The sequence below is a fragment of the Myceligenerans indicum genome, from assembly GCF_016742955.1.
GTDB lineage: Bacteria > Actinomycetota > Actinomycetes > Actinomycetales > Cellulomonadaceae > Myceligenerans > Myceligenerans indicum.
Map to the genome: position 1 here is coordinate 112056 of NZ_JABBYC010000002.1, position 57671 is coordinate 169726.

Sequence of the window (57671 nt, forward strand, 5' to 3'; positions counted from 1 at the left end):
GCGCCACGACGCTCATCCCCGAGCTCGGCGAGCGCCTCGGCGCCGTGTACGCGGCCGACACGTTCGACCACCACCGCTCCCACGGGCTGCGCTACATCTCGAACCCGCCGGGCAACGCCGCGCGCGTGCACCAGCACCTGCGCATCGGCGACGGCGACGTCGACTGGACCGAGCTGTTCGGTGTGCTCGCGGGCACCGGGTACCTCGACCGCGAGGACGCCCTGATCGTGTCGAACGTGTTCGCCGAGGACGAGGACGCCGAGGCCGTCTCCCACTTCCAGCTCAGGCGGCTGCGGGAGCTGGTCGACGCCGCGCGGCGCTGAGCCGGCACCCCGGAGGTGCCAGGAGATCAAGGGGGAGGGACCAGGGCCGGTCCCTCCCCCTTGTGCCGAGCGCCGGCTCGCCACCAACGACACGCCCTGCCGGCCGGCGACAGTCGGGCGCGGATGAGCCCAGCGCGGGGCACCGCCTCTACCCGACCGGCTCGCCCCAGCAGGCGGGCTCGGGCAGGAGCGACGTGTGGACGCCCGGCCCCAGCTCACGGTCCGGCATCCCGGGGAACTCCCGGACGGCCGTGGTTCCCGTGGGGACCACGATCTCCACCTCCACGCCCTCGGTGCGACGCTCCCACCGGATCGAGGCGCGGCCGTAGGGGGTCTCGTGCGCGGCACGCGCCCAGTCGAGCCCGCTCTCCACACCCGGCCGGAACCGGATCCGCCGCCATCCGGGCTCCAGACAGGCGATACCGGCGACCTCGCGGTGCATCCAGTCCGCGACGGCGCCGAACGCGTAGTGGTTGAACGACGTCATGTCCCCCGGGTTGACCGACCCGTCGGGGAGCATGCTGTCCCAGCGTTCCCAGACGGTCGTGGCGCCCATGGTCACCGGGTACAGCCACGACGGCACGGTGCGCCGGCCCAGGAGCTGGTGGGCGACGTCTCGGTGACCGGTCCGGGTCAGGGCGTCGAGCAGCACCGGGGTTCCCAGGAAGCCCGTGGTGAGGTGGTGGTCCGCCGCACGGACGAGGTCCGCGAGACGCTTCCCTGCGGCGGGCAGCTCGTCCTCGTCGAAGAGGCCGAACGCGATCGCGAGGGCGTAGGCGGCCTGCGAGTCCGACGTCAGTCGTCCGCCACCGGTCCGGTACGCGTCCCGGAACCCCTGTCGCGCGGCGTACGCGCGGGAGTCGAGCTCGTCGGCGTCGTCGGACCCGATGCGGCGTGCCGTCCGGGCGAGCACGTCCGACGAGTGCGCGTAGTACGCGGTCGCCACCAGGTTCGGGTCCGTGAGCCCGCCTGCCGGGTCGTCCGGGGGCGCGGAGGGGTCGAGCCAGTCGCCGAGCTGGTAGCTGCGGTCCCAGACATGCCGCGGTCCGGCGAGCCGGTACTGGAGATCGGCCCAGGCGCGCGCGCTCGCGTACTGGCGGCGGAGCACCCCCGCGTCGCCGAGGCGCTCGCCGAGTGTCCACGGGATCAGGACCGCCGCGTCACCCCAGCCGGCGCCGGGTCGTGGCGGTGTCCACTGCTCCCCTCCGGGGATGACGGGCACGTACCAGGGCACGGTGCCGTCGGGCAGTTGTTCCGCGTCGACGTCTCGGAGCCAGGAGCTCAACAGGCCGCCGCACTGGTACAGGAACGTCGCGGTCGGGGCGAAGACCTGGATGTCGCCGGTCCAGCCGAGCCGCTCGTCGCGCTGCGGGCAGTCCGTGGGCAGGTCGACGAAGTTGCCTCGCATGCTCCACACGACGTTCTCGTGCAGGCGGTTGAGGTCGGGGTCCGATGCCTCGAACCATCCCGTCCGTCTCATGTCGGTGTGCAGCACTCTCGCGGTGATGCTGCCGTGGACGTCCTGGTCACCCCATCCGGAAATCTCGGCGAACCGGAACCCGTGGATGGTGAACCGCGGCTCCCACGTCTCGGTGTCGTCGCCGCGCAGCACGTAGGTGTCGGTCGAGTGCGCACCGCGAAGCGGCCGGGTGCACAGCTCCCCGGCTCCGTCGAGAACCTCGGCATGGCGCATCCGGATGACGTCCCCGCGCTTGCCCCGGAGCGAGATCCGGAGCCGGCCGACAAGGTTCTGGCCGAAGTCGAGGACGAGGCGCCCGTCGGCACGGCGGTCGACCGAGACGGGCGCGAGCTCCTGGGTGCACCGGACCGGCGGACCCGACGGGGCGACGAGGGTCGCGAGGTCGATACGGCGCGGCCCGGCCGGCACCCAGTCGGAGTCGTCGAAACCGCTGGTGGACCAGCCTGCCTGCTCCCTGCCGGCGTCGTAGTGCTCGCCTTCGAGCAGCCCGGCGGCCAGGATGGGGCTCGGGGCGCTGCGCCACGCGTCGCCGGTGGCGTGCACGATGCGCCGGCCGTCGGACAGCACGACCTCGAGCTGGGCGAGGTAGGCCGTCCGGTCACCGTAGAGGTCGACATGACCGCCGTCGAACCCGAGCCTGCCCCGGAACCAGCCGTCCGCGAGCCAGGCGCCGATCGCGTTGTGCCCCGTACGGACCAGGCCGGTCACATCGTAGGTGTAGTAGCGCAGCCGGTTGTGGTAGCTCGTCCAGCCCGGCGAGAGCTCGTCGCTCCCGACACGGATGCCGTTGATCTCGGTCTGGTGGAGGCCGTGCGCGGTCGCGTACAGGCGTGCGCGGACGACGGTTCCGGGGACCTCGACCTCCGACCTCAGGAGGACGGGGGGTCTGTCGCCCGCCGGCCCCTCGGTCCAGCCGGCGCCGATCGCACGCGCGACCCAGTCCCCGGGCCGGAGCAGGCCGGCCTCGATCGTGGTGGCGGGGCTCCAGCCGCTCCGGTCGCCGTCGGCTCCCCACACGCGCACCGAGAGCTGGCCCCTGTCCCGCGGGCGCAACGCCTCGAAGGGCCACGGCACCAGGACCGACTCCCCGGTCGGGATCTCGTGGGTACGGACCTGGCCGTCGAGCTCGAGCCGCAGTTCCACGCCCGTCTGGGCCCAGCTTGCCGGGGCCGTGGTGACCCAGCTGATGCGGGGCCGGGCCTCGCCGATCCCGAACGGGACCCGGTGGTGCTCGATGGTGGGGGTGTCGACTCGCACCGTGGTCGGGTGCGCCGCTCCTGCCCGGTTTCGGGCATGGAGGTACTCAGGCATCGGGTTCTCCAGGGAGTTCGGGGCGGTTCAGCCCTTGACGGAGCCGGCGGTCAGGCCCTTCATGACCTGCTGGTTGAGGAAGAGGTAGAGCAGCAGGGTGCCGAAGACGTTGATGCAGATGGCGGCGAAGAGGGGGCCGTAGGCGGTCTGGCCGAACTCGCCGGAGAACGTCAGGAGGCCCACCTGGATGGTGCGCAGGTCTCGTCCGGTGATGAAGGTCAGGGCGATGAGGAGGTCGTTCCAGATGAAGAAGAACTGCACCAGGGCGACGGTGAGGACCGCGTTGCGCACCATCGGGAAGCCGATCGTCCAGAAGGACCGCAGGACGGAGGCGCCGTCGAGCGCGGCGGCCTCGAAGACCTCGCGGGGCACGGCCCGGAAGTAGGTGGCCATCATGAAGACGGTCAGCGGCAGCCCGATCGCGGTGTAGGTGATGATCAGCGGCCACAGCGTGCCGGCGAGGCCCACCTTGAAGTAGGCCGTGAACAGCGGCAGCAGGATCATCTGACCCGGCACCATGATGCCGACGAGGAAGGCCAGGAGCACCTTGTTCCGCCCTCGCCACACCAGCACCTCGAGGGCGAACCCGGCGGCCACGCCGAAGACGATGATGAAGGCCAGCGCGGGCGCCGTGGCGAGGAGGCTGTTGCGGATGTAGGAGCTGACGTCGCCCTCGGTCCATGCCACGACGTAGTTGTCGAAGGTGATCCGGGACGGCAGCGCCCAGCTCGGTTCGGTGAGGAACTCGTTCTGCGTCTTGAAGGACCCGAGCACGAGCCAGACGAGCGGGTAGATCTCGATCACCAGCAGCACGGCGACCAGGACACGGACCGGAAGCCTGCGCAGGAACCGCGGGATCCGGGGTGGCGGGCCCGCAGGAGTGGGCGCAGGAGCGGTTGCGGTGGTGCGCACCAGGTCGACGCTGGTAGGGGCGGGGGCGCTCATCGCTCCACCTCCGTGATGTCGTTGCGGGAACTGCGGAAGACCAGGAGCGTCACGCCCAGGCTCAGCATGGTGAGCACGAGCGCGATCGTGCTTCCGTAGCCGTAGTCGCCGTAGGTGAAAGCGGTCTGGAACATGTACAGCGTCAGCGGCGTCGTCGACTCCCCCGGGCCGCCTCCGGTCAGGGCGAGGACGGAGTCGAAGACCTTGAGGGTGCCGTTGATGCTGAAGATCACCGCGGAGAGCAGCACCGGGAGCGACAGCGGCAGGACGATGTGCCGGACCAGGCGCCAGCCGTTCGCGCCGTCGAGCCGCGCGGACTCGAGGATGCCCTCGGGGATGTCCACCAGACCTGCGTACAGCAGCACGGCGTAGAAGCCCATCGAGCGCCAGACGTCCATGACGACGATCACCCAGAAGGCCGTGTCGGGGCTACCGAACCAGTCGACGCTCGCCACGCCGAACACGTGCAGCAGTTCGTTGACCAGGCCGTCCCGGGGGGCGATGGCAAACATCTGCTGGAACATCAGCGCGACGGCGACCGTGGGGAGCACCACGGGGAAGAACACGAGGGTGCGCACGATTCCCGACGCGCGACGCAGCGCGAAGACGTAGAGCAGTGAGAGCAGGTAGCCGAGGAGCACCTGTCCGACGGTGATGACGACCGCGTACTTGACCGTGAAACCGAGGGAGCTGAGGATCTGCGGGTCGTGGGCAAGAGTCGCGAGGTTGTGGAATCCGACGTAGTCGAACCCGAACAGGGCGTTGCCGTCGAAGAGCGTGAGCCCGAGCGACCACAGCACGGGCGCCAGCATGACGAGGGAGTAGACCAGCAGGGCCGGTCCGAGCAGGATGACGATCGCCTTCCGATCGCCGAGAACACTGTGCATGGGGTCTGTCCACCTAAGCCGCGGGTCGGGGCGGCGGCGCCTGGTGACGCCGCCGCCGGGGTCGCACTCCGGTCATGCCGACCGGCTACTGGGAGTCCAGGTCCGCCTGGACCTTGGCCATGAACTCCTCGGCGGAGATGGCGCCGGTGACCAGGGGTGCGGCGTTCTGCTGGCTCGTCGTCGTCGCCTTCGCGCCGAACAGCGCCTCGAACCACAAGGTGCTCTCGGTGGTCCCGGCGATCGTGTCCTGCACCAGCTCGGTGAGCGGCGGGACGTCGCTGACGTCGTCGTTCACGGTGAAGCCCGAGACCGTGCCCTGGTCACCGAGCGACGTCGCGCCGTAGTTCTCCGCGATGCAGGACAGCCACGCCCCGACCTTGTCGTCGTACGCGTTCGCGGACACGGCGATCGGCAGCCCGACGTTGGCGGGGATCTGGTCGGCGCTCCCGGCACCGCCCTCGACCTCGGGCAGCGGGAAGAAGCCGATGTCGTCCTCGCCGATCTGGTTCTGCTCCGGGTCGTTGAAGGCGCCGAGCGTCCAGCTGCCCATGTAGAACATGCCCGCCTTGCCGGTCAGGAACTGAGCCACCGCGGTGTCGTAGTCGATCGACCCGACGCCCTCGCCGAAGTAGCCGGCAGCCCCGAGGTCGGCGATCGCCTGGGCGGCGGCGACGTACTCCGGGTCGGTGAGCTTGGCCTCGCCGTCGGCCACCTTCTGCAGCGCGTCCGGGCCGAGCTCCCGGTAGAGGTACCCGCTGATGAGCCGGGTGATCGGCCACCCCTGCTCGCCGGACGCGGACAGCGGGGTCACGCCGGCGGCGTCGAGCGTCGCGGACGCGTCGACGAACTCGCTCCAGGTGGTGGGCACCTCGATGCCGTTGTCCGCGAAGAGCTGCTTGTTGTACCAGACGCCCTCGATGTTGAACTGGTAGGGCAGCACGATGAGCCCGCCGTACAGGTTCTTGATCGTCGAGATCGCCGCGGGCTGGAGGTTGTCCAGCTCGCCGAGGTCCGTGAGCGCCTGCTCCAGGTCCAGGGTCTGGCCCGCGTCGTCGAGTTCCTTGGTGACCACCGGGGAACCGCTCGCGGCGAACTGCGCCGGGAGCGCGTCCTGCCCGCCCAGCAGCTGGAGCTGCTGGTCGAGTCCGGACTGCGGGATGGTCTCGATCTCCAGTCCGAGCTCGCCGTTCTCGGCGGAGCAGTCGCCCTCGCTGAGCGTCGTGAGGGCGTCCTGCACGATCTGGTTGTCGTCGTTGATCAGCAGCCCGAAAGATTCAGCGCCCTCGTTGCCGCCGTTGCCGCCCGAACCTCCGCCGGCACAGCCGGTGAGAACCACGGCCGCGGTAGCCAGGGCCGCCGTGGCGGGCAGCAGCCGTCGTGAGCGACGCACGCGTCGGTTGTCCACAGTTCCTCCTTGAATTGCAGTCGCGCCACTGATTTAAGCGCTTAAATCCGGGACCATACAGAGGCCCTGATCATGGTGTCAACGAGAGCCCGTCAGGCCTGGGGCGCCGGGACCGCCGTGCTCGCCCGAACGACCAGGCCAGGGCGGATCATCACGGTTCGGTGACGATGCTCACCGGCGGGAGTCTTCATCTCCTCCAGCAGGAGCTCGGCTGCGGCCTGCCCCATCGCGGCGCCCTCGAGCTGGACCGCGGTCAGCGCCACCGGACCGCTGCGCGCCGAACGGTTGTCCTCGCACCCGACGACGGCGATGTCGCCGGGAACCTGGACGGCAGACGTCGCATGGAGCCCTTCGGCGATGCCGTTGGCGATCTCGTCGGTGACCGCGACGATCCCGTCCGGCCGACGGTCCGCCGCCCGTCCCGCGAGGTCGTGCGCCACCGCCAGCCCGTCCTCGAAGCCCAGGCCGTCGGTGCCGATCTCCTCGAGCTCCACTCCCCCGGTCTCGCGCACCGCACGCTGCACCCCGAGGCGACGGGCATGCACGGGCTGGTAGTAGTCACGCCCGGCCACGAAGCCGATCCTCGTTCGGCCGGTCTCGACGAGGTGGCGCGCGGCGACGTACCCGGCCTCCTCGTTGTCGACCAGGACGGTGCAGCAGTCCGCACCCGACTGCTCGAAGTTGAGCAGGACCATCGGCCGGCCGTGCGAACGCATCCGCTCGATCCCGGCCAGGGAGTCCTCCATCGGAGACAGCAGGACACCCCCGACCCTCGCCTCGTCGAACAAGCGCAGATAGTCGTCCTGCCTGGTCATGTCGCACGCGGCGTTGCCGATCAGGAGACGCAGGCCCACCGCGTCGGCACCCTGCTGAGCGCCGTGCGCCATGTCCACGAACAGCGAGTTGTCCAGATCGGCCAGGACCATGCCGATCGAGCTGGTGGTACCGGTGGCCAGCGACCGGGCCGCGTCGTTACGCACGAACCCGAGCTCGGCGATCGCCGCGCGGACCTGCTCTGTGGTCGCCGCGGAGACTTTCTCGGGGCGGTTGATGACGTTCGAGACCGTCGCGATGGACACGCCCGCGAAGCGCGCGACGTCCTGCATGCTCGGGTTGGTCTTCTTCACGTTCGCCGGCACCCGTACGCCCCCTCGGTCTCTGATGCACCCGAGGATAGCCGCACCCGCCGGGCCGGAGGCCGCCGGTAGGTCCGCGCATCCCCCGTGTCCGGCCAAGCCTTGTTTAAGCGCTTAAATCCCTGCTACGCTCCCGCCGCCGCACCGTCGACGGTGCGGACCGACCACGACAAGGGAGTCGACGTGAAACACCTCTGGAATGTCCGCCGCGGCCGGCTGGCCGCCCTGGGAGCCGCCCTCGCACTCGTCATCAGCTCACTCCTGGCGTCACCGGCCACCGCGCTCGACGGCGAGACCCGGCTGCACGACCCGAGCATCGTCAAGGCCGACGGCTGCTACTACGCCTACACCACGGGGTTCGAGAACGACCCAGCCAACCCCAGCGGATCGATCATGATCTACCGCACCTGCCAGGCCACGCCGGCGGGCGGCTGGCAGAAGATCGGCAACGTGTGGGAGTCCACTCCGCAGTGGATCACCGACGCCCACGGCGGGACGACCCCGCCGAACATCTGGGCACCCGACATCAACTACTTCGACGGTGAGTACCACCTCTACTACGGCACCGCGATCTGGGGCGTCAACTACGCGGCGATGGGTCTCCTGACCGCCCCGAGCCCGACCGGCCCCTGGACCGACCAAGGCATGGTCACCGACGTGAACTACCCGATCGACCCGGATGTCGTCCGGGGCGAGGACGGCCGCCTGTACCTGGCGTGGGGCTCGTTCGGCGGCATCTACCTGCACGTGCTCAACGAGTCGACCGGCAAGCTGTCGACCAGCGACAACAACCTGTGGCACCTGGCCACACACATGGAGGGCGCCTCGATCGTCCAGAACGGCGGGTACTTCTACCTGCTGGCCCCCACCAGCACCTGCTGCCTCGGCACGAACAGCAACTACAACACGGTCGTGGGCCGCGCCACCTCCGTGACCGGCCCCTACCTCGACAAGAGCGGTCAGGACCTGCGCAACGGAAGCAGCACCGTGATCCTGCGCGGCGCCTGGCCACGCGTGGCCGCCGGAGGCGGCGACGTGTACACCGACGGCACCGACCAGTACCTCGCCTACCACTACTACGACGCCGACAACAACGGCCGCGAGACCCTCGACATCCGGCAGCTCAGCTTCTCCGGCGGCTGGCCCATCCTCGACGCCCCCCTGGGCAAGACGGACACCGTCCTCCAGGTCAGACACTCCCAGCGGTGCGCCGACGTCTGGTTCGAGAGCACCACCCCGGGAGCCGAGGTCGACCAGGGCACCTGCAACGGCGGCGACAACCAGCTCTGGCAGACCACCCGCAACGGCAGCATCTACGAGTTCCGGGCGACGCACTCCGGGCAGTGCCTGGAGATCCCCGGCTACTCCACCACCCCCGGCACCACCGCCGGCCAGTGGACGTGCAACGGCGGCGACAACCAGAAGTGGGAGAGGATCCCGGCCATCGGCGGGTACTCCATGCTGCGCAACGTCGCCACCGGCCAGTGTCTCGAGGTCTACGGGTTCGACACGGGCAACGGTACGGCCCTGAACCAATGGACCTGCAACGGGGGCGACAACCAGCTCTGGCTCATGGACTGACCGCGACGAGGAACCCTTGCGGCGTGCCGCCGGCCCGATCGCCGGCGGCACGCCCGGCGCTCGTCACCACGTCCGGATGAGTCGTCAGCCGACGTGCGGCCGCCCCCTTCTTCGCGCGATCTCCTCCGCCTCACATCTCCCCCCTCGAAACGTTCAGCCCGGCTCCTTGGAGACGGTCAGCACCGCGGTACGACCCGCCCACTCGTCATACAGTCGCCGGGCCACGCCCATCAGCGCCAGGTCGCTGCGCCGCGGCAGGACCGCGTCAGCGCTGCCCCGGAGTAGCGGTCTTCACGGCATCGCCCGAGCCCGCCCCGACGACGTCGCCACGGGCGCCGGAGCCCGCGGGTCACGTCCCGGAACGCCGTTGGCCGGAACCCGTACGAGCCGGGCCGGAACTCGTGCGCACGACGAGCCGCGGCGGCGTGACGAACTGCCGCATCGTGGCCGCTTCCCCTTCGGCATGAGCGATGGCACGCCGGACTGCCGTGGCGGCGAGGGTGTCGGGGTCCTGGCTCACCGACGTCAGTTCGACGTTCCGCAGCGAGGCGATCCGGCTGTCGTCGTAGCCCACCACGGAGACGTCGTCCGGGACGCGCACACCCTGAGTGCGCAGGGTGACCAGCAGCCCGAACGCGGTCATGTCGTTGTGCGTCAGCACGGCCGTGGGCAGTGCGCCCTCGGCGAGCAGCTTCGCGGCCGCCGCGGATCCCGACTCCTCGTCCGCCTCACCGTCGAGGACCCGAGCACGGTCACTGAGACCGTGCGCGGCCATGGACTCGAGATACGCCACACGTCGCGTCTCTGCCGCGACGGCACGGCCGCCGGCGACGTACTGGATGTCGCGGTGCCCCGTCCGGACGAGGTGGTCCACCGCGAGCCGAATACCGTGGCGGTCGTCGGCGTGCACCGAGTCGACGACGCTGGCGTGGAGTTCGGACCCGATCGTCACAGTGTGCGCCCGGTGACCGAGGGCGGCGAGGTCGGCATCCCCGATCTCGGGGCTGATCAGTATCAGCGCGGCACAGCGGTCCTGGAGCAGGCTCTCCGCCGCCTCGAGTTCACGCCGCGTCCCGGTCACGGCGCTGAGCACGAGCCCGTAGCCGCTCCCGGCCACGGCGCGGTACAGGCGGTCGACGACGTCGGCGTGGAACGCCTGCGCGACCGTGAAGGTTACACCGAGCAGTCGCGGGTGCTGCTCACGCAGCTTCCGCGCACGCTCGTTGGGGCGATAGCCCAGGTCTTCGGCGATGCGCACGATCCGACGACGGGTCTCCTCCGACACACCGGACTCACCACGCAGGGCCACCGACGCCGACGAGACCGAGGTGCCCGCCGCACGAGCGACATCCACGATCGTTACCCGAGCTGACCTGGCCATCGCCACTCCCTCGCAAGCGTTCGAAGAGTTTGTCTTGACATTCGGTCCTGAGCGTCACTACGGTGTTGTTACCTCGCCGGAACGTTCCGGTAAAGCATATGCCTCGTGGGTGAGGCAGATGCTTGAACCTCTTCCGGAGTGGTACCGGCTCGTATCGAGCTGGTGAGACCGGCAAGCCCGCCCCGCGGGCGGAAGAAGGAAGACAGTGTCGACTTCCAGATGTGCGCGACCCGTCGCCGACGTCGGCGCGTCCTTCTTCCTGCTCCGTGTCGCGCCTCGGAACCCGGGGCCGTCGGGCAGGCGGCCAGGCCTCCCGTTCCCGACCACTCGCAGCCTGAACTTGATCCAATGAAGGGTATTTCTATGTCTGCACGACCTCAGCCCATCTCCGTCGCGGTGATCGGCGCAGGCATGGCCGGCCGGAGTCACGCCGCCGGCTACCGCAACGCCGGCACGGTGTTCGGCGCGGGACTGCCCCCGGTGCGGCTCGCCGCGATCGCCGACGCCAACGTCGAGCTCGGCGAGGACGCCGCCCGGCGCTACGGCTACGACAAGGCGCTGCCGAGCTGGGAGGCGGTCGCCGAGGATCCCACGATCGACGCCGTCAGCATCGTGGTCGGCAACGATCTGCACCGGCCGATCGCGGAAGCTCTCGTGGCTGCCGGGAAGCACGTGCTGTGCGAGAAGCCGCTGGCCGGATCCATCGAGGACGCCCGCGCGATGGTCGAGCTGGAGCGCTCGGCCGATGTCGTGACCGCCGTGGGCTACACGTTCCGCCGCTCGCCCGCGATCGCCGCGATCCGCGACCACGTACGGGCCGGTGAGCTGGGGAACCTCAGCCTGTTCGGCGGCCGCTACTGGGCGGACTACGCCACCGACCCGAACGGCCCGTTGACCTGGCGGTTCAAGGGCGGACCCGGATCCGGCGCGCTCGGCGACGTCGGCGCGCACGTCATCGACGCGGCCGAGTACGTCGCAGGGCCCATCGTCTCGGTCTCCGGTGCGTCGCTCTCGACGCAGATCGGCAAGCGGCCCCTGCCGCTGGGTGCCGTCGTCGGGCACAACGCCGCTCCCGTCTCCGACGAGTTCGGCGTCGTGGAGAACGAGGACACCGCCACGTTCACCGCCCGTTTCGAGTCCGGTCTCGTGGGCACGTTCTCCGTGTCCCGCACCGCATTCGGGATGCCCAACGGCCTCGCCTTCGACGTCGTCGGCCTCGGCGGCAGGGCCGCCTACGATCAGCACCGGCCCGCCGAGTACCTGTTCGACGACGCGCAGCCCGAGGCGCGCACCCGAGGCGCGCGCCAGATCATCGCGGGCCCGCAGCTGCCCTACTTCGCTGGCGGGTACCCGATGGAGGCACCGGGTGTCGGTGGCGGCAACGCCGAGATGTTCACCTATCAGGCTCGCGCCTTCCTCGACCAGGTCGCCGGGACCCGTGACCCTTTGCCCGCCTGCGCCACCTTCGCCGACGCCCTGCGAACCATGGAGACCATCCAGGCGGTCGTCCGGTCCTCCCAGCACGACGGCGCCGCCGTCGCCGTCCCCGCCGCCTGACCCAGCCGTCGTCCTGACCACAGACCAGATCAGAAAGAAGCGCGAACCATGGCACTGAAGCTCGGCGCGTACACCGCGTGTCTGCACGACCGGCCCCTCACCGAGGCCCTGGACATCCTGCAGGCCAACGGCCTGACCTCCGTCGAGGTGAACACCGGCGGGTTCATCCCGTCCCCGCACTGCCCGGTCGATCTCCTCCTGTCCTCGGCCACGGCTCGCGAGGAGTACCTCGCGACCTTCACCGACCGCGGCATGGAGCTGACCGGCCTCAACTGCAACGGCAACCCGCTGAACCCGCTGCCGGGCGTCGGTCCGAAGCACGCCGACGACCTGCGCCGCACCATCGTGCTCGCCGGGCTGCTCGGTGTGAAGAACGTCGTGACCATGTCCGGCACTCCTGGCTCCGACCCCGACGCGAAGTACCCGTCCTGGGTCGTCAATCCCTGGGACGGCGTGTACATGGACGTCCTGGACTACCAGTGGGGCGTAGCCGTCGAGTTCTGGAAGGAGATCGACGCCCTGGCCCGCGCCAACGACGTGCGGGTCGCCATCGAGATGCACCCCCACAACGTGGTCTTCTCCCCCGTCACCCTCAAGCGGCTGGTCGACGAGACCGGTGCCACCAACCTCGGCGCCGAGATGGACCCCTCCCATCTGATGTGGCAGGGCATGGACATCGTCGCCTCGATCAAGTGGCTGGGACCCCTCGTGTTCCACGCCGCCGCCAAGGACGCGACGCTGTGTCCCGGCGCCGACATCCGCGGCGTGCTGGACACGTCGTTCACCCGCGTGCCCGCCGACTCGCCCGGCAAGGTGCCCACCGGCTACGGCTTCTGGTGCAACTCCTGGCCGGAGAACCCGGCCTGGAAGTTCGTCGCCGTCGGCGTCGGGCACGACGTCGCCTACTGGAGCGAGTTCCTTCAGGCCCTGGCCGACGTCGACCCCGACATGGCCGTCAACATCGAGCACGAGGACGCCGCGTACTCCCAGACGGAAGGACTCGCCCTGGCAGCCAAGAACCTGCACAGCGCCGCCGAGAGGCTCTGACACCCGCTGTGGCCCTCCCTCACACGGGCACCGGGCCACAGTCACATCCGACGCATCCGGGGCATGAGTCCCGGACAGCAGGACATCAAGTACCGATCAATGACGATTCAGCTGCTGTAGCGGCTCAACCAATGGAGGTGGCTGCGTGATGAGGTCCACGCTGCTCAACGTTTCAACGACACGCCCCAGGGCCCGGCTCCTCGCCGGTGCCTCACTGCTGGCGGCCACGATCGCGCTCGCAGGGTGCTCCGGGGGCGGCAGCGGCGGCCCGCAGGACGCAGGAACCGACGGGGCCGCGACAGGCGGCGAGGGTGTCTCGATCGTGGTGATGGGCGGCGCCACGGACGACCCGTTCTGGTCCACCGTGAAGCGCGGTGGTGAAGCCGCGGCGAAGGCGGTGGAAGCCGCCGGCGGCACGGTCACCTTCGTGGCGATGCCCAACTACGACAACTTCAACCCCGACGCGGCGAAGCTCGTCGCCAACATCGACGCGATGAAGCCGAGCGCAGCGGTCATCCCCGACTGGGCACCCGAGGCGCAGAACGACAACATCAGCGCGATCACCAGCAAGGGCATCCCGGTGTTCCTCTACAACACCGGCATCGACCAGGTGGACGCCGTGGGCGCACAGGCCTACATCGGGTCGGACGACTACGAGTCCGGCAAGCTTGCCGGGGAGACGTTCGCCGCTCAGGGTGCGAAGCACGTCGCCTGCGTGAACACCCTGCCCGGTACCACCAATGCCGACGCCCGCTGCCGTGGCGTCAAGGAAGGGGCCGAGCCCGGCGGCGCCAAGTACACCGAGATGGCACTCCCGACCTCGCAGTTCGGCGACCCGAGCGCCGTCGCGCAGGCCATCAAGGGCGCCATCATCGAGGACCCGACGATCGACGGGATCTTCACGCCCGGACAGGCTGACACCAACGCTGCCGCCAGCGGGATCGACCAGGCCGGACGCACCGGCGAGGTGCGCCTGGGAGGGCAGAACTTCGACACGGAGTCGCTCAAGCGCATCCAGGACGGCTCTCAGCTGTTCGCCATCGACCAGCAAGGATTCGCCCAGGGGTACTACGGCGTGTCGGCGGCGTTCCAGTACGCGGCCTACGGCATCACCCTGCCGCAGGACCCGCTGCTGACCGGCCCCGCGCTCATCGACGCCGACAACGTCGAGGAGGCCATCAGCGGAACCGATCTCGGCGTCCGCTAGCCGCACACAGGGACGGCGCGCCCCACGGCGCGCCGTCCCGGACCCGCCCCGCCGACCATCAAGGAAACAACCATGACCGCTCACGCCCCGCACAGTGCCCGGCGAACTCCGTCGCGCTCCGCCGCCCAGCCGGCTGCCGCGCCCGCGCCCGAGGGCCCCGCGCCCCAGGCGTCGCGACGCTCCGCCAGCAGCTTCCTGCGACGTCCCGAGACCGGGGCGCTCATGGGAACCGTCACCGTCTTCATCTTCTTCGCCATCTTCGGCGGAGCACAGTTCCTCACCACCGGCGGTGTCGCGAGCTGGCTGAACATCGCCGCCGAGCTTGCCATCATCGCCCTGCCCGTGGCCCTGCTCATGGTCGCGGGTGCCTTCGACCTCTCCGTGGGGTCGGTCGTCGCCGGCAGCTCCGTCACCCTCGCCGTGGTCTCGGGCACCTACGGCATGCCCATCATCGTGGGGATTCTCGCCGCCCTCGCCGTGGGCGCCATCACCGGGTTCGTCAACGGATTCATCGTGGTGCGCACGAGCGTGCACTCGTTCATCGTCACCCTTGCCACGCAGTTCGCCCTCGCCGGTCTCACACTCGGCCTGGCACGCGTCCTGACCGGCAGCACAAGCGTCTCGCTCTCACCCGACCCCTTCTGGAAGTCGGCCTTCGGGACACTCATCAACGGCCAGTTCGAGGTCGCGATCTTCTGGGCGATCGGCATCGCGCTCGTCGTCGCCTGGGTCCTGCAGATGACGAAGTTCGGCAACTGGATCTTCGCCACCGGCGGTGACAACCTCAGCGCGCGAGCGGCGGGAATCCCTGTCGCCAAGGTGAAGATCAGTCTGTTCGTGGCCTCAGGCCTCGGTGCGGCGCTGGTCGGGATCATCCAGACCATGCTCTACAACGGCGCACAGACCGGAACCGGCCAGTCGTTCGTCTTCAACTCCATCGTCGCGGTGGTCGTCGGTGGTGTCCTGCTGACCGGCGGGTACGGGTCCGTCATCGGCGTCATGCTCGGCTGCCTGACGTTCGCCATCGTCAACCAGGGGATCTACTACACGGGCTGGAACTCCGACTGGGCCGCGCTGATCCTCGGCATCCTGCTTCTGGCGGCGGTGCTCATGAACAACACCTTCCGGAAGCTCGCGCTGAGTTCCGGTGCCCCCAAGACCACGACACGGAAGGGCCACTGAGATGTCCGTCCCGCTGCTCAAGCTCAACCACGTCTCCAAGTCCTTCGCGGGCGTCGACGCACTGTCGGACGTCTCGCTCGAGGTCAGCCCCGGCGAGGTGCTGTGCCTCCTCGGCGACAACGGCGCCGGGAAGTCGACGCTCATCAAGGTCCTCTCCGGCGTGCACAAGCCGACGAGGGGCTCCGTGGAGGTCGAGGGCAGGCCTGTCGTGTTCGACAGCCCGAAGGATGCCGGTGACCTCGGCATCGCCACCGTGCACCAGTACGGCGGCACCTTCCCCCTGATGTCCGTCGCGCGGTGCTTCTTCGTCGGGAAGGAACCCACGAGGGGCGTGTGGCCGTTCCAGTACTTCGACAAGAAGACCGCGGCCGAGATCACGGTGCGGGAGATGCAGAAGCTCGGCATCACCCGCGTGACCGACGGCGACCGGCTGGTGGGTAGCCTCTCGGGTGGCGAGCGTCAGTCGCTCGCCATCGCCCGAGCCGTCTACTTCGGCGCGAAGGTGCTCATCCTCGACGAGCCCACGTCCGCCCTCGGCGTCAAGCAGGCCACCCACGTGCTCAGGCTGATCATGCAGGCCCGAGCACACGGCCTCGCCGTCGTCTTCGTCACCCACAACGTCACGCACGCCATGGCGGTGGGCGACCAGTTCGCGGTGCTCATCCACGGCCGGATGGCGGACGACTTCCGCAAGGGAGAGCGCACTCGCGAACAGATCACCGACCTGATGGCGGGCGGCGAGGCGATGGCCGACCTCGAGGCCGAGCTGGCCGGACTCACCGGCTCGGGCAACTCCTGACATCGACTCACCCCTCCCGTCGCGACGACCGTGGCGACGTCGCCCTGCGGCCGCTTCTCACCTCGGTGGAAGCGGCCGCCGCGCCTTGCGTCCTACTCGTCGAACCGGGACTCGAACGCGTAGCACGTGGTCACGAGCGCGTCATGATCGCGAGTCGTGGGACAGTCGAGGGCGGCGTAGAACTTCTTCTGCTCGGTGAGGGGGAAGTGTGTCTCCTCGGCCTTCTCCGCGCCGAGGCAGGTGGGCTCGTCGTCGGTGAGCATCTCACTGGCGCACGCCGCCGTTCCCGGGGCCCAGTGCGTCTGGAGCGCCTCGCTGCGGATCACCTCGAACGGGGCGTAGACGTCGCCCTCCACGGATCCCGACACCCCGACCCGCAGGGCATCCATGCGGCTGTCGTGCACGGAGATCCTGGTCGCGGTGCCGCCTGGCTCGTCGTCGTACACGAACTGCGCGGCGCGTAGGTCGGCGTTGCCGAACTCGACGTCGAACCGCCCGCTCACCCACGCGCCCACCAGGCGCACCCCCGCGGCGCTGCTGGGCGCGAACCGGACGCCGTCGAGCCGGCTGCCGGTCAGGTCCGTCCCGTTCAGGACCGCGCCGGTCAGGTCGGCTCCGGACAGGTCGCTGCAGGTGGCCGCGTCAGCGACGACGAGACCGACCTGCGAGGCGTCGCCGCCGTCCGCCTCCTGCCCTGACCCGGACGGCGAGTTGTGCTCCACCTCCACGTCACAGCCGAGGTCGAAGCCGCTGAGGTTGGCGCCGCGCAGGTTCATGTGGCGGAAGTCCCGGGACCCGCCGTTCGCCAGCGCGTCGCGGATGTAGGCGACGTTCGCCAGGACCTCGGCCCGTTCCGCGGCGCGCTGGTCGGCCTCCAGAGCCGCCGCCTGGCGGTCGTCCTCCAGGCCGTTCTGCCAGGTCGCGAACGCGAACCCGACCCCGACGGTGAAGATCAGCCCCATGACGAACTCGATCGCCAGCGTGGTGCGGACCTCCTGGCGGCGCTCGCGCCTGAGCTGCCGGGCCTGCTCGGCGAGGAACTCCCCCGTGACCTCGTGACGAACCGGTCCGGCGGCCCCGCGTCCGGGTCGGCTCTGTGGTTCTGGGCTGCCGGACTCGACGGGCACTTTCGACATGCCCGGATGTTACCGATTCCAGACCCACTCGGAGGACGGGCGCCCAGACCTGACCCGCGACGCCCGGCACGGTCGCGACCACGGCGGTTGCACCGTGTACGCGGCGGCACGCTGACACGACAGGCCCCACCGTCGCCCGCTAGCCCCCGGACGCGCGGGGCGCGGAGCCGATGACCGCCTGGCAGCTGCGCAGGAACGACGCCCCGATCCTCGTCGGGTCCCCGAGATATCCGGCGACCATGACTCCGTCGCGCAGCAGCATCAGGTCGTCGGCCACCGCGGCGGGCTCCGCGAGCGCCAGCGGCGAGACGAGCCGTTCGAACGCGCTCGTCCACCAGGCGCGGTGGGTGTCGACGACCCGGCGGACCGGGCTGTCGTGGTCCGGGTACTCGGCGGCGGCGTTGATGAACGGGCATCCGCGGAAGCCCGGGGCGCACGCCATGGTTCCGGTGTGCTCGGCCATCAGTCGTAGTGCCGTGTCGACGTCGCCGCCTCCGTAGGTGATGGCCGCCTCGACCCCGTCGCGCTCTGCCTGGGCCCGGAACTCCAGGTAGGCGACGATCAGGTCGTCCTTGCCCTGGAAGTGGCGGTAGAACGTCACCTTCGTGGTGGCGGCGCGCTCCACGACCTTGTCCACGCTGACCGCGCGGAGCCCCTTGGCGTAGAACAGCTCGTTCGCCGCGTCGATCAGGCGTTCTCGTACGGACCCGTGCACGGTCGCGATCATACGTGGCCTCCCTTCGTCGCTTCTTGCACCCCACGGCCGTCGGTGTGTACTGTCACCTCACGTAGAGTTACTAGTTAGTCTACCTAGATGTCAGACGCCCGGCGCCGCATCGTGCCGCCGGGTTCATCGAAGGGAAGTTCCATGTCCATCACCGCGGAATCCTCCGCCGTCGAGACCACCACCTCGCTGCGGAACCTGTACATCGTCCGGTTCGGCTTCGCCATCGCCTGGGCCGCCGGGATGTTCGCCGTCGGCTCGAGCCTCGGCGCGGCCACCGTGACGCTGCTGGTGCTGTACCCGCTGTTCGACGTGGCCGCGGCCGTCGTCGACTTCCGGTCCTCGAAGAGCTCGCGGCCGACCGTCGGCCTGTACCTCAACATGGCGCTGAGTCTGCTTGCCGCCGTGGGGCTGGGCGTGGCCGTGACGTCGGGCATCCCCGCGGTGCTGCGCGTCTGGGGTGCCTGGGCGATCACGGCCGGCATCGTGCAGCTCGTCGTCGCCGTCAGGCGCTACCGGCTGGGCGGCCAGTGGGCGATGATCCTCAGCGGCGGAATCTCCGTGCTGGCCGGGGGAAGCTTCATCGCCATGGCCGGCGGGCCGAACGCCATGCTGACCTCGGTCGCCGGATACGCGACCCTGGGAGGCATCTTCTTCCTCGTCTCCGCCCTGCGCCTGCACGGCGCCGCGAAGAAGGGGCGCTGAGATGACCCGCAACACCTTCGACGTCGTCGTCATCGGCGCCGGCCCGGTCGGCGAGAACGTCGCCGACCGCGTCGCGCAGGGCGGCCTCACCGTGGCGATCGTGGAGCGTGAGCTCGTCGGCGGCGAGTGCTCCTACTGGGCCTGCATGCCCACCAAGGCGCTCCTGCGCGACACCGCCGCGCTGCGCGCGGTCCACAGCCTGCCCGGGGCGAGGGCCGCCGTGACCGGCGAGCCGGACGTCGCCGCCACGCTCGCCCGGCGCGACGCGTTCGCCTCGCACTGGCACGACGACGGTCAGGTGACCTGGCTGAACCAGGCCGGAATCTCCTTGTTCCGTGGCGTCGGCCGGCTCAGCGGCCCCCGTACCGTCGAGGTCACCGACACGGACGGCGACCGGATCACACTCGACGCACGACAGGCCGTCGTCGTGGCGACCGGCAGCGGCGCCCTCCTGCCGCAGATCCCCGGGCTCGCCGAGTCGGCGCCGTGGACCAGCCGGGACGCCGCGGCCGCCGCGTCGATCCCCGCACGGCTGGCGATCATCGGGGGCGGTGTGGTGGGAGCCGAGATGGCCACCGCGTTCGCCGCCCTCGGCTCCCAGGTGACGATGGTCGCCCGTGACGGCCTGCTGCCCGCGGTGGAGCCGTTCGCGAGCGACCTCGTGGCCGAGGCGCTGAAGGCACGGGGCGTGGCGCTGCACCTGCTTACCGAGCCCGAGAGCGTCCACCGCGACGAGAGCGGGACCGTGCGGCTCGCGCTCGCGGACGGCTCGACGGTCGAGGCCGACGACGTGCTGGTGGCGACGGGGCGCACGCCCGGCACCGGCGACCTCGGGCTGGAACACGTCGGCCTCACCCCCGGCGCCTGGCTGCACGTCGACGAGTCGCTGCGGGTCGTCGGACCGGACGGCACACCGGGCGACAACGCCTGGCTGTACGCCGCCGGCGACGTCAACCGCCGCGCCCTGCTGACGCACCAGGGCAAGTACCAGGCCCGCGCCCTGGGAGACGCCATCGCCGCCCGCGCGAACGGCACCCCCGTCGACACCACCCCCTGGGGCCGGCACGCCGCGACGGCCGACGAACGGGCGGTGCCGCAGGTGATCTTCACCGATCCGGAGATCGCGTCCGTCGGCCACACCGCCGCGTCCGCGGAAGCGGCGGGGCTGCGTATCCGCGCGGTCGAGTACGACCTCGGCGCGGTCGCCGGCGCGGCACTGCACGCGGACGGCTACACCGGCCGGGCCGGCATGGTCGTCGACGAGGACAGGAAGGTGCTCGTCGGCTTCACGATGGCCGGCCCCGACGTCGCCGAACTGCTCCACGCGGCAACGATCGCCATCACGGCAGAGGTGCCGGTCGACCGGCTGTGGCACGCCGTTCCCGCCTACCCGACCATCAGCGAGATCTGGCTACGGCTTCTGGAGGCCTACGGCCGGGAGGACTGAGACACCACGAGGGCCCGGGCCAGGGCGCCGCGCGGGCCGGTCGCCCCAGAGGTCGAGGGGTACGACGACCGGCCCGCGCACCGGCATGCCGGACAGCCTCATGAGGCATGGCTGAGGAGAGACCCGCGGAGATCGCCGGTTTCACCTCCCGGCTCGCCACCCGGCACAGCCGCTGACCGGATCCGGCGCATCCCGCCACTCCCACCTTGCGGCCACGACACGGCATGGGATTCTTGGTCCAGGGCCCGGATGAAGCAGAGTCCCCTCTTCCCCGTGGAGTCCCACCATGCCGTCCGTGAACACCGGTTCCCGTCGCGTCGTCCCGAGCGACCGGCAGGGCTTCGACCGGCGCTGGTACGCCTCGCAGCTCGAGGCGGTCTACGTCCCCCGGGACGACGCCGAGGCGGTCACGCAGCTCGACCAGGCCGTCTCGCGCTACGGGAGCGACGTCAAGATCGTGTCCGGGCGCCACTGCTACGAGAACTTCGTCTACAACGCCACCACCCGGGCCGTCCTCGACCTGTCGTCGATGAACCGGGCAGGCTGGGACGACCGGCGGAACGCCTTCTTCGTGGAGGCGGGCTGCGAGAACTGGTCGGCCTACCGAGCCCTGCTGAACGGGTTCGACCGGACGCTTCCCGCCGGCTCCTGCTACTCGGTCGGTGCAGGAGGCCACATCACCGGAGGCGGCTACGGGCTCCTGTCGCGGCTGCGGGGCCTGGTCGTCGACCACCTCAGCGCGGTCGACATCGTCACCTGGAACGCGTCGTCGAACGCCGCGGAGCTGCACCAGGTGTCGGCGACGAGTACCTCGGACGACGAGCGCGACCTCTTCTGGGCGCTGCGCGGAGCCGGCTGCGGCAACTTCGGTGTCATCCTGCGCTACTACTTCGACGACCTGCCGAAGGCTCCCGAGCACGCGTCGATCTACACCCTTTCCTGGGACTGGGCGTCGATCGACGCCCAGTCGTTCGCCGACCTGCTCGCCACGTACGCGGAGTTCGTGAGCGAGATGCCCGAGACCGACTTCAGCCTGCTGAAGCTCACCCACGAGTCGTCCGGGCAGCTCGGGATGGTCGTCCAGGCCGTGTCACCGGACGGGGCGACGTTCCTCGACCACCGGGCCGAGGTCGAACGCCGGTACGCGCAAGCACGGACCCGCTTCGGGGCGACCGTCGGGCACACGCCGTTGCGTCGACCACTCGGCGGCCATCCGGCCTGGACGACCGCCCCCGTCGGCAACGAGAGCGTGCAGCACGTCACCTATCTCGAAGCACTGCAGACGCTCAACGGTTCGGGGCCGAACCAGTTCGGCAAGTACAAGTCCGCATACATGAACAAAGGCTTCCCACCGGATCAGGTGGCCGCGATCCACCACTGGCTCAGGACGACGCCCCACGGGGTTCCGGAGTCGGACATGCGCCAGAGTCTCCTGCAGGTGGACAGCTACGGGGGCGCTGTCAACCGGGTCGGTCCCACGGCGACGGCGATTCCCCAACGTGACGCCGTCATGAAGCTGCAGTACCAGACCTACTGGCTCAACGCCTCGCGTCCCGGCGAGGGAGACCGGCCCCCCTACGATGTCCAGGCCGACGCCCACCTGCGCTGGATCAACGAGTTCTACCAGGACGTCTACGCGGAGTACGGCGGAACACCCGACCCGGCCAGGGATCCGAGCGGCACGGTCGCGGGCGCGTACTACAACTACCCGGACAGCGCCCTGGGCACCCACGCCGAGGGCACCGCGGACCAGGCGCTGTGGCTCTACTTCCTCGACAACTTCCGCAACAACCCGCGGAACCTGGTCGAGGTGAAACGCCGCTGGGACCCGGCGAACGTGTTCCGCCATGCGCAGTCGATCCCGGTGGAATGACGCCATCCGGCCCGGATCCGGGACGAAGGACGACGGGGACGGGGACAGCACGGGCCGCGCCGGTCAGACGGGCCGGTCAGACGCGGCGGGCGGAGGACGCGAGGCGATCGGCGAGCGCCGTCACGAGCCCGCGCAGCTCGTCCGGGCGCTCGACGACGAACGGCCGGTCGAGGGCGGCCAGGACCGCAGGAAGCCAGTCGAGCCGTTCCGCCCGCAGCGTCACGCGCAGCCAGCGTTCGCCGCTACCGTCCTCGCCTGTCCGCTCCTTGGCCGACGGGTCGCCGGCCACAACCTCGCCGGCTCCCTGTTCGCCGGCTCCCCGCCGGCCTGCCACCCGGTTGCCGGCCGGCACGGGACCGCACTCCTCCAGGTTCGCGATGCCGGCGGGCAGGTGCGCACGGATCTGTCCGACCGTCCCGTGGATCCGCAGGCTCACCTCGTGCCGGTACTCGGCCGCGGCGAAGCCCGACAGGACGCGCTCGGCAGGGTCGAGACCGACGGGTGCCTCGAACGAGCCGGGCAGGGCGCGCGCGTCCGCTATGCGGTCGAGCCGGAAGGTCCGGTCCTCGCCGATCCGGGCGTCCACGCCCGTCACGTACCAGTGACCCGCGTGGGCGACGATCCCGTACGGGTGCAGCCTGCGTTCGCTGAGTCGTCCGGCGCGGTCGGTGTAGCGGATCGCGACGGGCCGGTGGTGGTGCGCGGCATCGGCGAGGGTGAGCAGGATGTCCCCGTCCGGGGTGTCGGCGGTGCCGTCCGCCCGATGCGTGACGGCGAGCGTGTCCAGAAGGGCTTCGAGCCGACGGGCGATGTGTCCGGGCAGCACTCTGCGGAGCTTGGCCGATGCCGTTTCGCGCGCCGTCAGTGCCGTCGTCGTACCTGCTCGTGGGCCGGCGACCAGGCCGAGCAGCACCGCCAGTGCCTCGTCGTCGGTGAACATGAGCGGCGGCAGCCGGTACCCGGGGGCGAGCCGGTACCCGCCGTAACGGCCACGCACCGACTCCACGGGCACGTCCAGGTCGATCAGATGGTTCACATACCTCCGCACGGTGCGCCCGTCCACACCGAGCCGGTCGGCGAGTTCGGCCACCGTGCGGGTGCCACCCGACTGCAGAAGTTCCAGCAGGGTGAGCACGCGGCTGGTGGGTCGAGACACGTCTTCCAACCTAGCGGAGATACCGGACCGATTATGTCCTCTATTTCTCGTAGCCTGCTTCGTGTACACCACCGGCACGACCCAGGAGATTCCGTGAACTTCGTTTCTGTCCGCATCATCACCGGCGACGTGGCCCGCCTCGTCGGCTTCTACGAGCGAGCCACCGGGACACGGGCGGCCTGGTCCACCGAGGACTTCGCCGAGCTGCGGACCGCGAGCGCCACCCTCGCGATCGCCGGCACCCGCACCGTTCCCCTGTTCGCCCCGGGCTCCGCCCGCCCGGCGGACAACCACAGCGTGATCACCGAGTTCCTCGTCGACGACGTCGATCGCGTCCACCAGGACCTGACAGGCTTCGTCCCGGAGTTCGTCACCGAGCCCACCACGATGCCCTGGGGCAACCGGTCGCTCCTGCTGCGCGACCCCGACGGCAACCTGGTCAACTTCTTCACGCCCGTCACGCCGGAGGCCGTCGAGAAGTTCGCGCGCTGACGCCTGACTCTCCGGCGATCGGGATGGTCAGCCCTCGATTCGGGTCAACGACCAGTGGCGCATCTGCTTCGGCTGGACCGACGCAGGTCCCGCTCATGTCGAGATCGTCGACCATCACTGAGACAGTCGGCATGGCCGACTCCCGGTCGGCCTCCGGCAAGGTTCGGTCCAGCGCCGCGTGTGCGACCCTGATGGGGTCTCGCCGTGAGGGCTGCCGCCACCGCCCAACCCACGATCTGGAGCGCCGCCGTGTCCCTGCGCCACCGTCGCCGCACCATCTGGCTCGTGTGCGCCGCCGTCGTGTCGGTGCTCGCCGCCGGTTGCGGTTCGAACGGCTCCACGCCGTCGCCCTCCTCGGGCGAGGACACCCGGACGGGCCAGGCTGCTGTCCGGCCGCCCTTCGGCGGACAGGTTCGTACCATCGCGACCGGCCTGGAAGTTCCGTGGTCGGTGGTCTTCGTCGACGGCTCGGCCCTGGTCAGCGAGCGGGACTCGGGACGGATCCTGGAGGTGGGTGGCGACGGCACCCTGCACGACGCCGGCGTCGTGCCCGGCGTGGTCCCGGGCGGCGAGGGCGGCCTGCTGGGCCTGGCCGCCCGCGACCACGACCTGTACGTCTACTCCACGGGCACCGCGGGCAACCGGGTGGAGCGGTACCCGGTCGAGGGCTCCGCCGGGTCGCTCTCCCTCGGCTCGCCGACACCGGTGCTCGACGGTCTCCCCGCGGGGACCTATCACGACGGCGGGCGCATCGCGTTCGGGCCGGACGGCATGCTGTACGTCGCCGTCGGTGACACGCAGGATGCCGGCACGGCGCAGGAGCTGGACGCGCTCTCGGGCAAGATCCTGCGGGTGACGCCCGATGGCGGGATCCCGGCGGACAACCCCTTCCCCGGCTCGCCGGTGTACAGCTACGGGCACCGCAACGTCCAGGGCCTCGCCTGGACGGACGACGGGACGATGTTCGCCACCGAGTTCGGCGACCACACCTGGGACGAGCTGAACCTGATCGAGGCCGGGAACAACTACGGGTGGCCGCAGGTGGAGGGGGCCGGCGGCACCGGCGGGCTCGTCGACCCCGTGCAGCAGTGGTCCCCTGCCGAGGCCAGCCCGAGCGGCCTGGCCGCCGTCGGCGACACGCTGTTCGTGGCGAACCTGCGCGGCCAGGTGCTGCGAACCGTACCGGCTGCGGATCCGGCCACCTCGACCGAGCACTTCGCGGGGCGGTACGGGCGCCTGCGGGACGTGGCAGCGGCACCGGACGGCTCCCTCTGGTTCGTGACCAGCAACACGGACGGACGCGGAGTCCCCGACGCGGAGGACGACCGCATCCTCTCCGTCGACCTGGTGCCGTGAGACCGGGCGGTTCTGAGGTTGGGTGCCGGCCAGGCGACGAACTATCGCGCTCTTCGTCCTCTCCCACCTCTGCCTCTGTCCGGGTCGTCACCGTTACTGCCTCACGACGGAGACCAGCCCGTCCGCGAGTAGGCACCCAGGTCGGAGTCCAGCGACCAGATCGTCACCGAGCTGCCCTGGTTGAGCGCACAGGTGCGTTCCCACTCCTTGATGATCGACACGTCGGCGAGGCTGGGGCCTTCTCCGGTCTTCGTCGGGGACTTGTTGGCCTTGACATGGTCGGGAAACTCGACGAGCCAGCTCAGCAGCTCCTCCTTGTCAGGGAAGAAGGTCGGCCCGTAGGGCGCCTCGCCGTCGAACGCTTTCCGAACGTCGTCGCGCAGCGTGTGCGCGTACGTGTAGCGCTGACCACCAGTTGCCAGGCGGGAAACGTGGTTGCCCGTCTCCCAGATGGTGGCCATCGGCAGGATCATCCGCGCCTCGTCCGACATCGCCTCGAGGCGCACTCCCACGGACTCACGCCCGTCCTCGAATCCAGGGATGCCGAGGAGTACCAGGTAGACCGACGTGTCGATGAGGAGGACCTCTCTCATGAAGCAATCCCGAGGCGCGCACGAAGGAGGTCCCTCGGCGAACCAGGCCGAGTGCCGAGCCGCTTGGCCGCCCGATCGACGTCTCCTGCGCTGAGGAGGCGGCCCAATGGGCCTCTCGCAACCAACTCCGGATAGGAATCGAGCTCTTCCAGCGTGACAAGCCGACTGTCCCCATCCTCAGGGTCGCGATAGCAGAACACCACACGCGGGATCGCTTCGAGCGGCAGCGCATCAAGTAGTGCCGGGTTGTGAGTGGAGAGGAGCACTCGCAGCCCTCGCGCGGCGGCGATCCTCTGAATCCGTTCGAGCAGGTCCCGTGCGCGGCTGGGGTGCACTCCGTTGTCGATCTCCTCGATAACGACGAGGCTGCCGCGGTCGGCGGACAGCATCGCCGCCGCGATCGCGAGTACGCGCAGCGTGCCGTCGGAAAGCAACGAAGCGTCATATCGACGGTAGTCCCTGCCGAAGGTCTCCACGAGCTGGAGGAGACGCCCACCCCGGGGCTCTGCAAGAAACTCGATATCCGCGATCTCCTGCTCGGGCAACGAGCGGACGAAATCGAGGACCTGAGTCTTCGTCTCCGTCGACGCGGCGCTCGCCTCACAGAGGTTGTACAGAACCGCGGAGATGTTCGAGCCGTCACCGTTGAGCCGGGTCTCTGACGGAAAGGCATATTCGCGCATACGTGCCGGCACCGGGTCCAGGAACAGCACACGTGCGAGTGTCGCTTCGTATTCCTTCGCGACGCCCGGAATGGTCGCCCGCGAGACCTTGTGACCCGCCTCGATGACCGCCCCCGAAACGAGCTGAGTGAAGACGGCATGTTGGTCGCTGGCCCGAATGTGCGGCTTCTTGCCGCCCCGCGCGAAATTGTTGTAGGCGACCGAAGCCTCCGTACCTCGATCCGTGGAGGGCTGATCCAGAGTATAGAGCGGAACTTTCTGGTTCTTGTCGGTGATGTGCTCACCGACAATGTGGAAGCCGTCCGACCGATACTCTAGTCGCACCTCCATCCGGTCCCACGAGTCCCGCTCAAGCCGACAACCCAGCGAGAACTCCTTGCCACCGAGGTGCGCCAACTTCGACGAGATACCTCGGACAACGCGATCAGCGCTGTTCACCTGGTACTGGATCGAACCGAGGCTCTGCCCCTGCGCCAGCCACGACAGAAAGCGAATCGCTTCGATCGCGTTGCTCTTGCCCGCCGCGTTCGCCCCGACGAGCACTGTCATGGACGAGAGCTCCAACGTCTGCGCGGCGCTGTAACTCTTGAAGTTCTCGAGGGTCACCTCGGTCAGCATGGCTTCGATCCGTCCACGAGGGGTTGGTCACCAGCAGCGTAGTCGGACCAGGTCGCGGAGGCACGCACCGCCGACCCGTCATTTCTGCGCATTCGGCCGAGCGAGCGATGCTACTCCCGCACTGTCAGTCATCCGCTGGTCAATCCGGCGGCGCCGCACCACTGAACGGCACCGTGCTCCACGTGCCCGTTGGCGGTGACCCCGCCATCACCCAGCACCACGACTCCGAGAACCCTCTGACAACCGCACTATGGGCACGGCTCAAGCGCCTGCCCAGGCAATAGATCCCGACTGCGTTCCTTCGGCACACCGGCACGGACCCATGAGGGACCATGGGCGCATGTCCTCACGCGCCCGCCCAGGTCTCACCGTCGGTCCGGCCCTGACGATCCCCCGGGCCGAGCTCACCGAGCGGTTCTCCCGCTCCTCCGGACCTGGCGGGCAGGGCGTCAACACGACCGACTCGCGTGTCGAGCTGTCCTGGGACGTCGGCAGGTCCGCGGTGCTGAGCGACGCGCAGCGCCGGCGCCTCCTGGAACGGCTCGCCGACCGCCTGGTCGGGGGCGTCCTCACCGTTGCCGCCTCGGAGCATCGGGAGCAGCTCCGCAACCGGGACGCCGCGGCTCAACGCCTGGCGGCCCTCGTCGGCGGCGCGCTGGCTCCCGACGGGCCGAGTCGCCGCGCGACCCGAGCCACCCGGGGTTCTCGCGAGCGCCGGCTGACCGCCAAGAAACAACGCTCCGCGATCAAGCGGCTGCGCTCGTCGAGGCCTCGGCGCGACGACTGACCGCGGTTCACGGTCAGGCCCGCAGCGGAGCTGCCTCGGCGAACGACCGTGAGGTGGCCGCGATGACCGAGGTCCAGGAAGACTCACGCCGACCGGGCCGGACGATCTCGATGTGCGGTCCGGCAGGCTCCGGCAGGCATCGCACGCGGGCCGCGGGCACTGTGAGCACGCTTACGGAAGGCCTGCGGACCGGCTCCTAGGTTCGAGGCACGCGACCACGTTGGGTCTCGCCTCGTCCTTGCCGGGCCGGGTTCGGGTGGGCAGGTTCGGGCGAAGCAACGTGGCCGGCCGAACGACAGCAATGAGGAGAACCGCCATGAGTACCACTCGCACCACTTCCGGCGTTGGCCGCGCAGCTGTGACCGGCGTCGTCGCCGGGGTCATCGCCTCCCTGGTCATGGCGATGTACGCCATGATCGCCGCCTGGATCCAGGACACCGGATTCTTCACGCCGCTGTACCACATCGCCTCCGTCGTGGTGGCGCCCGACACCATGACGGCGTCGATGGAGAGCGGGATGGCCGGCGACGCCTTCACCTTCTCCTTCGGCGTCGCCGTGCTGGGCGCCGTCGTGCACATGATGACCGGCGCGATGTACGGCGCGGTCTTCGGCCTGATCGTGGCGCGGCTCCGACTCGGCGCTGCGGCGCTGACGGTCACCGGTCTCGCCTGGGGTGCGGTCGTGCTGGTCATGAGCGCCTTCGTCCTGCTGCCGCTCACCGCCGCGGTGACCGGCGCCGGCGAACCCGTCGCGAACATGGCCTCGATGGCCGGCTGGGGCACGTTCACCGTGGAGCACCTGCTCTTCGGCATCACGCTCGGCGGGATCTTCGCGGCCCGGCTCCCGCACGCGGTGCAGCAGGGCTCTCCGGTGCCCGCGTAGGGGCCGGGTGCCCGCCACGATCCGCCGGTGGAGGACGACACGGAAGGACGATGGCTGGGAACATGAGAACCAAGACACCGCAATGCCTGGCCATCGTCGACCCCGAGCTCCTCGCCGGCGGTCTGCGCCCCTGGTCGCCGGGCCGGAGGGAGGAACACGTGGACCTCGACGGTGCCACCCACGGCCCCAGCTCCCCGGCCGCGCCCTGGTGCATGGCCGAGGTCGACATCTTCCGCGACCTCGACGCCGGTGAGATGGATGCGCTGAATGCCGCGGCGCCCCGGCGGACCTTTCCGCCGGGCGCCCTGGTCTACACCCCGCACCAGCCGGTGGAGACCCTGTTCATCCTCAAGCAGGGCCGCATCAGGATCTTCCGGACCTCGCCGGACGGACGAGCCCTGACCACCGCGATCATCGAGCCCGGCACGATCTTCGGCGAGATGGTCATCATCGGCCAGCAGATGCTCGACAACTACGCCGAAGCGCTGGACGACGTCGTGGTCTGCGTCATGAACAAGTCCGAGGTCAAGCGACTGCTGCTCGGCGACCCGCGGATCGCGATCCGGATCTCCGAGACCCTCGGGCGGCGTCTCGGCGTGATAGAACGGCGGCTGTCCGACACGGTGTTCAAGAGCGTCCCGCAGCGCATCGCGACCACACTGGTCACACTGGCAGCGGGCTCCACGGCCGGGCTGGGGCGTGGCCGGCAGGTGCGGCTCACGCACGAGCAGCTCGCCGCCCTCGCCGGCACCTCACGGGAGACCACCACCAAGATCCTCGGGGAGCTGAGCGAGCAAGGCATGGTCAGCCTGGGACGAGGGAGGATCAACGTCCTCGAGCTGGAGCTCCTGCGCCAGTACGGCGGCGACTGAGCCCGACGCCGTGCGACTGAGCCCCCGACGCCGTGCGACTGAGCCCGACGCCGTGCGACGTGGCGAGCGGTTCCGTCATGATCGCGGCTGGTCGGGTCGCCTGCCCAGTTCGGCCCGCACCTCCGACCAGAACGGCATCGAGGCCGAGGCTCCGTCGCGGCTGACGCAGAGAGATGCGGCGGTGGTCGCGCTGCGGATTGCCACCTCGAGGGGCTCCCCTGCCGCCAGCCTGGCCACCAAGGTTCCGGCGAAGCAGTCGCCCGCCCCGGTCGTGTCGACCACCCGGGTCGGCAGCGTCGGTTCCTCGTGCACGACGGCACCATCGTGTGCCACGAGCGTCGATCCGCGTCCACGGGTCATGACGACCAGGCGCGAGCCGCGGCTCAGCTCCCTGGCGGCCGCTGTCGCGTCCAGGTCTCCCGCGAGTTCCTTGGCCTCGTTCTCGTTGAGCAGGAGGACGTCGACGAGTGCGAGGAGCGTCCGCGCCTCCGGCGTCACGGGAGCGGGGGTGAGGACGGTGATGACACCACGTGTCCGTGCGACCCGGAACGCCCGCCGGACGAGCTCGGCGGGGCGCTCCAGCTGGGCGATCACCGCGGTCGCCGTGGCGAGGAGCCTCTCGTCGTGCATCGACCAGTCCGCGGAGTCGTTCGCTCCGGCCGCGACGACTATCGCATTCTCGCCGTCGTCCAGGACGGACACCTGTGCCACACCGGTGGGCAGGCCGGGCTCCGCGATCAGACGCGCGACATCCACCCCTTCGCCCGCGAGCAGTTCGACCAGTCGCGGGCCCACGTCGTCGTCGCCGACCCTGCCGAGGAACGCGACCTGGCCTCCGGCTCGCGCGGCCGCGATCGCCTGGTTGAGGCCCTTGCCGCCCGGGACACGATCGAGGCGGTGCCCGAAGATCGTCTCTCCCGGACGAGGGAGCCGCGGTTGCCGGATGACCATGTCGAGATTCACGCTGCCCAGCACGGCGAGCACACCGCCCTGTCTCTCGCTCCAGCGGTCGAGCGATGTCTTCGCGGTCATATCAGCCTTTCCTAGGGGGCGAGCACGGGGACGTCATCGGCGCGCGTAGGGCAGACCCGAGGCCGCGGGTTTGCGAACCTGGCCCGCGAGACCGGCGACGGCCACGATCGTGACGAGATACGGAAGCATGAGCATGAACTCGCTCGGCACCGGAGAGCCGATCGCGCCGAGCACGTACTGAAGGTTCGTCGCGAACCCGAACAACAGCGCCGCAAGCGTGGCACGGATGGGGTGCCACCTGCCGAAGATCACCGCCGCCAGAGCGATGTATCCCATGCCCGCCGTCATGTTCTGCTGGAACGACCCGACGGCACCGAGAGTGAAGTAGGCGCCCCCGATACCCACCACCGCACCTGCGATCGACACTGCCCAGAGGCGCATCGCGTTCACCTTGATGCCGACCGTGTCGGCAGCTTGCGGATGCTCGCCCGCGGCGCGCACGCGCAGGCCCCACTTCGTGTGGAACAGGCACATGTACACCACCACGACGGCGACGTAGGCGGCGTACACGATCACGGTCTGCCGGAAGAACGTCGGACCGATGATCGGGATCTGCGAGAGGACAGGGACGTCGATCGCCGGAAAGCGCGGCGGAGAGTTGAGTGCGGCGGCATCCTTGGTCAGCACCGTCGAGGAGAGAAAGGATGTGAGGCCGGTGACGAACACGATCAGCACGACGCCGACGATCACCTGGTCGACCCAGTACCTGATCGAGAAGACGGCGAGGACGAGCGAGACGAACACCCCGGCGACGACCGCTCCGAGCAGGCCGGCGTACAGGTTCCCGGTCAGCGACGCGACCACGGCCGACACGAAGGCGCCGCCGAGCAGCTGGCCCTCGATGGCGACGTTGATGACACCGACGCGTTCGGAGATCACTCCTCCCAGCGCGCCGAAGACCAGGGGGACCGAGATCCCGACCGTGCCGACGAGGAGTCCCAGAACAGGGAGTGTCTGGCCGGCGGCCGCCCAGGTGAGGAAGGCCACGAGGAATGCGACCGCGAAGGCGAGGCTCGACCAGATCTGCGGGCGTCGCCTCGTCACCGCGAGCCACACGGCGTGCGCCGTCAGCAGGAGGAGAACGACCGTCAGGCCGAGAGTCGTGGCACCCACCGGAGCCACCAGCGGCGGCAGCTGAACCAGGTCGGCGTCTCGGGAGAGCTGGAAGGTGGTCTCGCCCGGGCGGCCCTGCCCGATGAAGAGCACCGTCGCGAGGACGGTGAAGAGGCCGCAGGCGATCGGAGTCTTCCAGCTGCGCCCCACCAGACGTACGGGCTGGGACGTCACGGTGGTCATAGCGCACTCACCTTCTCGGGGACGGGGCTTGCGGGATCCTGCCGGGCAGTGCCCACCGACGGATCGGGAAGGCGGAAGACCCCGCGCACGAGCGGGGGTGCCGCGATGAACAGCACGATGAGCGACTGCACCACGAGCACGATGTCGATCGGTACGGCCTCGGCGGCCTGCATGAGGTACCCGCCCGCCTTGAACGCGCCGAACAGGGTGCCTGCGGCGAGGACGCCCCAGGGGCGGGAGCGACCCAGCAGCGCGACGGTGATCGCGTCGAACCCGATGCCGGCATCGATCCCGGACGTGAAGCCCGCCCGGGCGGGGCCGAGCACCTGCGTCACTCCCGCGAGACCGACGAGTGCGCCGGCGATGAGCATCGTGGCGACGTAGACCCGCTTGACGTCGATTCCGGCCACTCGTGCCGCGTCGGGGTTGATCCCCACGGCCTTGAAGCGGAATCCGAGTGCCGACCGGTCCAGCAACCACCACGTGAAGATCGTCGCGGCCACGACGAGGACCAGGCCCAGCGTGAGGTTGAACTGTGGCCCGAGCAGCGGCGGGAGGGCCGCGGTATCCGCGATCGGCGGGGACTTGGGGTTGCTCGAACCCGGAGCCTGCAGGAGCGGTGTGCGTAGAAGGTACGACAACAGGTAGAAGGCGACGTAGTTGAGCATGATCGTCACGATCACCTCGTGCGCACCGGTGCGGGCCTTGAGCAACCCGACCAGGCCACCCCACAGCGCCCCTCCGGCCAGTCCGGCGAGCAGGGCAAGAGCCAGGTGGACACCGAACGGCAGGTGGAGGGTGAATCCGACCCAGCCGGCGCAGGCGGCCGCGACGAGCATCTGTCCCTGGCCCCCGATGTTGAACAGGCCCACCCGGAAGGCGAGAGCAACACCCAGCCCTGCCGCGATCAGCGGCGTGGCGAAGGTGAGGGTCTCGGTGATCGGCTTGAGCTGCAGCACGAGCCCGTCTCGGTTCGGGTTGAACACGGCTCCCTGGAAGAGCGCTCCATAGGCGCCGGCCACGGCGTCCCATGCGGCGGCCAGCAAGCCACCCGGGTCCGTGAACAGGTGTGGCGCCGCCGCCCGCACGTGGTCGTCCGTCGCGGCGATGAGCACGCCGCCGATGGCCAGGGCGAGGACCACGGCGAGGACGGAGATCACCGCGGTGCCGCTCATGATCTCCCTGACGATCGCCCGGACGCGGTCGTCTCCCGTGCGCAGTGGCGCTTCGTTGCTCATGCGATCGCTCCTTCGGGGTCGGACGGCGACGACGCCGCGCGAAGGGCCGGGGGAACTTCGCCGGCCATCATGAGTCCGAGCACCTCACGCGGGGTGTCGGCTGGGACGATCCCGACGATTCGGCCTCGGTACATGACCGCGACGCGGTCCGCGAGGGCGGTCACCTCGTCGAGCTCCGTCGAGACGACGATCACGGGGATGCCCCCGTCACGCGTGGCGACGATGCGTTGGTGCACGAACTCGATGGATCCGACATCGATGCCTCGGGTGGGCTGCGCGGCCACGAAGAGACGCAGGTCGCGGCTCAGCTCCCGGGCGAGCACCACCTTCTGCTGGTTCCCGCCCGACAGCCGGCCGACCGGGGTGTCGATGCCCTGCGACCGCACATCGAACTCACGTGACTTCTCGACGGCGAAGGCGCGGAGGTGGTCTCGCCGCACCGTTCCGGCGCGGACGAACGGCGCGCCCACGGAACGGTCGAGCATCAGGTTCTCGGCGATGGAGAACTCGCCGACCAGCCCGTCCTGCGTGCGGTCCTCCGGCACGAAGCCGACGCCGGCGTCGAGGATCCGGCGCACGTCGAGTCCTCGGAGCGAGGAACCGTCGAGCACGACACGCCCGGTGACCCGGTGCTGCAGCCCCAGGAGTGCCTCGACGAGCTCGGTCTGACCGTTGCCCTGCACACCGGCGATCGCGAGCACCTCTCCCCCGCGCACGCGGAACGACACGTCGTCGACCGTGACCTGACCCCTCGGATCGAGGACGGTCAGGCCCTCGACGACGAGGGCGTCGTCGGTGAGCCGCGGTGCGGCCTTCCGCACGGTGAGCTCCACCGCGCGGCCCACCATGAGCGCCGCGAGCTCGGCGTTGGAGGCGGTGGGAGATGCTTCGCCGACGACCTTGCCGAGCCGGACCACCGTGATGCGGTCAGCGACCTCTCGCACCTCGCGAAGCTTGTGCGTGATGAAGACGATGGCGGTGCCGTTCGCCCTCAGGTCGCGCATGATGGCCATCAGCTCGTCCGTCTCCTGCGGGGTCAGCACCGCGGTCGGCTCGTCGAACACCAGCACGCGGGCGTCGCGCGCCAGCGCCTTGACGATCTCGACCCGCTGTTGCACGCCCACCGGCAGGTCCTCGACCAACGCATCGGGGTCGAGGTCGAACCCGAACCGGTCGCTGAGTTCACGGACTCGCCGGCGCGCGCTCGCGAGGTCCAGCCGGCCGCCGAAGCCGGTCTCCTCGTGGCCGAGCATCACGTTCTCGGCGACCGTGAAGACCGGGATCAGCATGAAGTGCTGATGCACCATCCCGATGCCGGCGTTCATCGCATCGCCAGGGCCCGCAAGGTGCTGCGGCACCCCGTCGAGGACGATCTCGCCCTCGTCCGCCTCGTAGAGTCCGTAGAGAACGTTCATCAGCGTCGACTTGCCGGCACCGTTCTCACCGAGGAGGCAGTGGATCTCCCCCGGTTCGACCGTGAGGTCGATGTGATCGTTCGCGACCAGAGCACCGAATCTCTTCGTGATGCCCCGCAGTTCGAGTTTCATGGACGACACCTCGTTCTGGTGCGGTGGATGAGTACCGAGAGGTGCCGGCCGGACGGAGCCCGGCCGGCGCCCTCGGGGATCAGCCCGGCGTGGACTGCGACGTGACCTCGATCTCGCCGGCGATGATCTGCGCCGCGAGGTCGTCCAGCTGCTGCTGCAGGTCGGCCGGCACCTTGCCGGCGAAGTCGTGGAACGGGGCGATCCCGACACCGTCGTTCTCGAGCGTGCCGACGTACGGCGCGTTTCTGAACTCCCCCGACGCCGCGCTGACGGTGACGTCCCGCACGGCCTCGTCGACGCCCTTCACGACGGACGTGAGCAGCAGGTCGGCGACCGACGGGTCGGTCTCGTACACGTCGGCATCCACGCCGATGAGAGCCGTGTCGCCACCCTTGTCCCGGATCGCCTCGGCAGCCGACTGATAGATCGGTCCTCCGACCGGGAGGAGCACGTCGGCGCCCTGGTCGAGAAGCGACTGCGCTGCGGTCTTCGCCTCGACACCGGCCTCGAACCCACCGGTGAAGACCCCGGTCTGCGACTCCTTGTCCCAGCCGACCGCCCTGACGTCGGCCCCGTTGACCTCGTCGTAGTGATCGACGCCGTCGACGAACCCGTCCATGAACAGCGTCACCGGCGGAATCTGCCCTCCGCCGAGCGTGCCCACGACGCCGGACTTCGAGTATGCGGCGGCCGTGTACCCGGCGAGGAAGGCCGCCTGTGCGGTGTCGAAGAGGATGGGCTTGCCGTTCTCGACGTCGGGCCGGCCGTCGCCGTCGGCGTCGAGCGCGTCGTCGACGATGGCGAACTGCACGTCGGGGTTGGCGACGGCGGCGGCGCCGGTCACGTCGGCGAAGAGGTAGCCGACGGTGACGACGAGGTCGCACCCCTCCGCCACCTGGGCGTCGACGTTCGGCTGGAAGTCGTTCTCGTTGCCGGACTCGACCTGGCTGGCCACGACCCCGAGTTCGTCGGCGGCCGCCGTGATCCCGCGCAGTGCGGACTCGTTGAAGGAGTGGTCGTCGAACCCTGCGGCGTCCGAGACGATGCAGGGAGAGAAGTCCTCTCCCTGCGATGCCGTGCCTGATGAGCATCCCGCGGCGAGCAGGATCGCGGCGGCGCTTGTCGCCGCTGTGACCCAGCGGCTCGTGTGCTTGGTGGCGTACACGTTGACTCCATTGTCGTGTGAGAGGTGGGCGGCGGACCGAGGAGGAAAGCACCGCCCGTGGTGGGGGTCAGTCGAGCTGTCGGACCGCGTCTTCGACGAGGCCCCAGAAGCGGTCGACGTCGAGGTCGATCGCGACATTGGCGTTGGCCGGCCGCTCGAGGAAGCCGAGCAGGTCGACGCAGGTGGCACCCCGTGTCTCCGCGCCCTGCACCTCCACGTCGATCCGGGTGCGGACGGTGGTCGCGGTGGCGGGGTCGGCGAGCATCGCCACGGTGATCGGGTCGTGCAGCGGCCCGTCGGGCATGTTCTCGAACGCGTCGTAGGTCGAGCAGAAGAACTCGAGCAACTCCGCGCCGAAGGCCGCCGTGCGGGTGTCGATGGCCGCGATCCGCGCGCGAACCTCTCGGGTGATGAGGGCCTGGTGCGAGATGTTGAGGCCGACCATCGTGAACTCGACGCCGGAGTCGAGTACGAGCGCAATCGACTCGGGGTCGGTCCATGCGTTGAACTCGGCGTAGGCCGAGACGTTGCCCCGCCCCGTGGATCCGCCCATCCAGACGACCTGTTCGATCGAGCCGACGAGCTCGGGGTACTTGCGCACGAACGACGCGACGTTGGTGAGCGGGCCGGTGGCAACGATCGTGACCGGCTCGTCGGACCCCTCGACGACGTCCCGCATGAGGGTCAGCGCGTCGCGCTCGTCCAGCGGCGTCGTCGGCGTGGGCAGTTCGGGACCGCCCAGCGCGTTGGCGCCATGGATCCATTCGGCGGGTTTGAGCTCGCCCGCGATGGGGCGCTCCGCGCCCTGGGCCACCGGGACGCCGTGGATGCCCGCGACCGTGCAGGCGACGAGCGCGTTGTGCGTCGTGTGCTCGATACGGCCGTTGCCTGCCACTGTCGTGATGCCACGGAGGTCGATCGCCGGATGTGCGGCGGCCAGCCAGATGGCGAAGACGTCGTCGTGACCGGGATCGCAGTCGATGAGGATCGGCTTGGACACGCTGTGCTCCTTCGCGTAAATTGTGCGTAATCGATTCCGCACGTTGGCCAACACCGTACATCACATCGCGCCGGCTGCACAGTAGAGTTTGATCCACCCCGCAGGATTGGAACCGTCATCGCTTCTTCAATCACCCTCGCCGACGTCGCCGCCCGCGCCGGTGTCTCCGTCGCCACCGCGTCCCGCGCACTCGGGGGCAAGCCACGGGTCTCCCAGGAGATGATCGTGCGGGTGCGGGCCATCGCCGCGGAGATGGGCTACCGGGTCGACCCGGTGGCCCGAGCCCTGCGAGAAGGCTCCAGCCGCTTGGTGGGGATGATCGTCCCGGTCATCGGCATCCCGTTCTTCGCCCGGCTCGTCGACGCGGTCGAGGAGGAGCTCAACCGCGCGGGATTCGAGCTCCTCCTTGCCGACTCCCACGGCTTCGTCGAGGAAGAGACCCGGCGCCTTCAGGTGTTCCGTGACCGCCGCGTCGACGGCGTCGTCCTGATCCCGTCCGATCGCCGCGGGTCCGCGACCGCGCTGCGGGTCCTCAACGACGAGATCGCCACCGTGCAGGTCGACCGGGCGACCAGCAAGACCCTCGCCGATTTCGTCGGCGTCGACAACGAGGTGGGGCTGCGCCTCGTCTTCGAGCACCTCCGGGAGCGGGGCGTCACCACGATCGGCTACGCGGGCACGGATGACGCGAGCTCGAACGGCGTCGAGCGGTGGCAGGCGGTACAGACCCTGACCGCCGAGCACGGGATGACCCTCGTGTCCGCGTTCCGCAGCGAGTTCAGCGTCGCATCGGGGGTCGCAGCGGCCGACACGATCCTCGGGACGGGTTCGCTGCCCGACGCCATCGTCGCAGGGTCCGACCAGATCGCGGTCGGCGTCATCTCCCGCTTGCGCGAGCACGGGTACGACGTGCCGCGCGACACCCTGGTCACCGGGTTCGACGGCGGTGAGCTCGCCGACATCTTCTGGCCGAGCCTGACGACCGTCGTTCAGCCGATCGCGACGATAGCCGCCGACGCCGTCGCCTTCCTGCGCGCCCGGATGGAGCACGAGAGCGGCGCATACCGGACGAACAAGCTGGCACCCGAGCTCCGGATCGGCCGCTCGACAGGCATGACGACGTAGACGCCCTGGATCGGCGGCACACGGCGCGCAGCCCCCGGCTCAGGGTGACTGCGGGGCGCCGTGGCGCAGGCCGTCGAAGAGGAGGGCGGTGATCTGCCGGGCCTCGACCAACCAGCCCTCCGTGGCGCGCATGCCGCAGACGCCGCCCAGAGCGCGCAACAGGGTGGAGCCCGTGACGTCGTCGCGGACGGTACCGGCCGCACTGCCGGCTTCGAGCAGCAGGGAGAGGGCCTCGGCCATACGCGTGCGCGCGTCGTCGAAGACCGGTGAGTCCGTCGCCATGATGCCCTCCAGAACACCGGACATCCCCTTGCCCACCGCCGCGTGGTCCACGAGCAGCAGCAGGAAGCGCCGCAGCGCCTCGTCCGGGGCGTGCTGGTCCAGCAGTGCGACGGGCGCGGCACACAGGACGTCCACCTCCTTGCGGTAGGCCTCCTCCATCAGCGCTTCGCGGGTCTCGAAGTGGCGGTAGAACGTTCCGACGGCGACGCCGGCGCTGCGAGCGATGTCCTCCACGTGCGCGTCGGTGTCACCGCTGAGGAACGCCTGGCGGGCAGCGGACAGCAGGGCCTCGCGGTTGCGTCGCGCGTCGGCGCGCAGCGGGCGTGATGCCGGCAAAGGAACCTCCATAAGGTGAGTCTGGTTCCGCTTACGTGTATCGTTTCCGGAGCCAGGTTCATCTTACGGAGGAGAGACACCCATGCCCATCACGGACAACAGCCTCGACGGCCTTCGGGTACTGGTCACCGGCGGCAGCCGCGGCCTGGGCGCGGCGACCGCGCGCCGCTTCGTCGCCGCGGGCGCGACCGTGCTGACGGCCTCCCGCAGCCGGCCCCAGGAGGACAGCGGTGCCACGTTCCTCGCGGCGGACCTCTCCACGCAGCAGGGTGTGGCCGAACTGGGCCACCGCGTCGTCGAGCAGGTGGGCGGCGTGGACGTGCTCGTGAACAACGCGGGCGCGGCGAGCGCCCCGGCGCCGACCCTGAGCCGGTCGGACGAGTCCTGGCAGGCGGACCTGGAGATGAACTTCCTCAGCGCCGTGCGGCTGGACCGGGCCCTGGTGCCGGGAATGGTCGAGCGGGGCTCCGGCGTCGTCGTGCACGTCTCCTCGATCGCCAGCCAACTGCCTCAGCGCACCGAGGCGTCCTACGCCGCAGCCAAGGCCGCGCTCAACACCTACAGCCGCGAGCTGGCCACCGAGGTCGGCGAGCACGGGGTACGCGTGGTCTGCGTCCTGCCTGGCTTCGTCGCCACCGACGGCGCCACCGCCCACCTGAGACTCATGGCCGAGACGCAGGGCATCACCACCGAAGAGGCCACGCAGCAGCTCGTGGACCATCTGAAGGTCCCCATGGGCCGCCCCGGGGATCCCGAGGATGTCGCCGAGATGATCGCCTTCCTCGCCTCCGGCCGCGCGAAGTGGCTCACCGGGGCGCAGTTCCGCATCGACGGGGGCATCATCCCGACCGTCTGAGCAGTCACCGAAAGCACGGGCCGGACACCCCCGTACCGGCGAGACCACCCCGGAGCCCCGCACCGGTATCCGCGTCGACGCCGACCCTGCCCGAGGCCCTTCTGCTTGCCCTCGACCGGAGCCGGTCGAGGGCAAGCACGATGTCGAGCGGCCGGGACTACTCGCGCGTGCTGTGGACCGGGTCCACGAGGGTGACCTCTTCGATCCGTTCGAACCTGCCGTCCTGCGCGAACGTGCCGAACACGTAGGACTCACGTGTCTGGCGTGTTCCGTCCTGCATCTCGACGGTCAGAAGGTGCCGATCAGCGTAGTCGTACCCGCCGACGAACTCGTTCAACAGGTCGACCCGCACCGAACGGATCATCGTCCTGATGCCGGCAAGGTTCCGTGCCACCTCGGACCATCCGGACCAGACCCCGTCGGTCCGTTGCCGGTAGTCGGGGGCGAAGTGCCGTGCCATCACCTCTTCGATCGGGGTCTCCCGCTCGTTCAGCAGCTCCTCGAGTACCGTCGCCAGGCTCCTCATCGACGTCCTCCGTCTTCTCGTGACCAGCAGATGCACCACCGACTGAACCAGCACCGAGGACGCGACACCATGCGCCGGCGAACCAGCCGCATGTCCATTCGTCCCAACCCGGCGAGGACGAACTACCCTGCGGGCGTGGACCTGATCAGTCGTGCCATCGAGAGCGTTCGGGCCGGACGCGCCAACGGTCGCCGGCTCACCGGGTTCGGCCCGTGGGGCATGCGGTTTCCCGCCTTCGTCGGGATCGGGTTCCACATCGTGCTGAGCGGTGAGGCGTGGCTGCTCGCGGAAGATGCCCGGCCGGTCCTCCTTCGTCCGGGCGACATCGCCGTCGCACCCAACGGCGCCGCTCACGGCCTCGCCCGCTCCCCCGCACGCCTCCACGACCTGCCGACATTCACACGCACCGACCCACCGGGGAACGGACAGCCGGAGGCCGAGTTGTTGTGCGGCGCCTACCGCCTGGAACACGGCACGCTCCACCCCTTCCTGCGCGACATGCCCGACCTGGTCGTGATCTCACCCGAACACGCCGACGACCCGGACCTGGCGTCGGTGACGAGACTGCTCGAGGACGACGTCGCGCACGCGCACGACGGCAACTGGGTGACGCGGTCCGCGCTGGTGGACCTCGTCCTGGTACGCGCCCTGCGGCAATGGCAGGAGGGACCCGACAGCAACGGCGCGGTGCGGGTGACCGACCCAGCCATCACGGCGGTCCTGGACGATATCCACGAGCGCCCGGAGCACCCGTGGACCGTCCAGGAACTCGCTCAGGCATCGGGCATGTCTCGCACGCAGTTCAACCGCCGCTTCGCCGCGGAGGTCGGCCGGCCGCCGATGTCGTACGTGACCCAGTGGCGGCTCGCCCACGGGGCTCGACTGCTACGTCAGACGAGCTGGCCGTTGTCAGCCATTGCCCGGCAGGCCGGCTACTCGAACGAGTTCGCCTTCGCCAGTGCCTTCCGACGCGAGTACGGCCTGGCCCCAGGGCGGTTCCGGGATCACCCCGACCCGCTCCCGAGGCAACCGCTCCGTCCCTGATCCGTGAGGAAACCCCTCAGCGAAGTCCTGTCGGCCCGAGAACCGCCGCACCGTCATGCTGCGCGCGAGATCGGCGTCACGGTGCCCCGGCCTCCCCGTCGTCGGGGTCCTGGGCGTCAAGGAGCTCGTTCCCGTGTTCGTCGCTCCAGGCGTAGACCGTGTCGAGCAGGTCGAGCAGGCTGCGTCCGAGGTCGGTGAGCCCGTAGGTCACGGTGCGGCCCGCCGACGTCCGGCAGACGAACCCGTCGTGCTGCAGGTTGCGCAGCGACCGGGTGAGCTCCTTGGCGCTGGTGCGGTACAGCGGGACACGTAGCTCCGAGAACCTGCGCGGCCCGTCCTCCAGGCAGCGCAGCACCATGGGCGCCCACTTGTCCTTCATCCTCAGAGGCTGCATCGGCGAGGGGCAGATCTCGTCGAACATGTCGACGGCGGGCTCGGACATAGCACAAGTCTAGGTTCCCGGTTGGTCACCTGGCTGCTTCCTAGGGTCAGGGCGCACGCCCAGAACAACCCAGGGAGTTCCCATGCACTACGACGATCTGACCGGCCTCCGGATCGCACTGTCGGACGGTGTCGCGACCGTGACGCTCGACCACCCGCCCCTCAACCTGATGGACGGCGTCCTGGTGCCCTCGCTGCGCGGGTTCGTCCACCGCGTCAGGAACGACACGAGCGTCCGCGTCATCGTGTTCGACAGCGCCGACCCGGAGTTCTTCAGCGCCCACGGCGACATGGGCTACCTCACCGAACCGGACGCCCTGTCGGCGGCGACCCGCGCCGCGATCGCCGCCGCCGAGGATGCGCCGGTCCCCGAGGGCATGAACATCCTGCAGGTCATGAGCGAGGAGGTACGCACCCTGCCCCAGGTCACGATCGGCAAGCTGGCCGGCTTCGCACGCGGCGCCGGGAACGAGTTCCTCATGTACCTGGACATGCGGTTCGCGGCGATCGGCCGGTCCGGCCAGTCACAGACCGAGGCCATGATGGGCATCCTCCCCGGCGGGGGCGGGACCGTGAACATGCCCCGCCTCGTCGGGCGGGCCCGGGCACTCGAGCTCGTGCTGGGAGGCGAGCTCGTGGACGCGGAGCTTGCCGAACGGTACGGCCTGGTCAACCGCGCGCTCCCGGCCGACGAGCTGGACGGCTTCGTCGGCGACCTCGCCGGACGGATCGCCCGCCTGAGGCCAGAGGTCGTCGCCGCGATCAAGGCCGCCGTGAACGCCGTGGCGTCCCCAGTTCCACGCGCCGCGTACGCGGTCGAGAACGACGGGCTGATGACGACGATGGGTCCCGAGGTCACACAGCGGGCGCACGACCTGCTGGCCGCGGGCATCCAGACCCGCGAAGGCGAGCTCGACCACGAACGGATCGTGGCCTCCGTCTGAGCGGGTGCGGGTCACGACCGTGGCGCCCTCGGGGCACCACGGTCGTGACCCACCGGGCGATCGCCCCTGTGCGCCGTCCGGCTGCATTCCCTGGGTCCCTGCGTTTCCGTGATGCACGCGTCGGCGCGGGCCACGGCGCCACAGTCAGCCATGGACGTACAGACCCCGCTCAGGGTCGCAGGCCTATCGCGCGTTCATCGGGGAGGGCGCCCCCGTTCTCGCCCATGCTTCCAGTGCACTCTCGGCCCGTTCGACTGCGAGGCGGAGTTCCGCGAACTCGTTCTCATCGAACTCCGAACCGCTCAGGTACGAGGACCGCGCTTGGTCCGCCACTGCGACCTGCTGCACACGTCCCGGTCGCCGTCGCCGGACTTGACCCTGTTCCAGGAACACGGCCCTCAATGGACGAGAGCGTCCAGCTCACACCGAGTTCGGCGTCACGAGGAAGGGATCGACATGTCCGTGCCGATGGTTGGCAAGACCTACGCGTTCGATTTGGGATTACTGAAAGTGCGGTTCACCTTCGAGTCGGAGTCGAAGGGCAGCTTCGTCGTGGAAGAGGGCGGAGGACTGACGCCGAACGGCCACACCGAGACGGTGGCGCTCAACCTGAAGAGGATCCGGGACGGCGTCTACCTGAACTCCTGGACCGAGGCCGCCGGCGCCACGGTCACTCATGTGGAGGACTTCGCCAACGGGACGCTCTACTCCAACGTCACCGTCGACGGCGCACTGTACAACTTCGTCGGAACCATCACGGAAGTGGCCAACCCCATGCCTGATACCACCATCGCCGATCACGACCTGGCCGAACGCAACACACGGATCGTGCTCACCGCGATGCGCGAACTCTTCGCCGAGAAGGATCTGACCGCGCTGGACCGCTACTGGGCCGAGCCGTACGTACAGCACAGCCCGCAGATGCCCGACGGCCTGGACACGCTGCGCTCCGCCGTGCCCGGCCTGCAGGGATTCTCCTGGCAGCCGCACCGTATCGCGGCCCAGGGCGACCTCGTGTTCACCCACAGCCTCGTCCACGGCTGGGCACCCGGTCCAGTGGTGATCGTCGACATCTACCGTCTCGAGAACGAGCGCATCGTCGAGCACTGGGACGTCGTGCAGGACCTGACCCCGGCTGAGTCAACGGCCAGCGGTCACCCCATGGTGTGAGCCCACGACCGGGACGACGCCGTCGTCCCATGGTCCGGAGCACCGAAGGCCTCCGGTTTGTGGAGTGGAGATGTCGAGTAACCACGTCACAACCCGGAGGCCTTCGCGGAGTTGGTCATCGGGTCAGCTGTCCCTCGGCGTCGCGGGGACGGACCGGATGACCGCTGAGGATCGATATCCGGTTGAACGTGTTGATCGTGACGGCCACCCACTCGGCGGCCACGAAGGTATCGTCCCCGAGGACTGCCCGCGAACCGGCGAGATCAGCACGGGACTCCTCGCCCAGGGGCAGGGCAGTCACCGCCTCCGCGACCGCGAGCACCGCCTTTTCACGGTCGTCGAAGGCCTCGGTGTCCCGCCATGCCGGCAGCAGGTCCAGCATCTGCTGCCGGATCCCCGACTGCCTCGCCTCTCGCGAATGCAGGTCCAGGCAGAACGCGCAGCCGTTGAGCTGCGATGCCCTGACCTTGATGAGCTCCGACTCCCGAACGGTGAGCCCTCGCTGGACGGCTGCCTCCCGTACCGCCGACGAGAACTTCAGCGCTGCGGACCACACCTCGGGAGCCGCCTTGTCCATGAACGGACGCATGTGTCCTCTTCTCCGACACTCGACAGGGTGTCCAACCCTACAGATTCCGCTCCTCCAGGTATCCGAGGATCAGCAGACTTCGTGTGGCCGCGACACGGTCAAGAGGTTCGTCGTCGATCATGCCTCCCGCCTCCTGGGCCATGGACACCTTCGATCACGGTGTCGATGTCGGCACCGGTCGCCCGCACCGGCGTCGTCGCACCCGCATGCCTGCTCCCCCTGCCACGTGAACTGCACGACATGGCCTGTCAGCTACGCACTCACTCAGCACACCACGATCATGGGGCGTGCGTCTCGTCGGCAGCGTTCATGCGACCGGGCCCTGATAGCTCATCCAGTAGTCGATCGCCTCGGGCCGTGGACGGGCCGTCATGCCGCTGGGGACGCCGATCCCCATCACCTGCTCCGGGGAGTCGGCGAACGTGGACCAGGGGGGCAGTCCGGCCCCGTTGGGGTCACCTGTCCGGACGAAGTTCAGCCAGTAACCGCTGAGCTGATCGCGCAGCAGGTAGTCGGCCGGGCCGTAGTCGGCGGCGCCGTCCGCGCCAAGGTTGTCGAAGGCGTACATGACCTCCGCGCCGTGGTACGCCCCGTACTCCTGCAGCCCCTCGTCCGGCGGGGTGTGCGTGAAGAAATACAGGTAGGCGGGCGCCTGGCCGCCGTCCGTCTGCAGCCGCGCCCAGCGGTACATCCCGCGGGTGAAGACGCGGTCGGTCTGGGCCTGCAGCATCGAGTCGAGCACCTGCTCCTCGGTCTCGCCCGGATACAGGTCGAGGAAGGTGTCCGCTTCCTCGCCGTGATCCTTCCGGGCCGTCGCTCGGTACTCCTCGGGGGTCATGGGCTCCGGAGGAAAGGCCCGGATCAGGGAGTCCTCGTCCGCGTTGCTGCCGACCATGGTAGGGACGTCGAGTCGGTCGCCCGCTGCGTAGATCTCCGCCGGGCTGCGGTCGAGCACGTAGCCGTCCACAGACGGTCGCCAGTGCGGGCCGACGGCTCCGGCGGCCTCGGTGATCCGGTCGACGGGCAGCTCGCGCAGTTGGGCCACCGTCTCCACGCCCAGCTCCTGGGCGAGGCGCTCACCGGCGTCCTCTGCGACGGCCCGTGAGTCGCTCTGGTCGCCGCCCTGGGTGTTCCCTTCGGTGCCCATGCAGGCACCGCTGCTGCCGATGATGCCGTCGAACAGCCCTTCGGCCAAGGGCGTAGCCCCCAGGATGCACACGCTCTCACCGCCCGCGGACTCGCCCGCGAGCGTCACGCGGTCCGGGTCGCCACCGAACGCCGCGATGTTCTGCCGCACCCACTCCAGCGCGGCGATCTGGTCCAGGATCCCGTAGTTGCCCGACGCCCCGTAGGACGATTCGGCGGCCAGCTCCGGGTGACAGAGGAACCCCATGACGCCCAGCCGGTAGTTGATCGTGATCACGATCGCCTCACCGGTGGAGGCCAGCGCCTCGCCGTCGTACAGGGGCAGGGCACCCGATCCGGTGGCGAAGCCACCACCCGGGACATAGACGAGCACAGGAAGCTCCGCGGAAGCGGGCTTCGTGGCGCGCCAGATGTTGAGGTAGAGGCTGTCCTCGCTGACGGGGTAGGGGTTGAGGAACGTGTCCTCCAGGGGGATGTCGAGAGTCTGGGACAGCGCCCTGGTGGCGAAGGTCGTGGTGGGCTGCACCGGCGCCGCCGAGAACCGGTCGGCGACGAGTACCTCGGATCGCGGCTCCGGGGGTCGCGGTGCCCGCCACCGCAGGTCGCCGACCGGAGGCTGGGCGTAGGGCACGCCCGCGAAGATCTCGACCGTGCCGGCGTCGTTGCGCACACCGGTCACCGGGCCTTCCCTCGTCTCCACCGGCTGCGTCGCTTCCCGCGCCGCGCCTCCGGCCATCCGGAACTGCGGTCCGGGATGGGCGAGCACGACCGTTCCGGCCGCTACGGCGGCCGCCACCAGCCACGCCCCCACTCTGAGCACGACGCCGCGCCGCAACCACCAGGACGCGGTCAGTACCAGGGCGAGCAGAAACCCCGCGACAAGGCCCCAACCCCACCACGGTGTCTTGTTCAGCCAGCCGAGCACCAGCACCAGCAGCGCCAGCAACGCCAGCGGCACCCAGAACCCGGCGGACCGGCGAGAGGCGCCAGACCTCGGCCCGCGAGCCGCCGCCTGCTCAGCTGTCTCCACGATGTCTGCCTTTCCTTCTTCTCCATCGCCCCCGCTCGCTGAGCGCGGGTCGGTCCCCCGTGACTCCCTGGTGCCATCCAAGAGCCCGTTGTCGGGACATGGTCAACCTCACTCGGGCGGATTCTCTGCCTGTGCGCCGGGCAGTTGTTCGTGCGCGAGCGCGCTGGCGCGGACGAGGACGTCCAACTGAGCTGGGTTGTACAGGTCCGCCATGGCCTGGGCGAACGTCTGCGCCGTGACGAGTCTGCTCTTGGAGAGGTGCGCGGCTGGGTCGGCCAACCACGGATAGTCGATGAGCTTCTGCCTCAGAGTGCTCACAAGCCTCTCGGCGAGGTCCCGCCGTGTCTGCTCGTCTGCATCGGCTGGAAGCTCGTCGATCTCCGCGCTGAGACCGCCGGAGTCGGCCTCAGCCATCTTCCGAACATCGGCAAGCGCTTCCTGGTCGTACAGCTGTGTGTAGATGTGGATCATCGAGCTATCCGCTCCGGAAAGCCGCGATGCCACGGAAGCGAACCCGGTAGGCGCATGCGCGGGGGACCGTTCGCGGAGGATTGCGGCAATCTCTTCCCGGGCCTTCGTCAGACGTTCGATGCTCACCTGGAGCTCGGCGTCGAGGTCACGGAGTGCGTCCGGTGTGTGATCGGATCCCGCGTTGACGTCACCGATCCCTGACAGCGGCACTCCCAGGTCGACGAGGCGTCGGATCCGAAGGAGGCTCACGAGGTGCCCGACCCCGTACTGTTTGTAGCCGTTGGAGCGGCGCTCAGGTTCGTCGAGCAACCCGACACGGTGATAGTGACGGACCGTGTTCACAGTCGTTCCCGCCAGTTCTGCCAGTTCACGCGTACTCCACGGCATATCTCGTCCTCTCGGCGCTCACGGAGCGCCTCGTTCGGATAGTCCGGATCATCGACTGCGCGCGTCCTCCTTGGGCGATCGGCTCCCGTCGTGAGGCTCGGCCTGACTACGCATCGCGCTCCCTGAGCAGCACCGCTGCTGCGGTGAACAGCACCGCCACCCAGGCGATGAGCGTGAGACCGCCCTGCCAGGGCTCGGTGATCCACGCGCTGCCGGCCGTCGGTGCGGCCAGATCCACCCAGCTCTGCTCGGTCGGGTAGCTCAGGAGCACGTCACCCGCGACCGAAGGCAACAGTATTGCGATGTTCTCCGCCCAGGCCGGCAGGAAGCTCGTTGCGACCGGTACCACGAGCAGGAGGCCGAACGTCGCCGCCGTTCCGCCGGCCGTGCTGCGCAGGAGCGCGCCGACCGAGAAGGCGATAAGACTGACCAGCACGAGGTATCCCACACTCCCCAGCAGCACGATCCAATACTGCGGATCATCGAGGCGGACGGCGACGCCGTTGCCCGCAAGCAGCGTGGCGGAGACCGGAACCGTCATGGCGAGCGCGACCGAACTCACGACGAAGGTGGCGACAGCGACGACGAGCGCTTTGGCCACAAGGATCGGCAGTCGCCTCGGCACGGCGGTGACAGTCGACTGGATCATGCCCGTCCCGTACTCCCCGGCGATGACGATCACGCCGAGCACGCCCACGACCAGCACGCCGAAATCGGTGCTGACCGTGACGGCATACACGGCCATGTCTTGGATCGCGTCCTGGGTGGGCACGCCCGGCATACCGTCGAAGCTGAGCGACGACGACACCTGCGCCCCGACCCCGACGGTGACCACCAGCAGGATTGCGTACGCCCACCAGGTAGAACGTACGCTGCGGAACTTGATCCACTCCGAGCGGACGACGCCGCCGAAGTCGAGAGCGCCGTCGGCGGGGATGAAGACGGGCGATTCTTCGGTGGTGCTCATCGGTTCACCTCAGGAGATGTCTGCGTGGTGCGATACTCGACTTCGTCTCGGGTCAATGCGATGTAAGCCTCTTCGAGTGACCGGGCTATCGGGGTGAGCTCGTAGACAACGACCCCTGCGGCAGCGGCGATCTCGGCGATACGCGACGTGCCGAGGTTCGTCACGGAGACCAGATCGGCCTCCACGCGCGATACGGTCGCGCCCTCTGCTTGAAGCAGGTGGGTGAGGTGGTCGACCTGCGGACTGCGCACCTGCACCGAGTCGCCGTCTGCCCTCGCGACGATCTCGCTCACGGGAGCGTCGGCGACGATCCGCCCTCGGCCGAGGATGATGACGTGGTCAGCCGTCTGCGCCATCTCACTCATCAAGTGGGACGAGAGGAAGACCGTGCGCCCCTCCAGGGCAAGGCGCCGCGCCAGCCCACGCAGCCACACCACGCCCTCCGGATCGAGCCCGTTGACCGGCTCGTCAAGGATCAGAGTGGCGGGATCGCCGAGCAGCGCCACCGCGAGACCGAGCCGCTGGCCCATCCCGAGTGAGAAGCCGCCCACGCGCTTGCGTGCCACCGGCTCGAGTCCTGTCAGCCCGATGACCTCGTCGACGCGCTTGGCGCCGATGTGATGTGTGGCAGCCACGGCGAGGAGATGGTTACGCGCGCTGCGCCCCGGATGGACAGCCTTGGCATCGAGCAGAGCGCCGACCTGCCGCAACGGGGCGTGGTGCCGGGCATAGGCCTTGCCGTTCACTCTGACCACGCCGCTCGACGGGCGGTCGAGGCCGAGGATCATCCGCATCGTGGTCGACTTGCCGGCGCCGTTCGGACCGAGAAATCCGGTCACCCGGCCAGGGCGAACGGTGAAGTTGATGCTGTCGACAGCGGTATTGGCGCCATAGCGCTTGGTCAGCGACTCCGCCTCAATCACGAATGAACTCCATCATTTCTCAACTTGATGCCTTCCTCTGTCATTCGGTGTCGGGAGAACAGGTCCGATGGACCGTCACGCCCGAGGTGTGTGCAGTCAGCCGACACCGTGTTGCCGGGACACGGTCAAGTTCTGCCCGCAGGGCGATGGCGAGGATGCCGCGGCCGATGCGTCGCTTCTCCCCCGCCAGCGCCCTGTGGTATTCCGCCCCCGGCGGGACGGGCCTTGGCACGCCTGACCCCGGCGCCGAGGTTCTCATCTCGTTCTGCTCCCCGTTTCTGAGCCATCGATCGACACGACCCGGTCCGGACCGTGAGCAGCGCCGTGATGTCGTGCTGCCGATCTACCGACTCACCGGGTGAACTGCACCATCGAGGAGCTCCGACCTGACCCCGTGCAGGCGGCAGCCGGGGTGTTCATCGGCCGAGGAAGTCCCTGAGCGCGCTGTTGACCTCGTCGCCGTGGGTCCAGAGCAGGCCGTGGGGGGCATCGTCGATCTCGACGTAGTCGGCCTCGGGTACAGCCGCGTGGAACCGGCGAGCCGTGGCGTCGATGGGAAGGATGTTGTCCTTCGTCCCGTGCAGGATCAGGGTCGGCTTGCCCGCGGCACGAACGGCCTCCACGTCACTCCGGAAGTCTTCGAGCCATGCCGGGACGACGGCGTACGCCGCAACCGGGGCGCTGTTGACCGCGACGTTCCAGCTGCCGGCCACGGCCTCCGCGCTGATCCGCGACCCGAGCGTCGCGTCCAGGTTGTAGAAGTTCTTGAAGAACTCCGTGTACCACGCGTACCGATCGCCCTTCGCTGCGGCGGCGATCTCGTCGAATGCCGCCTGCGGCAGTCCCTCCGGATTGTCGTCGCGCTGCACCAGGAACGGCTCGAGCGAGGCGAGGAACGCCAGCTTCGCGACTCGCTCGTGCCCGTAGCGCGAGACGTACCTGGCGAGTTCGCCGGTGCCCATCGAGAACCCGACCAGGACGACGTCCCGCAGGTCCAAGGTCTCGAGCAGCGTGTTCAGGTCGGCCGAGAACGTGTCGTAGTCGTACCCCGAGCCGACCTTCGAGGACTGCCCGAACCCTCGACGGTCGTACGTGATCACCCGATACCCGGCGGAGAGGAGTGCCTGCGTCTGCTTCTCCCAGCTGTGTCCGTTCAGCGGATATCCGTGGATCAGCACGACAGGCTGCCCAACCCCCTGGTCCTCGTAGTACAGCTCGATCGGCGTGCTGTTCTCGTCGCCGACGGTGATGTATCCCATGATCCTGACCTTTCAGCTCCGGCTGGCGGGGTGCCAACGGCTGAGCACCAGCAGACACCGTGTGGTCACAACACGGTCAAGGAATTCCCCGTCGATCACTTGTTTCGTCTCCTGACCTGCACCGTCGCGGTAGCGGGAGAGCACGAGGGTTCACACGACGAGGCCGAGACCGTCCCGCCGGGGCTCGGTGAGCCGGCCGGTTCCGCTCGTGAAGAGGGTCACCATGAGTTGTCGAAGAGGTGGCGGTGCGACGGCGTGAGGGCGCCGGTATCTCCTCGCAAGTAGACTCCCTGTCGTCAGAACACGGTCAAACCCGCCGGCCAGACACCGGCCGCGCCTGAGCCACCATGATGACCGTCGTAGGCACGTGGTTCGGTCCGGTGGGGCGACCCGGAGGAGAACGAAACTGTCGACACTTCTGGGCCGGGACGCGGAATGCCGCCAGGTCGAGCAACTGCTGGGCGAGGCGAAGGCCGGACACAGCGGCAGCCTCGTGGTGCGTGGGGAGGCCGGTATCGGCAAGACCGCGCTCCTGGAGCATGTGCGCACCAGCGCCGAGGCGCTCGGGTTCCGCATCGAGACGTCGACGGGCATCGAAGCGGAGACGCAGTTCGCCTACGCGGGTCTGCACCAGGTGTGCGCCCCGCTGCTCGACCGCATGTCAGCGCTGCCGCAGCCGCAGCAACAGGCCTTGGGAGTCGCGCTGGGCCGCGAGACCGGTCCCGCCCCGGACAAGTTCATCGTGGGTCTGGCAGCCCTCGGTCTCGTCTCCGACGCCGCGGAGCAAAGCGGCCTGCTGTGTCTCGTCGACGACGCCCAGTGGCTGGACCAGGCATCGGCCGAAGTGCTCACCTTCGTCGCGCGCCGCGTCGACGCGGAACGGGTGGCCATGGTCTTCGGCGTCCGCGACACCGGGGACGGCCACACCGTCTTCGCGGGCCTGCCGGAGCTTCGCCTGAGCGGACTGTGCGAGGCGGATGCCCGGGCACTGCTGGACTCGGCCGTCGCGGCTCCCCTGGACGGCGAGGTGCGGGATCGGATCATCGCCGAGGCCCGCGGCAATCCGCTCGCGCTGCTCGAACTTCCCTTGTACTCGCAGCCCGCGCAACTCGCCGGCGGCTTCCAGCTCCCCGACATCTCAGACATCCCCGGTCGCGTGGAGACGGAGTTCCAGAACCGTGCGGGCGGGCTACCTGCAGAGACCCGGATGCTGCTGCTGATCGCTGCCGCGGATCCGACGGGAGACCCGTCCCTGCTCGGCCGCGCGGCTGCCCGTGCGGGCGTCACACTGGAATCGGCGGCGCCCGCAGAAGCTGCCGGATTGATCGAGATCGGCACTCGGGTGCGCTTTCGGCACCCCCTGGTGCGCTCGGCCGTCTATCGCACCGCCGGGCATGCGGATCGCCACCGCGCGCACGCCGCCCTGGCAGCCGCCACCGAACCCACGCTCGACCCCGACCGCCGCGCGTGGCATGCCGCTCAGGCGACGTCCGGACTCGACGAGCAGATCGCAGCCGAGCTGGAGCGATCGGCGGCGCGGGCACGTGCGCGCGGCGGCTACGCGGCCGCGGGGGCGTTTCTTCAGCGGTCGACGGAACTGACACCAGATCCCGCCGAGCGCGCCCGTCGAGCGCTGGAAGCAGCACACGCGCTGCGTGAGGCCGGTGCGCCGGAGCAAGCGCTCGATCTCCTCGCGACGGCCGAGACCGGATCGCTCGACGCGCCCCAGCGCGCCCGGGTCGCACTGCTGCGCGCGCAGATCGTGTACCACCTGACCCGGCATCGAGGCGCGCCGGCGATGCTCGCGGAAGCCGCCGTACTGGTGGCGCGGAACGATCCGGAGCTGGCCCGCGAGATCCGCCTCGACGCGCTCGACCTGGCGATGATCTACGGCGATCCGGTCGGGCAGACCGTCGCCCGCGCGGCACTCGACGACCCCGCGATCGAGAGAGCTGCGCGGCCCGTGGACACGTTGCTCGCCGGACTCGCCACCACGATGGTGCGCGACTTCCCCGAGGGCGTCCCCGCCCTGCGGGACGCGCTGGAGTCGTTGCGCGATGCCACGCGAGATGACGGCCGTCAGGACGATCGGCCCCGCTCCGGTCTGGGGTTCACCGGCAAGAGCACCGTCGGGATCGTCCACGACTTGGCCGGCAGGATCGCCGTCGGGATTCTTGATGATGAGCTCGCTCACGACCTCACCGAGGCCTACGTCCGCTCCGCGCGTGCGGCCGGCGCACTCGCCGCGCTCCCCGCGGCACTGAGTCTGCATGCCAACGTGCTGATCATCAGTGGCGAGCTCGCTCGCGCGCGCGAACTCGTCGCCCAGTCGATCGCGATCTCGGAGGCAACGGGTGCCGTCCGCAGCCGTCATTCGGAGACCATACTCGCCGCGTGGAGCGGCGACCGGACGACCTCGATCAGGCTCCACGACATCACGCTGGAGGATCCCAGCCATCCCGCGAAGGGTGCGGAGGTCTGCCTCGCGAAGTACGCGATGGCCGTCCTCTACAACGCCCTCGGCGAGTACCAGAAGGCGCAGCGCGCGGCGGAGACGACATGCGCCTGCCTCGATCCGTCGTTGAGCACGGTCGGCCTGGCCGAACTGATCGAGGCGTCGGTGCGTGCGGGCGATCCGGATTACGCCGCGAGCGTGCTCGAGCGGCTGACCGCCCGGGCCGCAGCGTCTGGTACATCCTGGGCGCGTGGCCTGGAAGCTCGTTCGCGGGCGCTGACGATCGCTGACTCCTCGGCCGAGGCGCACTATCGTGAGGCGATCGCAGAACTGCACGCGTCCCGGATCGCCGGCGAGGCCGCGCGGGCGCATCTCGTCTACGGAGAGTGGCTGCGTCGCGAAGGACGGCGTCAGGATGCTCGGGACGAGCTCCGAACTGCACACGACCTGCTGTCGGGAATGGGCGCGAAAGCCTTCGCGGCCCGGGCAGCCAGTGAACTGCGCGCCACCGGCGAGCGCCCGCGAAAGCGCACCACTCAGCCGACCGATGCGCTGACAGCCCAGGAACTGCAGGTCGCAAGGCATGTGACCACTGGCGCTACCTCGCGGGAGGTCGGCGCACAGTTGTTCCTGAGCCCACGGACGATCGAATCACACCTCCGCAGCATCTACCGCAAGCTGGGGATCACGTCCCGTCGCGAGCTGAGACAGGTCCCGCTGCCGTGATCGCCATGGTCTGCCGCATGCCTGGCGGCTCACGCGGTCTCAACTCCTCGGCTCGCGCAGCTCCGTAGCTGAATCCGTAATTTCTACCGACGCGACGACCTCACCTCGACCGCGAGCATCGCCTTATGGCATGGAGCACACGCGAACTGGCCGATCTTGCGGGCACGACAGTGAACGCCATACGGCACTACCACGCGCTCGGGCTTCTGGATGAGCCTCCGCGCACGTACAACGGCTACAAACAGTATGGTGTCCGCGATCTGGTGAGCCTCCTGCGCCTGCGCAAACTCGCCGGACTGGGCCTCCCGCTCGCGCAGATCGACACAACGGATGAGGGGGACGCGACGGAGGCGCTGCGCAGGGCGGACACGGTGCTGCGGGAAGAGATCGAGCGCTTCCGCCGGTCACGGGCCGGAATCGCGGCGTTGCTCCACTCAGGCGCCCCGGCCGACACGCCATCGGGCTTCGAGGCGGTCGGCGCGCGCCTGGCGGAGTCCGACCGTGCTCTCATCCATGTCTGCACGCGGATCTACTCGCCCGCCGCTCTCGCGCGTCTTCGGCTGATGGTCTCCGCCGAGTCGGCCGAGGTACGAGGCCGGCTCCATGCCCTGATACCCGGTGCGAGCGAGTCGACCCGGGACCGCCTCGCGGAGGACCTTGCGCAGGACGGTGCACACTGGCGCTCGACCGTCTGGTTGGAGCAGACGGAGTGGGGCACGCACGAGCCGTACCCCACGCGCGTGACGGAGCATGCCTTCGTCGAAGCACTGACCACCCTCTACAACCGCGCTCAGCAAGACGTTCTCCGACGGGCCGACGTCGCGCTGGGGCGACGCGCCCACGTTGGTCAGCCGGACTCCGGATCGCTGTTGTGTCGCTCACCGGTGAGCACCCCTGCCACGAGGAGAGAGACCAGCCGAGCGGCGTCGTAACGGGAGTCGCTGTCACCGACGATGCAGAGGTTGCCGATGCCGCGCATGAGCATGTATCCGGATACCTGCCCGGAGGCGTGAGGTTCGAGCGCGGCATCGAGCAGGTCGTCACACACCGGCACGAGCCGGTCGACGAAGTACTGGTGCAAGGTGTTCACGCCCTGGGTGTCTGACCCGAGTGCCCCGGCGAGTCCGTGCTTGGTCACGAGGAACTCGACGAAGCCCGCAGCCCACCGCTGCAGGGCGGCTGCGGGGTCGCCGAGTTCGCGCAGGAGCGCAGGGCCGGCTTCGGCCAGTGCTTCCACCTGGTGCTGATAGACCGCCGCCACTAGCGCCGGGCGCGTCGGGAAGTGCCGGTAGATCGTCCCCATGCCCACTCCGGCACGCTCGGCGATCAGCCGGACCGGCGCGTCCACGCCCTCCGTCACGAAGACGGCGGCCGCGGCGTCCAGCAGGGCCTGCTCGTTGCGCTTGGCGTCGCTGCGTTTCGCGCGGGGAGTCGGGTCGGCGGAACGGTCGATGGGGCCAGGTGTCGTCATAGGAGCCTCCGTAGGTACTTGCCAAGCGGAGCAACGCTCCGTATTGTTGCGGAGCGGCGCTCCGCTTCCATTGTCATCGACGGAGGCCCCGAACACAAAGGACTGGTGATCTCCCATGAGTGGTACCCCCGCAACAACCGACACGCCGATCGTCAGGGCCCTGGACGACCTCGTGGGGGTCGGAGAGCGAGTGGTCTCGGTCGCCCCCGTGCGCCTGGACGCGCCAGGCCGGGCACGTCCGCTCGACGTGCGCGTCTCCGCCCCGGTGAACGGCTCCGCCCTGCCGGTCCTGCTGTTCTCGCACGGCAACGGATGGTCGCTCGACGGGTACGCACCCCTGACGGCCTTCTGGGCATCCCGTGGGTTCGTCGTCGTACAACCGACACACCTGGACTCACGCCGCGACGGCATCGGGTTCGACGACCCCCGCTTCGGCCAGGTCTGGACCGAGCGACACGCCGACCTGCGGCGGACCATGGACCAGCTCGAGACGATCGAACAGGCCGTGCCAGGTCTCGCCGGACGGGTCAACCACGAACAGGTCGTCGCGGCCGGACACTCCTGGGGCGCGCAGACCGTTCAGATGCTGCTCGGCGCTCGCATCCTCGACAGCACGGGGCAGGCCGGTCAGGACTACTCGGACCAACGCGTCATGGCAGGCGTGCTGCTGGCCGCCACCGGGACCGGCGGCCAGGAGCTGCACCCGTTCGCCCAGGAACACTTCCCCTTCATGAACCCCTCGTTCGCCGAGCTGACCACACCCACGCTCGTGGTGGCCGGCGACCACGACCAGTCGAAGATGTCCAGCCGCGGCCCGGACTGGTTCACCGACGCCTACGCCCACAGCCCGGGCGCCACCGACCTGCTGACCCTGTACGGCGCCGAGCACTCCCTGGGCGGCATCCCGAACTGGGAAGCCGCCGAGACCACCGACGAGAACCCCGAGCGGGTCGCCGTCCTGCAGCGGCTGACCACGGCCTACCTGCGCAGCGCGCTGGACTCGACCGACGCCGGGTGGGCCAAGGCCACGGCGGCGCTGGCCGGGACCGGTGCGGAACTCGGCCGCATCGACAGCAAGCTGCTCTGACTTCTCGTAGCTACCCGGACCCCCAGAACAAGGTGAGACAACCTCACCGAGCAGCAGCCCGGCACACGTTCAGCGAGTTGAGACCTTGACCGTGTGCTGAGAACACGGCTTTGACTGGAAGCACGCACACGCGCAGCCACGGACGCGCCACTCCCGCCCACGTGGTGACAGCGGTGACTCACAGCCATGGGGCATGCGGTACCCGAGAATCAACAGCTGCCGGTGGATGTTGGTTCTCGGGCCGCGTCCGTCCCGAACGATCTCCCAACTCTTCCGGAGGACTCATGAGATCCGTACACACGGTCCAGCGCATCGAGGCTGCGGCCATCGCACTCCTGTCCGTCGTCGCGGTCGTCGCCGTATACCCCCGGTGGTGGTGGGTGATCCTGGCCGCGTTCCTTCTCTTCGACCTGTCGATGCTGGGGTACGCCCGGTCCGCTGCCGCAGGCGCGCTCTCCTACAACGCGGTGCACAACTACGCGTGGCCCGCGGCCTCCGCGTCGGTCGCCCTCATGACCTCGTCGGCCTCGCCCACTCTGTCGACCTTTGCCGGCGCCCTCGCATGTGCCTGGGCGTTCCACGTCGGGGTCGACCGCGCGCTGGGATACGGCCTCAAGCTCCCGAGCGCATTCACCCACACCCATCTCGGGGGAATCGGCGGACATGACGAGTGATACCTCGGGTGCACGGCGAACGGCGCCGCCTCACGCCGTCGGCAGGTCCTCGCCGGCCGAGGCCCTGCCCCTGAGCGAGGACGCGTATCCCGCGCCCCCGTCGCGGAGTCCTCACGCCCCGCTGCCGCACCCGCCGCCTCGACGGCCCGCCTGACGAGATCCCGGTTCGCGTCGGCGTTGTTCTCGCACGTCGCGGTGAACTCCTTCAGCCCGGCATCCCGCTCCCGTCAGCCGATGGGACCGCGCAGCCAGTGGTGGCGTTCGGCACACCGTCGTGCGGTATCCAGGACGCCTGTGACAGCGGTCGAGGGATCGTTCGTCGACCACAGGATCGACAGCTCTGCCGGGATCTGCGGATCGATGACATCGCGAACGGTGAGAGCAGTACCGGCATTCGCGGCGTGCTCGGCGAACGACGCGGGGGCCAGTCCGACCTCGCGCCCGCCGGAGAGGCGGGCGAGCATCGCGTTCACGGGCGGGTCCTCGAACGCGCAGATCTCCGGCGTGAAGCCCGCCTCGTGGCACGCTGCGACGATGCGGTCGTAGTACGCAGGTGCGAGTGGGCGTGGGAACAGCAGCAGCGTCTCGTCGTGCAGGTCGGCCAGCGGAATCTTCGGCGCCGCGGCAAGGCGGTGCCGCGTGCTCAGGAGGGCGGAGACCGCCTCCCGGCGCAGGAGCTCACCGGCCACCCCGTCGAGGTGCTGCGGTGAGAGGGCGAGGCCGATGTCGAGGTCGCCGACGCGGAGTCGCTCGGGGATCTCGGCGCTGAAGATCTCTCGCGCGTCGATCGTGAAGTCGGGGTGCGCCTCCTGAAGTGCGTCCAGGAGCACGGTGATGGTGCCGAAGTTGGCGATCGGGGTGTAGCCCAATCGGATCGTCGTAGCGATCCCTGATCCGGACAGCCGGGTGAGCTGCACG

General features: G+C 69.4%; 51 protein-coding genes and 1 pseudogene (2 of these 52 cut by a window edge). 24 read left to right on the forward strand and 28 right to left on the reverse strand.

The window, feature by feature from the left end:
- On the forward strand, positions 1-323 hold the 3' end of the coding sequence (locus tag HGK34_RS02790; protein ID WP_201845055.1) for a sugar phosphate isomerase/epimerase family protein. It extends 556 nt beyond the left edge of the window; 323 of the gene's 879 nt are visible here — the last part of the coding sequence; the start codon falls outside the window, past its left edge; it ends in the stop codon at positions 321-323.
- Positions 324-471: 148 nt separating this feature from the next.
- Here the strand turns inward: HGK34_RS02790 and HGK34_RS02795 are convergent, their stop codons facing one another.
- The 5 genes from HGK34_RS02795 to HGK34_RS02815 form a co-directional block, all read right to left on the reverse strand.
- Complete coding sequence (locus tag HGK34_RS02795; protein ID WP_201845056.1) at positions 472-3114, reverse strand: alpha-L-rhamnosidase; 2643 nt, start codon at positions 3112-3114, stop codon at positions 472-474.
- Positions 3115-3141: 27 nt separating this feature from the next.
- Entirely contained in the window at positions 3142-4059 is a 918-nt protein-coding gene (locus HGK34_RS02800) for a carbohydrate ABC transporter permease (protein ID WP_201845057.1), read from the reverse strand.
- Positions 4056-4946, reverse strand: coding sequence for a carbohydrate ABC transporter permease (locus tag HGK34_RS02805; RefSeq protein WP_201845058.1), 891 nt, complete (start codon positions 4944-4946; stop codon positions 4056-4058). The genes HGK34_RS02800 and HGK34_RS02805 overlap by 4 nt, the downstream gene beginning before the upstream one ends.
- Before the next feature lie 85 nt (positions 4947-5031).
- A complete protein-coding gene (locus tag HGK34_RS02810; RefSeq protein ID WP_307815687.1) occupies positions 5032-6351 on the reverse strand; it encodes an ABC transporter substrate-binding protein in 1320 nt (439 codons plus the stop codon).
- Between the two features lie 92 nt (positions 6352-6443).
- Positions 6444-7478 (reverse strand): LacI family DNA-binding transcriptional regulator, encoded by a 1035-nt coding sequence (locus tag HGK34_RS02815; protein WP_201845059.1) that lies wholly within the window; start codon positions 7476-7478, stop codon positions 6444-6446.
- A gap of 192 nt (positions 7479-7670) precedes the next feature.
- Here HGK34_RS02815 and HGK34_RS02820 point away from each other — a divergent pair, with 192 nt between their 5' ends.
- Positions 7671-9068 carry an RICIN domain-containing protein gene (locus tag HGK34_RS02820; protein WP_201845060.1) on the forward strand — a complete coding sequence of 466 codons (1398 nt, stop codon included), beginning with the start codon at positions 7671-7673 and terminating at the stop codon, positions 9066-9068.
- Positions 9069-9417: 349 nt separating this feature from the next.
- On the opposite strand, the gene HGK34_RS02825 is transcribed toward HGK34_RS02820, so the two are convergent.
- On the reverse strand, positions 9418-10449 hold the full coding sequence (locus HGK34_RS02825) for a LacI family DNA-binding transcriptional regulator (RefSeq protein ID WP_201845061.1): 1032 nt from the start codon (positions 10447-10449) through the stop codon (positions 9418-9420).
- A gap of 363 nt (positions 10450-10812) precedes the next feature.
- Here HGK34_RS02825 and HGK34_RS02830 point away from each other — a divergent pair, with 363 nt between their 5' ends.
- The 5 genes and pseudogenes from HGK34_RS02830 to HGK34_RS02850 all read left to right on the forward strand — a co-directional run.
- A complete protein-coding gene (locus tag HGK34_RS02830; RefSeq protein WP_201845062.1) occupies positions 10813-12006 on the forward strand; it encodes a Gfo/Idh/MocA family protein in 1194 nt (397 codons plus the stop codon).
- A gap of 48 nt (positions 12007-12054) precedes the next feature.
- Positions 12055-13053, forward strand: a complete 999-nt coding sequence (locus HGK34_RS02835) for a sugar phosphate isomerase/epimerase family protein (RefSeq protein ID WP_307815689.1) — start codon at positions 12055-12057, stop codon at positions 13051-13053.
- Positions 13054-13201: 148 nt separating this feature from the next.
- Positions 13202-14260: a substrate-binding domain-containing protein gene (locus tag HGK34_RS02840; RefSeq protein WP_201845063.1), complete on the forward strand. Its 1059-nt coding sequence runs from the start codon at positions 13202-13204 to the stop codon at positions 14258-14260.
- 72 nt (positions 14261-14332) lie between these two features.
- Positions 14333-15442: an ABC transporter permease gene (locus tag HGK34_RS02845; RefSeq protein ID WP_201845064.1), complete on the forward strand. Its 1110-nt coding sequence runs from the start codon at positions 14333-14335 to the stop codon at positions 15440-15442.
- Between the two features lie 73 nt (positions 15443-15515).
- Positions 15516-16241 (forward strand): annotated as a pseudogene (locus HGK34_RS02850) (ATP-binding cassette domain-containing protein); the annotation flags it as partial.
- Positions 16242-16333: 92 nt separating this feature from the next.
- Here the strand turns inward: HGK34_RS02850 and HGK34_RS02855 are convergent.
- Complete coding sequence (locus tag HGK34_RS02855; RefSeq protein ID WP_201845066.1) at positions 16334-17377, reverse strand: pentapeptide repeat-containing protein; 1044 nt, start codon at positions 17375-17377, stop codon at positions 16334-16336.
- Positions 17378-17516: 139 nt separating this feature from the next.
- The gene (locus tag HGK34_RS02860; RefSeq protein ID WP_201845067.1) at positions 17517-18104 is read right to left on the reverse strand and encodes a TetR/AcrR family transcriptional regulator; all 588 of its coding nucleotides are present in this window, start codon (positions 18102-18104) and stop codon (positions 17517-17519) included.
- Positions 18105-18245: 141 nt separating this feature from the next.
- On the opposite strand from HGK34_RS02860, the gene HGK34_RS02865 reads away from it, so the two are divergent.
- The 3 genes from HGK34_RS02865 to HGK34_RS02875 all read left to right on the forward strand — a co-directional run bounded on the left by HGK34_RS02865 (position 18246) and on the right by HGK34_RS02875 (position 22126).
- Positions 18246-18806: a hypothetical protein gene (locus tag HGK34_RS02865; protein ID WP_201845068.1), complete on the forward strand. Its 561-nt coding sequence runs from the start codon at positions 18246-18248 to the stop codon at positions 18804-18806.
- 1 nt (position 18807) lies between these two features.
- Positions 18808-20253: a dihydrolipoyl dehydrogenase family protein gene (locus tag HGK34_RS02870; protein WP_201845069.1), complete on the forward strand. Its 1446-nt coding sequence runs from the start codon at positions 18808-18810 to the stop codon at positions 20251-20253.
- A 295-nt stretch (positions 20254-20548) separates the two neighbouring features.
- Entirely contained in the window at positions 20549-22126 is a 1578-nt protein-coding gene (locus HGK34_RS02875) for an FAD-binding oxidoreductase (RefSeq protein ID WP_201845070.1), read from the forward strand.
- 76 nt (positions 22127-22202) lie between these two features.
- On the opposite strand, the gene HGK34_RS02880 is transcribed toward HGK34_RS02875, so the two are convergent.
- Positions 22203-23282, reverse strand: coding sequence for a helix-turn-helix transcriptional regulator (locus HGK34_RS02880; protein ID WP_201845071.1), 1080 nt, complete (start codon positions 23280-23282; stop codon positions 22203-22205).
- A 93-nt stretch (positions 23283-23375) separates the two neighbouring features.
- Here HGK34_RS02880 and HGK34_RS02885 point away from each other — a divergent pair, with 93 nt between their 5' ends.
- Positions 23376-23774, forward strand: a complete 399-nt coding sequence (locus tag HGK34_RS02885; RefSeq protein ID WP_201845072.1) for a VOC family protein — start codon at positions 23376-23378, stop codon at positions 23772-23774.
- A gap of 204 nt (positions 23775-23978) precedes the next feature.
- Complete coding sequence (locus HGK34_RS02890; protein WP_307815691.1) at positions 23979-25130, forward strand: PQQ-dependent sugar dehydrogenase; 1152 nt, start codon at positions 23979-23981, stop codon at positions 25128-25130.
- A gap of 101 nt (positions 25131-25231) precedes the next feature.
- Here HGK34_RS02890 and HGK34_RS02895 read toward each other — a convergent pair whose 3' ends face one another.
- Together HGK34_RS02895 and HGK34_RS02900 are read right to left on the reverse strand one after the other, a co-directional pair.
- Entirely contained in the window at positions 25232-25723 is a 492-nt protein-coding gene (locus HGK34_RS02895) for a hypothetical protein (RefSeq protein WP_201845073.1), read from the reverse strand.
- Complete coding sequence (locus HGK34_RS02900) at positions 25720-27024, reverse strand: AAA family ATPase (RefSeq protein WP_201845074.1); 1305 nt, start codon at positions 27022-27024, stop codon at positions 25720-25722. The genes HGK34_RS02895 and HGK34_RS02900 overlap by 4 nt, the downstream gene beginning before the upstream one ends.
- Before the next feature lie 340 nt (positions 27025-27364).
- Between HGK34_RS02900 and arfB the strand changes: the two genes are divergently transcribed.
- The 3 genes from arfB (at position 27365) to HGK34_RS02915 (ending at position 29566) form a co-directional block, all read left to right on the forward strand.
- Positions 27365-27811 (forward strand): alternative ribosome rescue aminoacyl-tRNA hydrolase ArfB, encoded by a 447-nt coding sequence (gene arfB / locus HGK34_RS02905; RefSeq protein WP_201845075.1) that lies wholly within the window; start codon positions 27365-27367, stop codon positions 27809-27811.
- A 316-nt stretch (positions 27812-28127) separates the two neighbouring features.
- Positions 28128-28694, forward strand: coding sequence for a hypothetical protein (locus tag HGK34_RS02910; protein WP_201845076.1), 567 nt, complete (start codon positions 28128-28130; stop codon positions 28692-28694).
- A 62-nt stretch (positions 28695-28756) separates the two neighbouring features.
- A complete protein-coding gene (locus HGK34_RS02915) occupies positions 28757-29566 on the forward strand; it encodes a Crp/Fnr family transcriptional regulator (protein ID WP_201845077.1) in 810 nt (269 codons plus the stop codon).
- A 75-nt stretch (positions 29567-29641) separates the two neighbouring features.
- On the opposite strand, the gene HGK34_RS02920 is transcribed toward HGK34_RS02915, so the two are convergent.
- The 6 genes from HGK34_RS02920 to HGK34_RS02945 form a co-directional block, all read right to left on the reverse strand.
- Complete coding sequence (locus tag HGK34_RS02920; RefSeq protein ID WP_201845078.1) at positions 29642-30598, reverse strand: ribokinase; 957 nt, start codon at positions 30596-30598, stop codon at positions 29642-29644.
- Positions 30599-30631: 33 nt separating this feature from the next.
- The gene (locus HGK34_RS02925) at positions 30632-31894 is read right to left on the reverse strand and encodes an ABC transporter permease (RefSeq protein WP_201845079.1); all 1263 of its coding nucleotides are present in this window, start codon (positions 31892-31894) and stop codon (positions 30632-30634) included.
- Complete coding sequence (locus tag HGK34_RS02930; RefSeq protein WP_201845080.1) at positions 31891-33132, reverse strand: ABC transporter permease; 1242 nt, start codon at positions 33130-33132, stop codon at positions 31891-31893. The genes HGK34_RS02925 and HGK34_RS02930 overlap by 4 nt, the downstream gene beginning before the upstream one ends.
- Positions 33129-34679 (reverse strand): ABC transporter ATP-binding protein, encoded by a 1551-nt coding sequence (locus tag HGK34_RS02935; RefSeq protein WP_201845081.1) that lies wholly within the window; start codon positions 34677-34679, stop codon positions 33129-33131. Before HGK34_RS02935 ends, HGK34_RS02930 begins: the two co-directional genes overlap by 4 nt.
- Before the next feature lie 79 nt (positions 34680-34758).
- Positions 34759-35844, reverse strand: coding sequence for a BMP family lipoprotein (locus HGK34_RS02940; protein WP_307815692.1), 1086 nt, complete (start codon positions 35842-35844; stop codon positions 34759-34761).
- Between the two features lie 67 nt (positions 35845-35911).
- Positions 35912-36844, reverse strand: a complete 933-nt coding sequence (locus tag HGK34_RS02945) for a nucleoside hydrolase (RefSeq protein ID WP_201845083.1) — start codon at positions 36842-36844, stop codon at positions 35912-35914.
- A 129-nt stretch (positions 36845-36973) separates the two neighbouring features.
- Between HGK34_RS02945 and HGK34_RS02950 the strand changes: the two genes are divergently transcribed.
- Positions 36974-37969 (forward strand): LacI family DNA-binding transcriptional regulator, encoded by a 996-nt coding sequence (locus HGK34_RS02950; RefSeq protein ID WP_307815703.1) that lies wholly within the window; start codon positions 36974-36976, stop codon positions 37967-37969.
- A gap of 39 nt (positions 37970-38008) precedes the next feature.
- Here HGK34_RS02950 and HGK34_RS02955 read toward each other — a convergent pair whose 3' ends face one another.
- Positions 38009-38599 carry a TetR/AcrR family transcriptional regulator gene (locus tag HGK34_RS02955; protein WP_211200321.1) on the reverse strand — a complete coding sequence of 197 codons (591 nt, stop codon included), beginning with the start codon at positions 38597-38599 and terminating at the stop codon, positions 38009-38011.
- 70 nt (positions 38600-38669) lie between these two features.
- Between HGK34_RS02955 and HGK34_RS02960 the strand changes: the two genes are divergently transcribed.
- Positions 38670-39443, forward strand: a complete 774-nt coding sequence (locus tag HGK34_RS02960) for an oxidoreductase (protein WP_201845085.1) — start codon at positions 38670-38672, stop codon at positions 39441-39443.
- A gap of 157 nt (positions 39444-39600) precedes the next feature.
- Here HGK34_RS02960 and HGK34_RS02965 read toward each other — a convergent pair whose 3' ends face one another.
- Positions 39601-39969, reverse strand: a complete 369-nt coding sequence (locus tag HGK34_RS02965) for a hypothetical protein (protein ID WP_201845086.1) — start codon at positions 39967-39969, stop codon at positions 39601-39603.
- A gap of 135 nt (positions 39970-40104) precedes the next feature.
- On the opposite strand from HGK34_RS02965, the gene HGK34_RS02970 reads away from it, so the two are divergent.
- Complete coding sequence (locus HGK34_RS02970) at positions 40105-41013, forward strand: AraC family transcriptional regulator (protein WP_201845087.1); 909 nt, start codon at positions 40105-40107, stop codon at positions 41011-41013.
- A 76-nt stretch (positions 41014-41089) separates the two neighbouring features.
- Here HGK34_RS02970 and HGK34_RS02975 read toward each other — a convergent pair whose 3' ends face one another.
- Positions 41090-41455, reverse strand: coding sequence for a winged helix-turn-helix transcriptional regulator (locus tag HGK34_RS02975; RefSeq protein WP_201845088.1), 366 nt, complete (start codon positions 41453-41455; stop codon positions 41090-41092).
- An 82-nt stretch (positions 41456-41537) separates the two neighbouring features.
- Between HGK34_RS02975 and HGK34_RS02980 the strand changes: the two genes are divergently transcribed.
- Together HGK34_RS02980 and HGK34_RS23410 are read left to right on the forward strand one after the other, a co-directional pair.
- Positions 41538-42398: an enoyl-CoA hydratase/isomerase family protein gene (locus HGK34_RS02980; RefSeq protein WP_201845089.1), complete on the forward strand. Its 861-nt coding sequence runs from the start codon at positions 41538-41540 to the stop codon at positions 42396-42398.
- Between the two features lie 468 nt (positions 42399-42866).
- Positions 42867-43568 carry a nuclear transport factor 2 family protein gene (locus tag HGK34_RS23410; protein WP_372433062.1) on the forward strand — a complete coding sequence of 234 codons (702 nt, stop codon included), beginning with the start codon at positions 42867-42869 and terminating at the stop codon, positions 43566-43568.
- 115 nt (positions 43569-43683) lie between these two features.
- On the opposite strand, the gene HGK34_RS02990 is transcribed toward HGK34_RS23410, so the two are convergent.
- The 6 genes from HGK34_RS02990 to HGK34_RS03015 all read right to left on the reverse strand — a co-directional run bounded on the left by HGK34_RS02990 (position 43684) and on the right by HGK34_RS03015 (position 50340).
- A complete protein-coding gene (locus tag HGK34_RS02990; protein WP_201845091.1) occupies positions 43684-44157 on the reverse strand; it encodes a carboxymuconolactone decarboxylase family protein in 474 nt (157 codons plus the stop codon).
- 307 nt (positions 44158-44464) lie between these two features.
- The gene (locus HGK34_RS02995) at positions 44465-46333 is read right to left on the reverse strand and encodes a carboxylesterase/lipase family protein (RefSeq protein ID WP_201845092.1); all 1869 of its coding nucleotides are present in this window, start codon (positions 46331-46333) and stop codon (positions 44465-44467) included.
- 108 nt (positions 46334-46441) lie between these two features.
- On the reverse strand, positions 46442-47191 hold the full coding sequence (locus tag HGK34_RS03000) for a helix-turn-helix domain-containing protein (RefSeq protein ID WP_201845093.1): 750 nt from the start codon (positions 47189-47191) through the stop codon (positions 46442-46444).
- A 106-nt stretch (positions 47192-47297) separates the two neighbouring features.
- Entirely contained in the window at positions 47298-48158 is an 861-nt protein-coding gene (locus tag HGK34_RS03005; protein WP_201845094.1) for an ABC transporter permease subunit, read from the reverse strand.
- Positions 48155-49081, reverse strand: a complete 927-nt coding sequence (locus HGK34_RS03010) for an ATP-binding cassette domain-containing protein (protein ID WP_201845095.1) — start codon at positions 49079-49081, stop codon at positions 48155-48157. The genes HGK34_RS03005 and HGK34_RS03010 overlap by 4 nt, the downstream gene beginning before the upstream one ends.
- 416 nt (positions 49082-49497) lie before the next feature.
- A complete protein-coding gene (locus HGK34_RS03015) occupies positions 49498-50340 on the reverse strand; it encodes an alpha/beta fold hydrolase (protein WP_201845096.1) in 843 nt (280 codons plus the stop codon).
- A gap of 367 nt (positions 50341-50707) precedes the next feature.
- Between HGK34_RS03015 and HGK34_RS03020 the strand changes: the two genes are divergently transcribed.
- Both HGK34_RS03020 and HGK34_RS03025 read left to right on the forward strand, forming a co-directional pair.
- On the forward strand, positions 50708-53521 hold the full coding sequence (locus HGK34_RS03020) for an AAA family ATPase (RefSeq protein ID WP_201845097.1): 2814 nt from the start codon (positions 50708-50710) through the stop codon (positions 53519-53521).
- 125 nt (positions 53522-53646) lie between these two features.
- Positions 53647-54453 carry a MerR family transcriptional regulator gene (locus tag HGK34_RS03025; protein WP_201845098.1) on the forward strand — a complete coding sequence of 269 codons (807 nt, stop codon included), beginning with the start codon at positions 53647-53649 and terminating at the stop codon, positions 54451-54453.
- Here the strand turns inward: HGK34_RS03025 and HGK34_RS03030 are convergent.
- The gene (locus HGK34_RS03030; protein ID WP_201845099.1) at positions 54369-54992 is read right to left on the reverse strand and encodes a TetR/AcrR family transcriptional regulator; all 624 of its coding nucleotides are present in this window, start codon (positions 54990-54992) and stop codon (positions 54369-54371) included. The genes HGK34_RS03025 and HGK34_RS03030 overlap by 85 nt on opposite strands.
- 115 nt (positions 54993-55107) lie before the next feature.
- Here HGK34_RS03030 and HGK34_RS03035 point away from each other — a divergent pair, with 115 nt between their 5' ends.
- Both HGK34_RS03035 and HGK34_RS03040 read left to right on the forward strand, forming a co-directional pair.
- On the forward strand, positions 55108-56079 hold the full coding sequence (locus HGK34_RS03035; RefSeq protein ID WP_201845100.1) for an alpha/beta hydrolase family protein: 972 nt from the start codon (positions 55108-55110) through the stop codon (positions 56077-56079).
- Between the two features lie 284 nt (positions 56080-56363).
- Positions 56364-56753 carry a DUF4260 family protein gene (locus HGK34_RS03040; RefSeq protein ID WP_201845101.1) on the forward strand — a complete coding sequence of 130 codons (390 nt, stop codon included), beginning with the start codon at positions 56364-56366 and terminating at the stop codon, positions 56751-56753.
- A 227-nt stretch (positions 56754-56980) separates the two neighbouring features.
- Here HGK34_RS03040 and HGK34_RS03045 read toward each other — a convergent pair whose 3' ends face one another.
- Positions 56981-57671, reverse strand: the 3' portion of a protein-coding gene (locus HGK34_RS03045) for a LysR substrate-binding domain-containing protein (protein WP_307815704.1). Its footprint extends 245 nt past the window's final position; the window shows 691 of its 936 coding nt (coding positions 246-936); the start codon falls outside the window, past its right edge; it ends in the stop codon at positions 56981-56983.

Excerpts from the sequence above, each read along its gene's own strand:
- HGK34_RS02990 (WP_201845091.1), bottom strand. The coding sequence starts at position 44,157 with ATGCGTCCGTTCATGGACAAGGCGGCTCCCGAGGTGTGGTCCGCAGCG.
- HGK34_RS02955 (WP_211200321.1), bottom strand. The coding sequence starts at position 38,599 with ATGGAGGTTCCTTTGCCGGCATCACGCCCGCTGCGCGCCGACGCGCGA.
- HGK34_RS02835 (WP_307815689.1), top strand. The coding sequence starts at position 12,055 with ATGGCACTGAAGCTCGGCGCGTACACCGCGTGTCTGCACGACCGGCCC.
- HGK34_RS02920 (WP_201845078.1), bottom strand. The coding sequence starts at position 30,598 with ATGACCGCGAAGACATCGCTCGACCGCTGGAGCGAGAGACAGGGCGGT.
- HGK34_RS02915 (WP_201845077.1), top strand. The coding sequence starts at position 28,757 with ATGAGAACCAAGACACCGCAATGCCTGGCCATCGTCGACCCCGAGCTC.
- HGK34_RS02800 (WP_201845057.1), bottom strand. The coding sequence starts at position 4,059 with ATGAGCGCCCCCGCCCCTACCAGCGTCGACCTGGTGCGCACCACCGCA.
- arfB (WP_201845075.1), top strand. The coding sequence starts at position 27,365 with ATGTCCTCACGCGCCCGCCCAGGTCTCACCGTCGGTCCGGCCCTGACG.
- HGK34_RS02930 (WP_201845080.1), bottom strand. The coding sequence starts at position 33,132 with ATGAGCAACGAAGCGCCACTGCGCACGGGAGACGACCGCGTCCGGGCG.
- HGK34_RS02910 (WP_201845076.1), top strand. The coding sequence starts at position 28,128 with ATGAGTACCACTCGCACCACTTCCGGCGTTGGCCGCGCAGCTGTGACC.
- HGK34_RS02935 (WP_201845081.1), bottom strand. The coding sequence starts at position 34,679 with ATGAAACTCGAACTGCGGGGCATCACGAAGAGATTCGGTGCTCTGGTC.
- HGK34_RS02925 (WP_201845079.1), bottom strand. The coding sequence starts at position 31,894 with ATGACCACCGTGACGTCCCAGCCCGTACGTCTGGTGGGGCGCAGCTGG.
- HGK34_RS02805 (WP_201845058.1), bottom strand. The coding sequence starts at position 4,946 with ATGCACAGTGTTCTCGGCGATCGGAAGGCGATCGTCATCCTGCTCGGA.
- HGK34_RS02960 (WP_201845085.1), top strand. The coding sequence starts at position 38,670 with ATGCCCATCACGGACAACAGCCTCGACGGCCTTCGGGTACTGGTCACC.
- HGK34_RS03040 (WP_201845101.1), top strand. The coding sequence starts at position 56,364 with ATGAGATCCGTACACACGGTCCAGCGCATCGAGGCTGCGGCCATCGCA.
- HGK34_RS03000 (WP_201845093.1), bottom strand. The coding sequence starts at position 47,191 with ATGCCGTGGAGTACGCGTGAACTGGCAGAACTGGCGGGAACGACTGTG.
- HGK34_RS02895 (WP_201845073.1), bottom strand. The coding sequence starts at position 25,723 with ATGAGAGAGGTCCTCCTCATCGACACGTCGGTCTACCTGGTACTCCTC.
- HGK34_RS02825 (WP_201845061.1), bottom strand. The coding sequence starts at position 10,449 with ATGGCCAGGTCAGCTCGGGTAACGATCGTGGATGTCGCTCGTGCGGCG.
- HGK34_RS02830 (WP_201845062.1), top strand. The coding sequence starts at position 10,813 with ATGTCTGCACGACCTCAGCCCATCTCCGTCGCGGTGATCGGCGCAGGC.
- HGK34_RS03015 (WP_201845096.1), bottom strand. The coding sequence starts at position 50,340 with ATGGGATACATCACCGTCGGCGACGAGAACAGCACGCCGATCGAGCTG.
- HGK34_RS03005 (WP_201845094.1), bottom strand. The coding sequence starts at position 48,158 with ATGAGCACCACCGAAGAATCGCCCGTCTTCATCCCCGCCGACGGCGCT.
- HGK34_RS02845 (WP_201845064.1), top strand. The coding sequence starts at position 14,333 with ATGACCGCTCACGCCCCGCACAGTGCCCGGCGAACTCCGTCGCGCTCC.
- HGK34_RS02855 (WP_201845066.1), bottom strand. The coding sequence starts at position 17,377 with ATGTCGAAAGTGCCCGTCGAGTCCGGCAGCCCAGAACCACAGAGCCGA.
- HGK34_RS02900 (WP_201845074.1), bottom strand. The coding sequence starts at position 27,024 with ATGCTGACCGAGGTGACCCTCGAGAACTTCAAGAGTTACAGCGCCGCG.
- HGK34_RS03030 (WP_201845099.1), bottom strand. The coding sequence starts at position 54,992 with ATGACGACACCTGGCCCCATCGACCGTTCCGCCGACCCGACTCCCCGC.
- HGK34_RS02965 (WP_201845086.1), bottom strand. The coding sequence starts at position 39,969 with ATGAGGAGCCTGGCGACGGTACTCGAGGAGCTGCTGAACGAGCGGGAG.
- HGK34_RS02860 (WP_201845067.1), bottom strand. The coding sequence starts at position 18,104 with ATGATCGCGACCGTGCACGGGTCCGTACGAGAACGCCTGATCGACGCG.
- HGK34_RS02840 (WP_201845063.1), top strand. The coding sequence starts at position 13,202 with ATGAGGTCCACGCTGCTCAACGTTTCAACGACACGCCCCAGGGCCCGG.
- HGK34_RS23410 (WP_372433062.1), top strand. The coding sequence starts at position 42,867 with ATGGTTGGCAAGACCTACGCGTTCGATTTGGGATTACTGAAAGTGCGG.
- HGK34_RS02975 (WP_201845088.1), bottom strand. The coding sequence starts at position 41,455 with ATGTCCGAGCCCGCCGTCGACATGTTCGACGAGATCTGCCCCTCGCCG.
- HGK34_RS02795 (WP_201845056.1), bottom strand. The coding sequence starts at position 3,114 with ATGCCTGAGTACCTCCATGCCCGAAACCGGGCAGGAGCGGCGCACCCG.
- HGK34_RS02980 (WP_201845089.1), top strand. The coding sequence starts at position 41,538 with ATGCACTACGACGATCTGACCGGCCTCCGGATCGCACTGTCGGACGGT.
- HGK34_RS02865 (WP_201845068.1), top strand. The coding sequence starts at position 18,246 with ATGTCCATCACCGCGGAATCCTCCGCCGTCGAGACCACCACCTCGCTG.
- HGK34_RS03025 (WP_201845098.1), top strand. The coding sequence starts at position 53,647 with ATGGCATGGAGCACACGCGAACTGGCCGATCTTGCGGGCACGACAGTG.
- HGK34_RS03035 (WP_201845100.1), top strand. The coding sequence starts at position 55,108 with ATGAGTGGTACCCCCGCAACAACCGACACGCCGATCGTCAGGGCCCTG.
- HGK34_RS02870 (WP_201845069.1), top strand. The coding sequence starts at position 18,808 with ATGACCCGCAACACCTTCGACGTCGTCGTCATCGGCGCCGGCCCGGTC.